Raw genomic sequence first — 56,200 nt, 5'->3', positions numbered from 1 at the left:
GTCGCGGTGCAGCAGGTGCAGCGGCCCCTCGGTGCCGGTGGTGAGCCGGAGCAGGTCGCAGTACGGACCGGCGAGCTGCTCGGCGAGGAACCGCACCAGTGACTCCGCCCGCCGGTCGGGGACCGCCACCGTGTGGGAGATCAGGGTGACGAGCTCCGCCGCCGTCTCCGCATCGGTGCGGGCGGGCTGGTAGGACTGTCCAGGCCCGGGGGACACCCTGCTGGTCAGCACCGTCGCACCGGTGGCCTCGGGCAGGTCCGCGGCGACGGCGATCTCGGCCGCCGCAGGCGGTTCGGGCCACTGCCGGTCCTGGCGAGACGAGGTCCGTCCGGAGACGAGGACCGGCGCCCAGGCGGCAGCTGGCCGTGGCGACCACGTCGACAGCAGCCACACCGCGGCGATGAGCACCCACTGCTCGTTGGTCGGACGGCGGTCCGCCGGCCGTTGCACCGGGTCGGGCTGCCGGTACGAGGAATCGGTGTAGGCCGTGGTCAGGTCCACCGGTGCACCTCCACTGCGCCAGGAGAAACCACGAAACTACCCGCCTGCCGCGGCGGGGCGGAAGGCACCCGGCCGACAGCGGGCTGGGTCTCGCGGCGGATCCGGGGACGCGTACGATCGCCCTCGCCCCGAACCCCCCGATCTCATTGGACGTTGACGTGGCCGTCGATACCATCACCGACACCGAAGAGCCGGAAGCGAGCACGGGCGTCAAGACGGAGGTCTATCTGGGCCTGCTGTGGCTCGGCATCACGGTGTTCACGGCGTACGCGTCGCTGCACGGCGCGCCCGGCGGGACCGGAGCGCTCGGCGCGGCCGTCGCGGCGATGCCCGATGTCCTCAGCGCCTCGCTCATCACGGCTGCGTCGATCGCCGGTGCGGCCGCCTCCCGCTATGCCGGTGCCGGGCGGCGCCTGCTCGTGGGTTTCGTGGCCGGTGCCGCCTTCGGCCTGGTGACCGCCGTCGGGGTGCGGCTCGCCTACGGGCCGGGGACATCGGTCACGATGCTCGCCATCACCGTCGCGGTGGCGTGCGTTCTCGGCGGCGCGTTCGCGATACTGCCCGAGGGTGTGCTCGGCGCGAGCCTGTGGGCGATGACCTGGGTGCTCTTCGCGGGCCTGATCCTGTCGGTGCTCAAGCCGAACCTGCTGACGGTCCTCGGCGGCGGCCCCGCTGCCGCGCAGGCCGCCCAGGCGACGGCCGAGACCCGGTTCCTCTACCTGCAGCCGGTCGTCGCCGGGCTCCTCGCCGCGATGCACTCCGTCCGGGCACTGCGCGCGGACGACCCCGCGCTCTTCTGGTTCCCGGTCGCCGGGGCCCTGCCCGGCCTCTACCTCCTGGCGACCGAGGGCCTCGGCCACCTCGGCGGCACGTCGCTGTCGGCGACGCCCGACGGCGCGGTCGGCGAGGCCCTGCTCACCGATCCGACGAAGATCCGGTACGCGGTGATCGTCCTCGCCGTCGGCGGCCTCCTCGGCCTGCTGATCGGCGCCCGCCGCCCGAAGTAGGCGTGTCGGCACCGGGGTGCTGGGCCGTCGGCCGCCGCCTCGATATCGTCGCTGGTCTCACCCAGGTGAACGCCCGATCAGTTTCGGAGAAGCCACCGCCTCGGCTGCTCCCTCACCTGAAGGTCGTTTCCCACCACGACCCGCCGGGGGGCAGACCTGCCATGAAGGACACGAAGAAGGCCGCCACGAGCGCCACCGCGACCGCCAAGAAGTCCGCCCGCTTCACCGACGAGGAGCGCGACGCGATGAAGGAGCGCGCCAAGGAGCTGAAGGCCGCTTCGCGCCGCAAGGCCGGGCAGGACGAGGAGAACTCGGTGCTGGAGAAGATCGCCGAGATGCCCGGGCCGGATCGCGTCCTGGCCGAGCGGATCCACGCCATCGTCAAGGCCAACGCCCCGGCCCTCGCGCCGAAGCTCTGGTACGGGATGCCCGCCTACGCCAGGGACGGCAAGGTCGTCTGCTTCTTCCAGGCCGCGCAGAAATTCAAGTCGAGGTACGCGACGCTGGGCTTCAACGACACGGCGGACCTCGACGACGGCGTGATGTGGCCGACGGCTTTCGCGCTGACGGAGCTGACCGCTGCCGGCGAGAAGAAGATCGCCGCGCTGGTGAAGAAGGCGGCGGGCTGAGACCCGGATCGCCGGCACCGCGGCGACCCGGGTCGGCGGATCAGGCCGTGGCCAGCGCGTCGAGCTTGTCGAGGACCGATTCCCAGCCGTTGCCGACCTGATCGGCGACGTCGGGGTGCGCCGCGGCGAGGGCGTCGAGGTGCTCGTGCAGCAGGACCAGGCGGGTCCCGCCGTCCGGCGTGCCGTCCAGCGTCACGGTGAGCCGGGAGTCGAAGACCGGTCCGGCCTCGCGGTCGGGGCCGACGAAGGCCCACTGCCAGATGATGCGCCGGTCCGGGACGAGGTCCAGGATCTCGGCGTCGAAGCCGCCGCCGGGCTGCCCCGACGCGTTCTGCCAGATGCGGTAGCGCCCGCCTATTCGCTCGTCGACCTCGGCGCGGACGCACTCCATCGTCCCGGGTGCGAGCCACCGCTGCAGGATGACGGGGTCGAGCCAGGCGCGGTAGACCGCGTGCGGCGGGGCGGTCAGGACGCGTTCGCGCCGCACGGCGGGGACTGTGGCATGGCCGGTGTTCATGTCGTCTCCTCAGGGTTGGATGAGATCGGGTTCTCCAGGACCTGCTCCAGCGCGTCGAGCCGGGCGTCCCAGAACTGCTCGTAGAAGCGCAGCCACGCGCTCGCGCCGGAGAGCTGCTCGGGCCGCAGTCGGCACAGATGGCGGCGGCCGATGACGGTGCGCCGGATCAGCGCGGCGTCCTCGAGGACCTTGACGTGCTTGGACGCCGCGGCGAAGGACATCTGCAACGGGGCGGCGAGTTCGCCGATCGAGAGCTCGCTGCCGGCGAGCCGGCGCAGCATGTCGCGCCTCGCCTCGTGGGCGAGGGCGTGGAAGACCCCGTCCAGCACCGCCGAATCTTTAACCATACGGTTGAAGATAGTCGACGGCGGCGGATTGTTCAACCATTTCGTTGAACAATCCGCCGCCGAAAGCCTTTCGGTTGCTCCGTGATCGAGACATAGATGAACCCTTGCCGAAAAGGTTTTCGGCGTTCATCGTGTACAGAACGCCGATGGCTACGGATGGCGTACCAAATCAGGGATTTTCTTGATTTTGACCTTTATGGAGGCTTCATGGCCGCGTCTCCCCGGATCTGCGGACCGGCGGTCCCCACCGCCGGATCCCACGCCGTGCAGCGGCCGCTCGGCCTCGACGAGGTCCAGATCACCGGCGGCCCGCTCGGGCGCTGGCAGCAGACCAACCGGACGGCGAGCATCCCGCTGGGACTCCGGCAGGTCGAGCAGGGCGGCAGCGTGCCCAACCTGCGCCTGGCGGCGGGGGAGGGCAAGGGCGGCTTCCGGGGCTACCGGTTCCAGGACTCCGACCTCTACAAGCAGCTCGAAGCCGTGGCGTGGGAGCACGCCCGGCAGCCGGACCCCGGCTACGAGGCGTTCCTGACCGCCTCGGCGGAGCTGCTCGCCCGCGCGCAGCGTCCCGACGGCTACCTCAACTCGCACTACCAGCTCGTCAAGCCCGACCTGATCTACGCGGAGCTGGAGTACAGCCACGAGATGTACTGCGCGGGCCACCTGCTGCAGGCGGCCGTGGCCGCCGCGCGGGCCGGTGCGGCGCCGCTGTTGCCGGCCGTGGCGCGGCGGCTCGCCGACCACCTCGTCGCGGTCTTCCTCGACGGCGGCGACGACGGCCTCGACGGCCATCCCGAGGTGGAGACGGCCCTCGTCGAGCTCTACCGGCTCACCGGCGAAGGGTCCTATCTCGCGCTCGCCCGCAAGCTCATCGACAACCGCGGCCGGGGACTCATCCGCGACGTGGGCCTCGGCCCGCTCTACGCCCAGGACCACCTCCCGGTACGCGAGGCGGACACCGCGGTCGGCCACGCGGTGCGCCAGCTCTACCTCGAAGCGGGCATCGTCGACGTCTACCTGGAGACCGGCGACCGGTCGCTGCTGGACTGCTCCGTCCGGCGCTGGGAGGACCTGGTCGCCACCAAGACCTACCTCACCGGCGGCCACGGCTCGCGCCACGACGGCGAGGCGTTCGGGGAGCGCTACGAGCTGCCGCCGGACCGGGCATACAACGAGAGCTGCGCGGCGATCGCGAGCCTGCACTGGAACTGGCGCCTGCTGCTCGCCACCGGCGACGGACGCTACGCCGACCTGTTCGAGCGCACGCTCTACAACGCCTTCGCGGCCGCCACCTCCACCGACGGGCTGCGGTTCTTCTACGTCAACCCGCTGCAGCGCCGGGCCGACTACTCCGCCGACCGCTACGACGGGCGGCGCAGGGAGTGGTTCGACTGCGCCTGCTGCCCGCCCAACATCATGCGGACGGTCGCCTCGCTCGGGCACTACCTCGCCACCCGCGACGAGGACTGCCTCTACCTGCACCAGTACGCGCCCGGCACGATCCGGTCATCCGATGTGGAGCTCGCCGTCGCCACGGACTACCCGTGGGACGGCCGGGTCGGCATCTCGGTCGCACGGGCACCCGCGACGTGGCGCCTGGCCCTGCGCATTCCCGCGTGGAGCCGCACCACCACCGTGCTCGTCGACGGCACGCCGGTGCCCGTCACCCCGGACGAGCGCGGCTACCTGGTCCTTTCCAACCCCCGCGAGCACGTCGAGCTCCGGCTCGACCTCGCGCCCCGGCTGGTCTTCCCGCATCCGCGGATCGACGCGGTACGCGGGTGCGCCGCCGTCGAACGAGGTCCGCTCGTCTACTGCTTCGAGCAGGCCGACCAGTCCGCCGACGTCGACGAGCTGGCGCTGATCCCCGGCACCGAGCTGCGCGTGGTCGGCATGCAAGACCTGCCCGGCGTGGGCCGCACCGTGCTGATCGAGGCCGACGCCCGGGCGATCCACCAGCCGTCCGGCGGCCTGCCGTACGGCGACCACCCCCCACCGGCCAGCACCGCCGTCACCGCCACCGCCGTCCCGTACTTCCAGTGGGACAACCGCGACGGCGGCGCGATGCGGGTCTGGCTGCCGCACCCCTTCGAAGGAATCCGATGAAGAGACGGGAACTGCTGGCCCTCGGCGGCCTGACCGCGCTGCTCGCCGCCTGCGGAGACGACGGCTCCGCCGCCGGCGCGCAGCTGCAATTCATGTACTGGGGCTCCACCTTCGAGCAGAAGGCCGTGGAGAAGATGCTCAAAGCCTTCGAGCAGGCGAATGCCGGTACGAAGGTCAAGCCGCTGTTCACCCCGGACGAGTACGACGTGAAGCTCAACACCCTCGTCGCCAGCGGCAACGTCCCCGACGTCGGCTACATCCCGATGGCGATGTCCTACCGCCTCGCCGAGCAGGGCAAGCTCGTCAACCTCTTCCCCTACCTGAGCAAATACCCGCAGCTCAAGGGCTACCTGCCGGACGCGTACCTGTGGTACGGCAAGGACCGGCTGCACGGGGTCGCGACCGCGAACGAGATCGAGCTGCTCTGGTACAGCAGGTCCGCCATCGCCGCCGCCGGGATCTCCCCGCCGCCCGCCACCGCGGCCGCTGCGTGGACCTGGGACCAGCTCGTCGAGAACGCCTACAAGCTCACGATCGACCAGAACGGGAAGCACCCCGACGAGTCCGGCTTCGACCCCAAGAAGGTCCGGCAGTTCGGCGTCTCCAGCAGCATCACCTACGCCGCGGCCTGGTACGGCTTCCTGCGCAGCAACGGCGCCGACTTCGCCGATGCCGCCGGAACCAGGTGCCTGCTCGACGCGCCCGAGGCGATCGAGGTGTTCCAGAACCTGCAGGACCTCATCTACAAGCACCGGGTGGCTCCCGGACCGGGGCAGCTCGCCGCGACCGGCGACGACGTGCCGGGCACCAACATCCTGCTCAAGACGAAGCGGGTGGCGATGGTCGTCGACGGCCACTGGAGCCTGCTGGACATGAACGAGAGCAAGGCCGATTACGGCATCGGCGTGCTCCCGAAGTACGACACGCCCTACACCACCAGCCAGGTCGCCGGGGCCTCCGCCGTCTTCGCCGGGAGCAAGCACGTCGAGGAGGCGATCGAGCTCTTCGCCTTCCACATCGACCCCGCCCACGTCGACCTCTACCGGCTCGGCCTGTGGATGCCGCAGGAGCGCAAGTACTACGAGGACCAGGCCGCGATCGACTCGTGGACGAAGAACGACGCGCACCCGCCCGAGTTCCGCACCGCGGTGGTGGACTACGCGCGCGACCACGGCGTGCCGGACCTGCGCGGGCGGCTCAAGAACCTGTCGGCGATCAACAGCGATGTGCTGACCCCGGCGCTGCAGGCGATCGAGACCGGCAAGCGGACCGCCGCCGAGGTGCTCAAGGAGATCGCACCCAAGGTCACCAGCCGGATGCAGGGCTGGCAACCCACGCAGGGGCTGTAGCGGTATGGCGGCCCTGTCCGGCCAGCGGCGCCTGGAGCGGCGCTGGGGCCTGCTCATGGCCGTGCCGGCCATCCTCGGCTTCGCCGTCTTCACGGCCGGGCCGATGATCGCCTCGCTCGGCCTCAGCCTCACCGACTGGCAGATCGGCGGCACACCCGCGTTCGTCGGCACCGGCAACTACGCGGCGCTCGCCGACGACGAGCTGTTCTGGAAGTCCCTGGGCACCACGACCTACTACACGCTGGGCGCCGTCCCGGTCGCGCTGATCGTCGCGTTCGCCGCGGCGATGCTGCTCAACCAGCGCCTGCGCGGCCTGCCCGTGTGGCGGACCATCTTCTACCTGCCCACGCTCGTCCCTGCGATCGCCAACGTGGTCCTCTGGCTCTGGATCTTCAACCCGGACTTCGGGCTGCTCAACGCGCTGCTGAGCCAGGCCGGGCTGCCGACCGGCATGTGGATCTACGACGAGGAGACGGCGGTCCCGTCGCTGATCATCATGAGCACGTGGGGCTTCGGCAACACAATGGTGATCTTCCTGGCGGGACTGCAGGGCGTACCGCAGCACCTCTATGAGGCCGTGTCCGTCGACGGGGGCGGGCCGTGGCACCGGTTCCGCCACGTGACGGTACCGATGATGACCCCGACGATCTTCTACAACCTCGTCGTCGGGGTCATCGGCACGTTCCAGGTGTTCAACCAGGCCTATGTGATGACCGAAGGAGGTCCCGACAACGCCACCCTCTTCTACGTCTACTACCTGTTCCGCACCGCGTTCCGGGAGAGCGAGATGGGCTACGCGAGCGCGCTCGCCTGGGTGCTCTTCATGATCATCCTGCTCGTCACCTTCGTGCTGTTCCGCAACGCGCGGCGCTGGGTCTACTACGAGATGGCGGGTGCGCGATGAGGGGCAGGCCCCTGCTCTACCTGGCCCTCACCGCCGGGGCGGTGCCGACGCTGCTGCCGTTCGTGTGGCTGATCCGCAGCGCCCTGATGCAGGACACGCAGATGTTCATCGCGCCGCCGCAGTGGATGCCGGACCCGTTCCAGTGGTCCAACTTCCCCGAGGCGCTCACCGCGCAGCCCTTCGGCCGGTACGCCGTCAACACGGTCGTCATCGCCGTCGTCAACGTCCTGGGCACCGTCATCACCTGCTCGATCGCCGCGTTCAGCTTCTCCCGCCTGCGCTGGCGGGGGCGCAACGTCGTCTTCGCGATGCTGCTCAGCGGCGTGATGCTGCCCTACGCCGTGACGCTGATCCCGACCTTCGTGATGTGGCAGGAGCTCGGCGCCCTCAACACGATCATCCCGTTGACGGTGCCGAGCTGGTTTGCCGGAGCGGGCGGCGGGGTGCTCAACGTCTTCCTGCTGCGGCAGTTCTTCCTCACCATCCCGTTCGAGCTGGACGAGGCCGCCTACATCGACGGCGCCTCGCCCTGGCGGGTCTTCTGGACGATCGTCATGCCGCTGTCCAAACCCGCGATCGTCGTCGTCACGATCTTCACCTTCATCGGCACCTGGAACGACTTCCTCGGCCCGCTGCTCTACCTCAACGACGAGGAGAAGTACACGCTCTCGCTGGGCCTGGCGGCGTTCCAGAGCATCTACATCACCCAGTGGGGCTACCTGATGGCCGCGTCCGCCGCCGTCATCGCCCCGATCATCGCGCTGTTCTTCGTCCTGCAGCGCTACTTCATCGAAGGTGTCACCCTCACCGGCATCAAGAACTGAGGTATCCCGCCATGAAACGCGCTTCCACCCTCGTACTGGTGCTCCTCGCCTCCCTGTTCATCGCCGTCCCACCGGCGCACGCCGCCGGCACCGCCACCGTCGTCGACCGGTTCGGCCGGGTCGTCAACGACTACGGCGTCAAGCTCGTCGACTGGGAGGGCTACCTAGCCAATCCCTACATCGAGCTGACCGTGAAGCCGCCGACGGACGTCCCGTTCCCGGTGACCATCGACCTCAAGGCCGAGGGCACCTCCCGGCTGATGATGGACCTGCCCAGCCAGCTCACCGCCACCGGCGCGACCAAGCAGCTCACCTTCGCCGGCGCCACCGAGACGAAGACCTTCAAGCTGGCGATCCACTCCAAGCGCGCGCCGGGGGTCGACGAGCTCTACACGCTGCGGCTGTCGGTCCGGGCCGGCAACGGCACGACATACACCCAGACCATGCCGATCCGGGTGCAGCAGGACCAGAAGACCGCGATCGAACCGACCATTCCGATCACCTTCGACTACCGCTACGACACCATCACCGGCTACTTCACCAACCCGGCGTTCCGCACCGCAGCGGAGGAGGCCGTGAAGGACTGGTACCGGTTCTTCAGCATCCAGCCGTTCGACACCGTCGCTGCCGGTGCGGAGACCAACCACCTGCCCGGCAACGACTGGGCCAACAACATCACCGTCACCAACAACGCCGCCTACAACGGCATGTGGGTCTTCTTCCGGGGCATCCAGACCCCCTACTCCACCGGCTACCCGGCCGCCAACGGCAAATACGCCACCCGCAACGGCGTGCAGCTGCCCGGCCCGCTCCACCGCTCCACCGCGATGATCTTCGAGTACGACGAGGCCGGCAAGCAGCTGTTCACCTCCCTCGCCGACGAGGACTGGTACAAGACCGAGATCGCGGGCAACGTGCTCGACGTCCACGGCCTGGTCATGCACGAGTACGGCCACGCCGTGGCGTACCACAGCGACTGGGCCGGGATGCGCAGCTTCGTCACCTCCGGCGGCGTCAACGACGCCGAGGTCACCGCCTATCAGGGCCGGGCCGTGCCGCTGGACAGCAGCTACCACATCCCCGGCACGCAGCCCTACTGGGACCGCCTCAGCGGGCAGAGCGGCGGCTGGAACCACCTCTTCCCGACCCGCAGGTGGATGCTGACCAAGCTGGCACTGCTCGTCGCCGAGAACGCGGGCTGGCCGCTCAACCGCAACCTCACCCCGTTCCTGGCACCCTCGATCACCACCACCACCCTGCCCAACGCCCCGACCGGCCAGGCCTACACGCAGACCCTCGCGGCCAAGGGCGGCGTGCCGTTCTACGACTGGCGCGTCACCAGCGGCTCGCTCCCGCCGGGCCTGACCCTGGACCGCTTCACCGGAGCCGTCACCGGTACGCCGACCACGGCCGGCACCTACTCGTTCAACGTGGAGCTGCGCGACTACGACGCCCAGAGCGCCCCGGTGAACCGGACCTTCCAGCTAGTCGTCGGCGGTGGTGGTGGCGGCGGGAACCTCGCCCTGACCGCGACCCCGTCGTGCTCCTTCACCTCGGCGTGGGAGAGCTGTGCCGCGATCAACACCGGCGGCGACCCGACCAGCTCCAACTCCGGCGGCACCAACCAGGGCAACCGCTGGGGCACCTGGCCGCAGACCGGCCAGCAGTGGGCCGACCTGACCTGGTCGTCGGCACAGTCGATCAAGCAGGCGCAGGTCTACTTCTTCGACGACGGCCAGGGCATCGACGTGCCGTCGTCGTGGAAGCTGCAGTCCTGGAACGGCAGCGCCTATGTTGATGTTCCGGGAGCCGGCGGCTACCCGATAGCGGTCAACCAGTACAACACCGTCACCTTCACCGCGGTCAACACCACCAGGCTGCGGGTGCTGCTGCAGAGCAACGGCACCAGCTCGGTGGGCCTGCTCGAAGTGAAGGCGTTCAGCTAGACAAGCGGGGTCCGGGGGCGTGCTCCCGGACCCCACCCTGGGAGGTAGCGATGAAGAAGTTCCACACCGGAAGCCACGACCTGCCGGTCTCCGCCGCACTGGAGGAGTTCATGCGGACCGGCTGGCTCGACACCGAGCTCGATCCGCCACCGCTGGAGGTCGCGGCCTGGACACCGGCCCGGCGCGACCGGCTGCAGCAGGCCTTCCCCGGCGAGCGGATCATCGTCCGGTCGGGAGACTTCCGGCAGCGCTCCGCCGACCAGCACTACCGCTTCCGGCCGCACTCCGCCTACGTGTGGCTCAGCGGCGACCAGTCCTCCGAGGGCGTGCTCGTCAAGGAGCCCGACGGGGAGTGCGCGCTCTACCTGCGGCCGCGCTCCGACCGCGACAACGGCGAGTTCTTCCGCGACCGCAAGCACGGCGAGCTGTGGGCCGGTCGGCGGGCGACCCTCGCCGAGAGCGCCAAGCAGTTCGGGCTGCCGACCCGGCACATCGACGACCTGCGCGAGGGCGGCCGGGACCAGACCGATCCCGAGGTGGCGACGGTCCTCAGCGAGCTGCGCCTGATCAAGGACGCGTGGGAGGTCGCCCAACTGCGTGAGGCTGTCGCCGGCACCACCCGGGGCTTCGAGGACGTCGTGCGGGCCCTGCCCGGCGGCAGCGAGCGCAGCCTGGAGGGCGTCTTCTGGTCCCGGGCCCGGCTGGAGGGCAACGACGTCGGCTACAACTCGATCGTGGCGGCGGGCGCGCACGCGGCGACCCTGCACTGGACCGACAACGACGGGCCGCTGCGCGACGGCGACCTGCTGCTGCTCGACGCTGGGATGGAGACGACCTCGCTCTACACCGCCGACGTGACGCGGATCCTGCCGATCTCCGGGTGCTTCTCGCCGCTGCAGCGCGACCTCTACGAGCTGTGCCGCCGAGCCAACGACGCCGCGATCGCCGTGTTGAAGCCGGGCGTGGCCTACCGGGAGTTCCACCGGGCGGCGATGACGGTCCTCGCCCACGGGCTGGCCGACCTCGGCGTACTCCCGGTGTCGGCGGACGAGGCGCTGCAGGAGGACAACGGCCTGCACCGGCGGTGGACCCTGTGCGGGTCGGGGCACATGCTCGGCCTGGACGTGCACGACTGCGCGCAGGCGCGGTCCACCGAATACCTCGACGGGACCCTCGCCGAGGGGCACGTGCTGACGGTGGAGCCGGGCATCTACTTCCAGGCCGACGACGCCCTGATCCCGGCGGAGATGCGCGGGATGGGCTTCCGGATCGAGGAGGACATCCTCATCACCGACAGCGGGTGCACGATCCTGTCCGACGGGCTGCCGCGTACCGCCGCCGATGTCGAGTCCTGGATGGACCGGGTGAGCCGGACGTCAGCGTAGTCGTACCGTCACCGTACGATGCCATCGACGAATGTACTTACGTGGAGGGCGTCGCATGGGGGTTCCGCTGTCGGTCCACCGGTGGACCAAGCACGGCCACGACCGGTTGTACGTCGAGACCGCCGACGGGATCAAGGTCGGGTGGTACGACCTGCGTACCCAGCAGCACCACCTCGACCAGCCCGGGATGTGGCCGGAGTTCCAGCAGGCCGTGACCGAGTGGCGCCGCGGGGCACCGGCGGAGCCGCAGCGCCGGCGGCACCCCGGCACCGACCTCGCCGATCAGGAGGCCGGCGCGGCCCTGCAGCGGCGCGCCGACCGGCTCCGCCCGCAGAGCCGAGCGGTCCGGCTGCTCGCCCGCGTCGCCGGGGTCCGGACCGCCGACTACGCCTGGCGGACCGGCGCGGCCGGGGAGCGGCACGTCGCCGGGAAGCTCGACCCGCTGGCCGTCCGCGGCTGGAAGGTACTCCACGGCATCCGGCTCGGTGCCGGCGGCGACATCGACCACCTGGTGATCGGCCCGTTCGGCGTCTTCACGGTCAACACCAAACACCACCCCGGTGCGGTGGTACGGGTGGGGGAGCGGGTGGTGTTCGTCCGCGGCCGCGCGCAGCCCTACGTCGGCAAGGCCGGCAGGGAGGCGCAGCGCGCCCGCCTCGCCCTGTCGGCCGCCCTGGGCAGGCACCTGCACGTGGGGCCGATGATCGTGGTGCACGGCCACCGCAGCCTCACCGGCTGGGTGCGCCGCCGCCCACAGGGTGTCCGGGTGCTGCCGTCGTGGGCGGTCGGCTGGTGGTGCAAGCTGCCCGGCCGGACCGTCCTCACCCCCGAGGAGGTCGAGCAGATCTACGCGGCGGCGCGGCGCTCGTCCACCTGGACCACTGCCTGAGGGGCATTCTGCGGCGACCCGTGCGTTTAGAGTGCGGGAGCTGTCAGGAGAGACGGGACCGGGGGATGGCCGTGCGCAACGAGGTGGAGATCGAGCTCGACGAGTGGCGCCATCGCCCAGAGGATCGCCCGCAGCGGACGCCGACCTCGATCCCGCACCGCTGGCGGCAGCAGGTCTACGCCGTGGTCTGCGCTGTCGTCGTGCTCGCCGCCACCGGAGCCTCCGCCGCACCGGCGTCGCCACCGTCGTGGCGGCAGCTGACCGACTTCCCGGTCGTCGACGGGCAGATCGACACCGCCGCCGGGCTCGTCCTGTCGACGGAGCCGGGCACCGGCGCGACGGTGGCACGGCGGCTCGCCGACGGCGGCACGCGCTGGCGGGCCGACCTCCGTCTCGTCGTCGATCAGGCGTGGGAGGCGGACGGCGCGCTGCTCGTCTCCGGTGAATCGAGGGACGACACCGACCCCGGGCTCAAGATCGCCCGCGTCGACCCGGCCGACGGCACGGTCCGGTGGCAGCGGCCCGGCATCCTCGTCAGCGTCACACCGGACGGCCGGATCGCCGTCCTGAAGCACGGGACGGACAACCAGCTCCTCTCCGGGATCGACATGGCCGGCGGTGCGCAGAGGTGGAGCTTCGACGCCGGCCAGGGCGCCCGAGCCGAATTCACCGACGCGAGCCGGGGAGACCACCGCGTCGTCCCCCGGCCGGGCTCGTACTTCCTGGCGCGACGCGACGGCAGCCGCGTGGAGCTGCACCTCGACACGGGTACGGCCGACGACCTCGGCTGGCTGCCGCCCAGCGGCCGGGTCGTGGCGGACGACAGCACGACGATCGTCGTCGAGGAGCCGGTCGTTCCCGGGCCCCCCGGTCAGCTCTACGAGCCGGTGGACCTGCCGGTTCCCTCGACCGTGGCGGGCTACGACCGATCGACGAGGCAGCGGCTCTGGCGCTCGGCGGAGTTCTCCGGCGTCTGGCAGTCGGAGCGATGCGGTGAGCTCGTCTGCCTGAACACCGCCACGGAACTGCGGGCGGTGCGGCCGCGTACCGGCGAACAGCTCTGGGCCGTCCCCGGCGGCCGCTTCTACACGGCCTGGCACCGCGACGCCGGTGACGTGCTGATCCTCACCAACGGCACCTTTCGGCGCAGGCTGGTCGATGCCGCGACCGGCGAGGTCCGCGCGACCCTGCCCGGCTGGCAGGCGGTGGGGGTCGTCGACGGCCGTCTGGTGGTCTGGATGGCCGACACCCTCGGCTCGGTGCCGCAGACCTGGCTCGGGGTGGTCCTGCCCAGCGGCGACCTGGTGGTACGGGTGCTGGGCATGTTCGGCCCGCCCGGCACGGTCGTCTCGGAGTGCCGGACGGAAGCTCCCTGGCTGCTCTGCACCGGTGTCGACCGGGTGATGGCGGTCCGTATTCCCGCCACACCGGCCACATAGGAGGAACCCGCCGACCACTGTGCGGCCGACGGGTTCCCTGTGAGCCGCTTACCGCACGGCGTTCGCGGTCACAGTGGCGTACCAGCCGGTCCAGGGGTAGTTCGTCGCCGGGTAGTTCGCGGGCGGGTTCGTCGCCAGGCTCGCGTCGTCGAAGTCCCAGCCCCGCACGACCCGCCCGGCGTTGCGGCTCGACGTGATGAAGGACTTGTTCGTCGCGACGGCGCCGTAGAAGATCGCGCCCTCCTGCAGCAGCGCGCTGTCGCCCGCCTGGAACTCGTCGAACGCGATCTGCTCGTAGCGGATGCGCTGCACGCCGACCCGGTCGGTGCTGTAGCGCAGCGTGTTGGCGGGGGCGGCACCGTCCGCGCCGGTCGACACCGTCACGCGCCGGGTTCCGCTGACGCCGACCGTCGTCGGGTACCGGGGCAGCGACGTGGTGGCGTGGGTCGCGCTGTTCCAGGTGACCGTCGCCGCCGACGGGTTCAGGGTGCCGTCCCAGAACCAGTTCTGGCTCGACGACTGGCTGCGGTGGATCTCCTTCACCGCGGTGCCGGCCGGCGTCACGAAGGTGATCGACGGCAGGACGCCCGAGTCGTACTGGCGGCTCGCCGACCAGGTGATCTCGCCGCCGGTGCCGATCTGCCCGACCTGGTACCAGAGCGTGTCGGCGTTCTGGGACTTGTGCACCTCGACGAGGTATCCGTGGTCGTTGAGCGCCACCGCCGGGGTGGTGCCGGTGCCGTACCTGCCGTGCCGCAACCAGGTGACACGGCCGTCGGAGCCGTAGGTGCCGCTCCAGTACCACAGCGTGCCGGAGCCGGAGTCGTGGACCTCGACGACCTGCCCGAGCGCGTTGATCGCGACGGCCGGGTTCGCCCCCACGTCCCGCTTGTACTCGGTGCGCGTCCCGGCGTGCCCGGAGAGCAGCGTCAGCACCCGGCCGCGCAGCGAGCCGATCGTGCCGAGGGCACCCGGTACGTCCTTCGCCGTCAGCAGCCGGGCCCCGAAGACGTCGGACAGCTCCTTGTTCAGCGCGGTGAGGTTGCCCGCGGCGTAGGAGAAGTTGTCGGTGAGGTCGTCCTTCACATCGAGCATCACCAGCAGCGGCGCGTGATCGGGGTGCCCGGCCGACCAGGTGTTGATCGTCTGCAGCCAGCCGCGCAGGTTGTTCGACGCCGGGTTGCCCGCGTGGTCCACCGCGTCGCCGGGGTAGTCGTGGCCGACGGCGTAGTCCAAGGACGTGGCGTACCCGTTGTCGTGGATGTCGAACTCCAGGAAGCGGACGCCGTTGTCGAGCTGGTAGGTGATGGACCCCTTGGTCCCGTCGACGTTGCCGGAGTAGCTGTTGTGCGTGGCCCGGAAGACCGCCGACGCGAAGGCGAGGTCGTCGCCTGGCAGGGCGGTCGGTGCCTGGGCTCGGGCGGGCGCCGGGAGGGCGAGGACAAGCGCGAGGGTGACGGCGAATATCTTCACGATCGTCAATGTAGACGGGGTGGGTGAAGATCGCCTTACGACAGCATGTCGACCTTGTCGGCGGAGCCCAGGCGGGCGCAGGTGCTGGCCGGGCCCTCGCTGACGGCGATGATCGCGTCGAGCTGCTGCCGCGCGGCGGTCAGGGCGGCGATCTGCGCGTCGATGCGGTCCCGTTCGGTACGCAGCAGGGCGCGGGACTCCGGTGTGTTGACCTTCGCGTCGACGCACGGGAGGAGGTCGAGGATGGACCTGCTGGAGAGCCCGGCCGCGTAGAGCGACTGGATCAGCCGCACCCGGTCGACCGCGTCGTCGGAGTAGTGGCGCTGCCCGGAGTTGTTGCGGTACGAGGCGAGCAGCCGCTGCTCCTCGTAGTAGCGCAGGGACCGCACCGAGACCGAGGTCCGCGCGGCGAGTTCACCGATCCGCATGCCGCCACCGTATCTCGGCGCCCCGGCGTGACGGCGGCCACATCTGCTTGCCCCTCACACCGATGTGAGCTTTTAGCGTCGTCGGTGAACGCACATTCCGCACTGGAGGATGACCCATGACCAGCCTTTTCGACAGCTTCCAGCTCGGCGGCCTCCGCCTGCCCAACCGCATCGTCATGGCGCCGATGACCCGGGCGCGCGGTACGGCGGACGGCCTGCCGGTCCCGTCGACGGCCACCTACTACGCCCAGCGCGCCACCGCCGGCCTGATCGTCAGCGAGGGCCTCCAGCCGAGCCTGCAGGGCCAGTCCAATCCGCTCACCCCCGGGCTGCACAGCGCAGCGACGGTCGCCGCGTGGCGGCCGGTGACGGCCGCGGTGCACGCCAACGGCGGACGCATCTTCGCGCAGCTCATGCACGGGGGGCGGGTGGGCCACGCCGACGTCGTCGGATTCCACCCGGTGGCGCCGTCGGCGGTCGCCCTGACGGCCGAGCTCTACACGCCGCAGGGGCCGCGCCCGGCGCCGGTGCCGCGCGCCCTCGCCATCGGGGAGATCGCCGGTGAGGTCCAGGCCTTCGTCGACGCGGCGCGCCGGGCGGTCGACGCCGGGTTCGACGGCATCGAGCTGCACGGCGCGAACGGCTACCTCATCCAGCAGTTCCTCTCCTCCGGCGCCAACCTGCGGACCGACGCCTACGGTGGCACCATCGCCGGGCGGATCCGCTTCGCCGTCGAGGTGGCCGAGGCGACCGCGGCGGCGATCGGCGGTGACCGGGTGGGCATCCGGCTGTCGCCCGGCGGCTCGACCTGGGAGACCGTCGAGGAGGACGTGCCGCAGCTCTACGCGGCCCTGTTCGGCGCGCTCGCGCCGCTGGAGCTCGCCTACGCCCACGTGCTCGCCACCGTCGACGACGACGCGATGGTGTCGCTGCGCAAGGCCTGGCGGACCGGGTTCATCGTCAACCCGGGCGGTCAGATCGGCCCGAAGGCGGGCGACCGGGCGGCGGGCGACCACTGGTTGGGACTCGGCGCGGACCTCGTCAGCTACGGCCGCGCATACCTCGCCAACCCCGACCTGGTCGAGCGGTTCCGGCTCGGCCTGCCGCTGCAGGCCAGTGACAAGGATTCCTGGTACGCCCCCGGCGACACCGGTTACATCGACTACCCCACCTACCAGCACTGACGTTGTAGAGGAGGATTTCCATCATGACAACCCTCGTGATCGGTGCCACCGGCAAACAGGGCGGAGCCACCGCTCGGGCGCTGCTCGACGCCGGGTGGCCGGTGCGGGCGCTGGTGCGCGACGTCGGCGTACCCCCGGCGAGAGAGCTGGCGGCGCGGGGAGCGGAACTGGTCCGCGGCGATCTGGACGACCCTGCCTCGCTCGTCGCCGCCGCGACCGGCGTGAGCAGCGTCTTCTCCATCCCGTTCCCGGACCTGGCCGACCTCGCCTCCGACGCCGAGCTGCGGCGCGGCCGCAACCTCGTCACCGCCGCGCGGGAGGCCGGGGTACCGCAGTTCGTGCACACCTCCGTCTCCGGCGCCGGGGACTTCTCCGCCCCGGGCTGGGCCGAGGGCCGCTGGGACCGGCACTACTGGGACAGCAAGGCCGGGATCGACGAGCTCGTGCGGACCTCGGGCTTCGCGCACTGGACCGTGCTCAAACCCGCGACCTTCATGGAGAACCTGCTCGGCTGGTCCTATCTGTTCGGCGACTGGACCGCCGGCGGCTTCGTCACCGGCTTCGCCGCCGACACCGTGCTCGCCTGGATCGCCGTGCAGGACATCGGCGATGCCGCAGCGGCCGCGATCGCCGATCCCGCGAGGTTCGGCGGGCACGACATCGAGCTCGCCGGCGACCTGCTCACCATGACCGAGACCGCCGCCATCGTCTCGGAGGTCCTGGGCCGCACCGTCCCGGCGCCGGTGCTCACCATCGACGAGGCGATCGAGCGCGGCCTGCCGGCCTTCATGGGGCAGGCGGTGGACCGCATCAACGTGGTCGGCAGCCCGGCCCGGCCGGAGCACGCGCACGCGTTCGGCCTGCACACCACGGACTTCCGGACCTGGGCGCGGGAGCACCTGCGCTGATCGGAGGCGCCGGGGCAGGACCGTGGCGGCCCTGCCCCGGCACCGTGCGCTCACGGGAGCAGGTAGCCCAGCGGGCCCTCGCTGCCCTGGCCTTCGCAGTTCGGGTCGGAGGAGTCGAAGTGCTCGCCCGAGCCGCGGGCCACGCACCGGAAGAGCACCCGGCTGCCCCCGGCGGGCGGCCCGTCATAGGCGTATCCGAGTAGCCCGAGGTAGACCCGGCCCTCGCAGTTGGCGCTCAACGAGGTGAACGTATCATTGTTGATCTTGCATGAGTAGAGCGCGTGCGTGCCCGCGACCGGGCCGGTGAAGAGCTGTCCGAGGCTGCCCTCGAACTGATAGCTGCCGCCGGGGAAGGTCGTGGTGCTGATGTGGTCGCGCCCCGACCACCAGTAGCGGTTCAGGGTGACCGTGGTCGCCGGTCCGCTCGCGCCGGTGTAGAGCAGGCGGTTCGGCGAACCCGTCCCCGGGTTGGTGATCGCGTTCAGGGTGGCGTTGCCGAACATGGTCGCGGCCACCTGTGCGGGGGTGAGGGCGGGGTTGTCGGCGAGGATCAGCGCGGCGCCGCCGGCCACGTGCGGGGTCGCCATCGACGTCCCGCTCAGCGTCGCGGTGGCGGAGTCGCTGCCGTTGGACGAGGAGACGATGTTCTCGCCGGGGGCGAAGATGTCGGTGCAGGTCCCCCAGTTGGAGAACGACGCGCGGGCGTCGGTGATGGTGCTCGCGTTGACCGTGATCGCCTCGGCGACCCGGGCGGGGGTGAAGTTGCAGGCGTCTGCGCCGTTGTTGCCCGACGCGATGGCGTAGACGACGCCGTCGGCGATGGAGTTGCGGACCGCGTTCTCGGTGGTGATGTCGCTGCCGGCGCCGCCGAGGCTCATGTTCGCCACCGCCGGGACCCCGGCCGCGTGGTTGCCGGTCACCCAGTCGATGCCGGCGGCGACCCCGGCGAAGCTGCCGTTGCCGGAGCAGTCGAGGACCTTGACCGCGGTCAGCGCGACGCCCTTGGCGACGCCGTACTCGGCTCCGCCGATGGTCCCCGCGACGTGGGTGCCGTGGCCGTTGCAGTCGGTGTCGTTGCCGTCGCCGGTGGTGTTGGTGCCCCAGCTCGCCCGGCCGCCGAAGGTGCTGTGCGTGACGCGGATGCCGGTGTCGATGACGTAGGCGCGGACGTTGGACGCGACCGTCGGGTAGGTGTAGGAGCCGTTGAGGGGCAGGCTGCGCTGATCGATGCGGTCCAGGCCCCAGGACGGGGGATTGGGCTGGGTGCCGAGCATCCGCACGGTCGCGTTCTGCTCGACGTAGGCGACGTTGGCGTCGGCCGCGAGCTGCTGCGCGGCGGCCTTGCCCATCGTGCCGGCGAAGCCGCGCAGCGCGTGCTCGTAGGTGTGCTCCACCCGCACTCCGTGCCGGGTCGCGAGCTGGCTGGTGAGGGACTGGATCCGGGCGTGGCCGTCGGTGGCTGCGCTGTCCTTGAAGATGACGATGTAGCTGTCGGCGATGGCTCCTGGATTGGCGGTGCCCAGGATCTGGCCCTGAGCCGCAGCCGGTGCGGCGATGCCCGCTGCGATGGCGACGGCCGCCGCCGTCAGCACGCCGAGGCCGGTCAGATGGCGCCTTGCCACTCGTAAGTAATCCATGTCGGTCGATGCTAGGAACGTCATTGGCGTGCGTCAATGTTTATCGGCGTGGCGGACGGTATTCCTTCGAACACTTTGCGTTCACCATGGCGGTTGCGAGGGACCGGACTCGTCGCGTAGATTCCGGCGTACGCCATCGAGCCCGAAGGGAGGTCAGAACAATGTCCGATGTTCTGCGCCCCTTCCGCGCTCCGGCGTTCACGCGGATCTGACCCGGGGCGTTCGCTTTCCGGAGGCTCACGCCATGCAGGATCTCGTCATCCGCCCGCTCGTCGCGGGCGAGGAAAATCTGTTCGACTCCATGCCCGACCCGCTGCCCCAGCTGCGCCAGATCGGCTACGCCGACGGCCTCGCCATGGGCGGCTACCGGCCCGAGACCACCTGGGTGGCGGTGCGATCCGGCCGGGTGGTCGGCCGCGCCGCCTGGGTGCTCCCGCCGGGTGCCGTCGGTTCCCCCTGGCTGGAACGCTTCGACCTGGACGCCGAACCCGAGGTGGGTGCCGCGCTGCTGCGCGCCGCCCACGACGCCCTCGGCGGCCCCCGGCTCTACTACGCCGCGATGCCCGCACACTGGCGCCGCCGGCCCGACGTGCTCGCCGTGGTCCAGGCGCCGATGGCAGCGGCACAGCTCGCCGGCCTGGTCGAGGGCGTCGAGCGGCTGCGCTGCACCTGGTCAGGGGCGCCGCTGCCCGCCACCGCCGGGCGGTACGCATTCCGCCCGGCGGCCGACGCGGCGGAGATCAACGCGCTGGTCGCCCGGATCGCCGAGCCGGACATCCTGACCGGTCGGGAGACGGCGCTGGCGGTCGGCGGCGTCGACCTCGCCACCGACCCGGTGGGCTGGCTCACCGACCTCGGCGGCTGGCGCATCGCGCTCGACGCGGGGGAGCCGGTCGGCCTCATCGGCACGGCCGGGGACGCCTGCTACCCGCTCATCGGCTACTTCGGGCTGCTCGACGAGGCGGCCCGGGGCGAGATGCTGGTCGAGGCGGTCCGCGTACTCGTCGACGGCGGCGCCCGCGAGGTCGTCGCCGACGTCGACGCCTACCGGGTGGCGGCCGTGGCGGAGCTGGAACGGACCGGGTTCCGCCAGATCCGCGCCCGGGTCGTCTTCCAACCGCAGGTGTAGTCGCCGACGGCTGCCCGCTCCCGCGACCCCGGGAGCGGGCAGCGCGCGACCGGCGCGACCCGTATCCTCATCCGCCATGAGCACCCTGGACATCATCCTGCTGGCCGTCGCCATCGCCGCGGTCGCGGCCGGGATCGCCGTCATCGTGCTGCGCTGGGTTCCCCGCGGCTGGCGCGGGGCGGCACCGTGGGTCTTCGCGTGCATCCTGTTCAGCTTCAGCCTGTCGTCCGTCGGGTCCCTTGCGGACCGGCAGTTCCCCGACCACGAGGCGGTCTTCTTCCCGCTGCGGGTCGCCGGGATGCTCGGAGTGGTCGCCTTCGCGCTGCTGGGGCGCTCGCAGCAGAAGACGGCCGAGTCCGCCGCGCCGGCCTCGGCCGACCAGTAGTCTCGGCGGAATGTCCGCACCCCCGCACGGCACGATCCGGCCCGGCTGGACGGCCGAGGGGCTCGTCCACAACACCGGCAACGAAGCCACCGGCGGGGTCTGGCGGGTCACCCGCGACGACGGCACCGCCATCCTCAAGCTCGCCACCCGGAAGCGGGACGGTGCCGCCGCGCACTTCGCCGCCAGCGACGAGCCCGGGCACTGGAACTACTGGCAGCGCGAGGTGCTCGCCTACCGCAGTGGCCTGCCGTCGACCGCCTTCGCCGACGCCGGGCTCGGCGCACCGCGCCTGCTCGGCGTCGACGAGCGCGCCGACGGATCCACCGCGCTGTGGCTGGAGGACGTCGCCGGGACCGCCGGGACCGCCTGCCGCAGCGCGGAGCTCGGCGACATCGCGTACCGGATGGGGGCCGCGCAGGCGCGGTGGCTCGGCCGGCCGCCCGCCGACGCCTGGCTCGCGCGGGACTTCCTGCGCGACTACACGACCGCCTCGTCGGTCGCCGGGGAACCCGACTGGGAGCATCCGGTCGCGCTCGCGGCCTGGTCACCGCAGCTGCGGGCAGACCTCCAATCCCTGTGGGTACGCCGCCGCGACCTGCTCGCCGCCGCCGACGCGCTGCCCCGCACCCTGTGCCACCACGACCTGTGGCCGATGAACCTGATCGTCGCCGACCGGGGTCCGGTGCTGCTGGACTGGGCGTTCGTCGGCCCCGGCGCCATCGGCGAGGACGTGGCCAACCTGACCCTCGACACGTTCTTCGACGGCCTGATCGAGATCGACCTGCTCGACGAGGTCACCGCCGCCGTCGCCGACGGGTACCGCCGGGGCCTCGGCAACACCGTCGACGCCGCGACCGTCGAGCGCGCCGTCATGCTCACCGGCGCCGCGAAGTACTACTGGCTGGCACCGCGCATGCTCGCCTCGGCGAGCCGGCAGCAGGGCCGGGCCGCCTACGACAGCAGGGACCTGGCGGAGACGTTCGCGGGCCGGGCTCCGGTGCTCGAACAGGTGACGCGCTGGGCCCGCTCCGCCCTGTCCTGATATTGACGGGCTCTGCCACGCTCCATTCATGGGGAGAAATATCGAGCGGCTGTCCGTCGCGGTGCTCGCGACCTGGCTGATGGGGAGCGCGGCGGGCCTGGTCCTGGTCCCCTACGGCAGCGCTTACGTATTTCTGGTCGTGTTCGTGCCCCTGGTGCCGATCCTCATCGTCTACTGGAAGACCGCGCCGTCCCGGGACCGGCGGCCGCCGCTGTCGCTGATCGGGCTGCTGGGGCTGGTCCCGGTCCTCGGCTGGTGGTCGATCCCGGTCATCCTGGGCATCGTCGCGCTGTGGGCCCACGACTGGGGCACCTACACCCCCCGGGAGCTGACCTTCGACAAGCGGTGGCTGATCGTCACCCTGTGCTTCACCGCGTTCGCCGGGATTCTGGCGGTCTTCGGAACGGGCCTGGGACCGGTCGTGCTCAGCCTCGCCGGGGAACGCGTGCACGCGACCCTCGATCTCCGGGTCGAGACCGCCCGGATGAGCGATCCCGGCTACGACGCGGTCTGCGTCTACGCCTACCCCGACCGCTCGCAGATCCCGGGCGGCGTGCCGCTGTTCGACAGCGACGAGGAGTGCCCCGCGGAGATGGATCTGCTGGCCGACCCGCGCGGCGTCTTCGATCCGGTCGCCGCGGCCGACGTCGAGGGCGCGGTCGGCGCGGTGGGCTGCCTGTTCCTGCCGATCGTGGTGTTCGGACTGCTGGCGTGCCGACCGTCGAAGCGGGTCGCGCCGGATGCGTGGCGGCCGCCGGACACGGGCGTTCCCGAGCCGTGGCGACCGCCGGGCGGCTACCCGTCGGACCGGCAGCCGCCGACCTAGTCGAACTGCTCGCCGCGGATGACGGCCTGGGCGACCTCGCGCAGCTTCGCCACGTCGGGCTGCCAGCCCTCGGCGATGTCCGGGTGCAGGCCGTCCTGGGCCTCCCGCAGGATCCAGCTCATGACCTCGTCCTCGCTCTGCCCGTCATAGGCTTCCGCCACCCGGGTGGCCGCCTGCGACAGCGCGGAGGTCAGCTGCTCTTCCAGCGGCTCCTGGAGCTTGCGCTCGGTGCTGTTGAGCTGGCTGCTGTCGAGTGACACGTGCAGTTCGGTCATGATCGGGCCTTTCGGACGTTGGACCGCAGACATACCCGCAGGTGCAGCCCGCTAATCCTCAGGCTCCGATGTGGCCCGCTCGGCGAGCGCCACGATCGCGCCGATCAGCTCGGTGCCGCTGAGCAGCGACGCGTCGTTGTGGTCGGCCCCGTCCACCGCGAGCACGGTGACCGGGCCGCCCGCCCTGTCCGCCACCGTCCGGGACTGCTCCGGCGGCACCGTGGCGTCGGCGGTGCCGTAGACGACGAGCGTCGGTGCGGTGACCCGGCCGATGAGGTCGGCGACCGGGTAGCGGTCCCGCAGCAGCAGCCCGACCGGCAGGAACGGGTAGTGGCGGCCCGCCACCTCGGCCAGGCCGGCGAAGGGCGAGCGCAGCACCAGTGCGGCCGGCGGGTGCTCGACGGCGAGGCGGGTCGCGACGGCGGCGCCCAGGCTCTCGCCGTAGAGGATGACGCGGTCGGCACCGACCAGGTCCGCGAGGTGCCGGTACGCGGCCGCGGCGTCGAGCGCGAGCCCGGACTCGGACGGGCTGCCCGGGTTGCCGCCGTAGCCCCGGTAGTCGAAGAGCAGCACGGTGAACCCCCGCCCGGCCAGTTCCCTGGCGAGCGGGAGCCGCCCCGCCCGGTCGCCGCCGTTGCCGTTGGCGACCAGGACACCGAGGCGCCGGTCGGTGTCCTGCGGCGCCAGCAGCCAGGCGCCCAGGCGCAGCCCGTCGGCGGTCGTCAGCGTCACGTCGGCGCCGCCGGGCCCGACCGGCGGCACCGGGGCGGTGTCGGGGAAGTAGATGAGCTTGCGCTGCAGCAGCCACAGCAGGACGAGCACCAGGGCGAGGCAGACGACGGTCGCCAGCGCGGGTCGCACGAGGACGCTGAGTCTGCTCACGCCGTGACCGTACCGCCTGCGCCCGGCCTACCGCGAAGGCGCCGTCCCGACCGGGGTGACCCCGGGGCGGGTCCACTGCGGGATCGGGCGGCCGTCGCGGCGGAACCAGCTCTGCGTCGGGTCCTGCGGCCAGCCCTCGGGCGAGTCCTCCCACTTCTCCTGGCGGCCGTAGACGGTCATGTCGAGGAGCTGGAGCGCGGGCATCATCGCCTCGCAGCCGCGCTGATCCGTCTCGTAGGTCTGGAAGATCCGGTCGCCGACGCGCAGGTAGGCGGTGATCCAGCCGTCGGAGATGCCGGGGGAGTCGATGCCGTCGACCGAATACCACGGCGTCTGGAAGCCCATGAACTCGCGATAGGGCGCGAACTCCTCGTAGGGGCCCTGGCACCAGATCGCGAAGGTCACGCCGCGCGCCTCCAGGTAGGTGGCGTCCTGGAAGTTCCACACGGTCGCCGAGCAGCCGCGACACTGGTCCTCGAAGCCCTTGCCCCGGCCCCACATGTGCTTGCAGACGAGGAGCTGATCGCGGCCCTCGAAGATCTCGTGCAGCGGCGTCGCGCCCGTGGCGCCGACGAGCTCGACGCTCGCGTCCACCTCCACCATCGGCAGCCGCCGCCGGGCGGCGGCGATGGCGTCGCCCTCGCGGGTGTGCGCCTTCTCCCGGGTGAGCAGCGCGGCGCGCTCGCGCAGCCAGGTGTCGCGGTCGACGATCTCGGGGGTCGCGGTCATGTCGGCTCCGTTCATCGATGGATCGGTCCGGCGCAGTATCGGCGAGACCTACGACATCCCGATCGCCTTCGGCTCGGAGCGCGCCGGTCCGGCGTCGAGTCAGCCGACCGCGAGCGCCCGGTCGGCCGGCTGCCGCCGCAGCGCGGCCAGGCCCAGGGCGAGGGTCAGCAGGGCGCAGCCGAGCAGGAAGAACAGCGAGAAGGTGGGCTGGCCGAGCCACTCCCACATCGGGTGCCAGCGGTAGTGCGGCTCGCTCAGGTGGTGTCCGAGCGACAGCGGCGCCGACAGCAGGATCGGCGGCCACCACAGGAGCATCGCGCTGACGAACAGCACCTTCGCCAGCCCCTGTGCCGCCCGATGGCCGCGTTCGATGCGCCGGCTGGCCCAGCCGAACAGCCACCAGGCGGCCAGGGCGCCGATCAGGAACGCGGCAGCACCGGCGATATGCGCGGTCCAGGGGGTCGCGCGGCTCATCGCCAGTCGGATCGCCGGGTAGGAGGTGTCGGCGCTGATCTCCACCTCGAGGATGTCGTCGCCGCGCCGGGCGGAGAAGGTGATGTTCTGGGGTATGGCCGCCGGATCGCACTGCGGGTAGCCGGGGATGCAGTCGTAGAGATTGGCGTAGAGCGGCTCGGCATACTCCCAGCCGGCGTCCTGGAGCCGCTGCTGGAGGGTGGCGAGAGCCTGCGGCAGGCTGTCGGTCGGCGGCCGCCGCACGGAGGCGGTGACCGTGGCGAGCGCGTATTCGTTGCCGTCGCCGAAGAGCAGATCGGGAACGGCCTGCCAGCTCAGCGGCTGGCCGAAGATGATGAAGACGGCCAGGGGATCGGCTTGCTCGATCTCCAGCCCCGGCCCGTCGGGGTAGAGCTGGTGGACGGTCGCCGCAAAGGCGTCGTGGTCCAGCGGGCGGGTGCCCGACCACGCCAGCCAGGTGCCGAAGGATGCCGCGAACAGGGCGCACGCCAACGTGAAGATCGTCGCCAGGCTGGTCACGCTGCGGCTGGCCGGACGGCCCAGACGCGTACGCAGGCCGTGGCGGGCCAGGTTCGCCGCGACGCGCACGCCCGCCCGGGTGGACGCGAGGTCGCGGACGGTGTCGAGGATCTCCGCCCCGCGTTCCCGGCGGTAGTCGCGGGGGTAGAGCAGCAGCAGCCAGCGGTGCATCGAGGCTCCCTGTGAACGAGGCGGGGTCAGGGGTCAGGCGGGATTGGGCCGCAGCGAGCGCAGCCGTGATTCGGCGGAGCTCGCCAGGTGGCGCAGGCGCGCGGCCTGGCCGGCGAGCTCGGCGCGGCCGTCGGTGCACAGCCGGTAGTAGCGGCGCAGCCGCCCGTCGACGACCTCTTCGTGGTCGAGCTCGACCATGCCCTGCGCTTGCAGTCGGTCCAGCGCGGCGTAGAGGGTGCCCGGCAGCAGCGCCACTCGGCCGTCGGAGAGGACGGTGACCTCCTGGATGATGCCGTAGCCGTGGCGTGGCTGGTCGGCGAGCGCCGTCAGGATCAGGAAGGTGGCCTCGCGCATCTCACTCACCACGGCAATATATATCGCTGATCAATGTATTGGTAGATGGATACCGGAACGAAACATTGCGGCAGCACGATCACACTGTGGAGATGCCGCCGTCCGATCTGTCCGCGCCGATGCTGGACCATGCCGACCTGGACCTGGAATCGGCACGCCGCATCAGCTACCGCATCGAGCAGCGGTTCCGCTACACCTACGACACCCCGGTCACGGCCCTGTCGCAGCGCCTGATCATCGTGCCGCGACCGCGCCACGGCGACCTCTACCGGCGCGCACACTCCCTGGAGGTCACCGGCGCCCGGGCCCGCCGCCGCACCCGGCAGGACCCGTGCGGCAACACCGTCGTCCGGGTGACCGCCGCGCACGTCGAGCACGAGGTCGAGTTCCGGGTGGTGGCCCTGCTCGAACGCGTCCGCGGCGACCTGCTCGCCCTACCGGCCACGGCACTGCGCGACCCCGCTCTGCGGACGCCGACCGCGCTCACCGGCCCCGACGACCGGCTGCGCCAGCTCGCCGCAGACCTGGCCCGAGCGGGCGGGGAGCCGGCCGAGATCGCCGAGCGGATCTGCACCGGCGTCTACACCGCCATGTCCTACGGCTTCGGGGTCACGAGCGTGCTCACCACCGCGGCGCAGGCGCTCGCCGGTGGCGTCGGGGTGTGCCAGGACTACGCGCACATCATGATCGCCCTGTGCCGGCTGGCCGGGCTGCCCGCCCGCTACGTCTCGGGGCACCTGCTGGGCCAGGGCGGCACCCACGCCTGGGTGGAGGTGATCGTGCCCCAGGGCGGCGCGGCGGCGGCACTGGCCTGGGATCCGTGCCACGGCCGGCGTACGCACAGCGGATACGTCACCGTGGCGGTCGGGCGCGACTACACCGACGTGGCCCCGACCTCGGGCAGCTACGTCGGCGCCCCCAGCGGCCGGCTCACCGGCGACCGGCGCGTCGGTGTCATCTCGCTCGACCTCCCGGCAGCCTGACCTGTGGGACAGGGTTGCACCCGTCGTTTCGCGGGTAGCAGCCGAAGGCATCAGATCCAGTAAAAGGCGGGCACCCCATGACATCCCCTGCGACCACCCGGCGATCCGAGGTCGCCTGCGCGCTGACGTTCACGGTCGTCGAGCCGGCCGAGTTTGCGCTCGCCCTCGGAGTCGCGCTGCGTCCCGGCCGGACGGTCGACGACGAGCTGTCGGTCGCCCGCGACGGCCAGGTGCTCGACGTACGCGTGATCCTCGGCCCGGACGGCAACCGGCGGCACCTCTTCTCGTCGGCGCCGGGCCGGCTGTCGATCTCCTACCGGGCGGCCGTCGCCGACCGGCGCGGCGAGCCCGAGCGGCCGACCGAGTGGGAGCTCCTCACCGCCCTGCTGCCCAGCCGCTACTGCCCGGCCGACCGGATGACCGGCTTCGCCCAGCGGGCATTCGGCGGCCACGCCGATCCGGAGCAGCGGGTCCGCGCGATCTGCGACTACGTCTTCGAGCACCTGCAGTACACGCCGGAGGCGAGCGGGCCGACCACGGACGCGGCGGACACGCTGCTCGATGGGCGCGGGGTGTGCCGCGACTACGCCCACCTCGTGGCGACGCTGTGCCGGGCGGTCGACATACCGGCCCGGGTGGCGGGGGTCTACGCGCCGGGGCTGAGCCCGATGGACTTCCACGCCGTCGTCGAGACGGCGGTCGACGGCGTGTGGCAGGTCCGGGACGCGACACGGCTGGCTCCCCGGTCGTCGCTGATCCGGGTCAGCACCGGACGCGACGCCGCCGACACCGCTTTCGCGACCGTCCTGTCCGGGCAGGCCGACCTGGACCTGATGGAGACCATGGCGATCGTGCTCGACGAGGACCTGCCCGCCGACGATCACCAGTCCCCGGTCCACCTGCTCTGAGCGGTTCACGGCGGTGCGGACGGCAGCCGGTTCCTGGCAGGATGGTCCGGTGGACCACGACTCCGGCGCCGGACTGCTGCACCGCCTCACCTCCTACACGCCCGACCGCGCATGGGACAGCCCTGCAGACGATCCGCGGGTGCGCCACGATCTCGCACCCAGCGACCCCGACCTGCGCCCGGCCCAGCTCAAGGCGTACCCGGACGATCTGCCCGTGGTGGCGCTGCCGCGCGACCTGCCGGACCCGGGCGTGGCCGCGACCTCGGTGCTCGCCGGGGCCGCGGCGGCGGCGCAGCCGCTCGACGCCGCGCAGCTCGGCCGGATCCTCTACCTCGGCGCGGGCATCGTGCGCACGACGGAGCGCGACGGTCTGACGATCGTGTTCCGCGCCGCCGGCTCCGCCGGGGCGCGCTTCCCGCTGGAGGTCTACGCCTGCACGCGCGGCGTCGCGGGGGTCCCGGACGGCGTGCACTGGTACGACGCTGCGCAGCACAGCCTGGTCCAGGTCGGCACCGCGCCCACCGGCACCGCGACGACCCTGGTCGTGACCGGGGTGCCGTGGCGCACCGGATGGCGTTACGCCGAGCGCGGGTGGCGGCACCTCTACTGGGACGGCGGGACGCTGCTGTCCCAGCTCGAAGCCGCCGCCGCGAGTGCCGGACAGGCACCGCGGATCCGGTCGCTGTTCCCCGACGCCGCGGTGACGGCACTGGTGGGCGCGGACCCCGTGCTCGAATACCCGCTGTTCCTGCTGACCCTCGGCGACGGTGACCCGGCGATCGGTGCGACCGGTCAGGCCGCGGCAGGCGAGCTGCCGGCGGTGGAATACCCGCTGTGTACGGCCGCGCAGCGAGCCGGGGACCGGGACGTGCTCGGGGACCCGTGGCCGGTCGGCGCGGCGGTGCAGCCGATCGGCGGCGAGGTCTCGCTGGACGAGGTGGTGCTGCGGCGCGGGTCGACGCGGCTGATGGACCGCTCGCGCAGCGTGCCGCGCGAGCTGCTGGAGTGGCCGCTCGCGGTGGCGTTGCGGGGCATCGACATTCCACACTGGATCGCGGTGCACGGCGTCGACGGCGTGGCGCCGGGGATCTACCGGTGGCCGGAGCTGACGCAGCCGCTGCGGACAGGGGACCTGCGCGAGGAGCTGACCCGGATCTGCCTCGGCCAGGACCTCGGCGGCGACGCGGCGTTCGTCGTGATCGCCGGTGCGCCGGCGGACACGCTGGACGACCGCGGCTACCGCGAGGCGCAGCTGCGGGCCGGAGTCGTGGAGGGGCGGCTGCACCTGGCCGCCTACGCGCTGGGGATGGGGGCCAGCGGGATGACGTTCCTCGACTCGGAGGTGCCCGCGCTGTTGGGCGAGGCGGACGACCTCCTGACGTTGATCTTCACCTGCGTCGGGACGCCGGAGTACCGCAGCCGCAGCGGCGGCAAGCCGGGGCAGCCGCTGGCGTTCCGCCGGGTCGTGCCCCGGTTCCGGGAGTAGGGCCGCTCCGGCTCTCCGCAAATGGTTGGCGCGCATCCCGGCGCAGGGGGAATGATCGGTGGCGTCCGGTTCGCCGCTCAGCCCGTGCAGAAATGGAAGCTGTGATGACCGCTGCCGAGTCCACGCCGTCCGAGTCCCGGCCCGAAGTCCGCGCGTCGGCCGGGACGCTGCGCGGCAGCTCGGAGGCGGGCGTGGCGGTCTTCCGGGGCATCCCGTTCGCCGAGCCGCCGGTCGGCGCCCTGCGCTTCGCCGCACCGCAGCCGGCAGCGGGCTGGGAGGGCGTGCGGGACGCGGTGTCGTTCGGAACGCCGCCGCCGCAGGCGGCCGTGTTCGGCATGGACACCCTGGCGCGCGAAGCGGCGAATGACGACTGGCTGACGATCAACGTCTGGTCGCCGGAGCCGGACCCCGGCGCGGGGCTGCCGGTCATGGTGTGGATCCACGGCGGTGCCTACACGCTGGGTATCTCCAGCCTCCCCGAGTATGACGGCGGCCGCCTCGCCCGCGACGGCGGCGTCGTGGTGGTGACCTTCAACTACCGCGTGGGCGTCGAGGGATTCGCGCTGATCGAGGGGGCGCCCGCCAACCGGGGGCTGCTGGACCAGATCGCCGCGTTGGAGTGGGTGCGCGACAACATCCGGGCCTTCGGCGGCGACCCCGCCCGCGTCACCGTCTTCGGCGAGTCCGCAGGCGGCGGATCGGTCGCCGCGCTGCTGGCGATGCCCGCGGCGGCCGGGCTCTTCGGCCGGGCCATCGTGCAGAGCATGCCGGGCACCTTCTTCTCACCCGAGCTCGCCGCCGACATCGCCTCGTCCTGCGCCGCCGAACTGGGGCTGCGGCCGACGGTGGCGGACCTGTCCACCATGGATCCGGAGCTGCTCTCCGCCGCCGGTGACGAGATCGGCGCCAAGATGGGCCAGTGGGTGGACCGGTGGGGGCCGATCGCGTACCGGCTGATCCCGTTCTCCCCGGTCATCGACGCCGCCACGCTGCCCGTCACCCCGTGGCAGGCCCTGGCCGACGGCGCCGCCCGGGACGTCGACCTCCTCGTCGGTCACACCCGCGACGAGCAGCGGTTGTTCACCCTGCTCGAAGGAGCGCTCGGCCAGGTGACGCCGGAGCAGGCGGAGACCGCCCTGAACCTGCTCGCCCCCGGTCCGGACGGCGCACGCCGGTACCGGCAGGGCTTCCCGGCCGCCGGTCCCGACGAACTCCACGAGGTCGTCAACTCCGACTGGCTGTTCCGCATGCCGAGCCTCCACCTCGCCGAGGCCCGGATCGCCGCCGGCGGCCGTGCCCACGTCTACGAGCTGACCTGGCCCGCGCCGGGTATGGGCGGCATCCTCGGTGCCTGCCACGGACTCGACGTGCCGCTCGTCTTCGGCAACCTGGACCGGGGCCAGCCCGCCGCGCTGATCGGCGAGGGCCCCACCCCCGAGGCGGAAGAGCTGTCCGCGCGGATGCGTGCGGCGTGGACGGCGTTCGCCACCCACGGCGACCCCGGCTGGGCCGCCTACGACACCGAGCAGCGCCTCGTGCAGCTCTTCGACACCCACCCGACGGTGACCGCCTATCCGGAGGATGCCTCCCGCCTGATCTGGCGGGACCACACCTTCGCCGCGCTGCCGCTATCATCAGGGATCCCCTTGATCATGGAGTGATCGCGCAGATGACCGACCACCATCCGGCAGAGCCCTATCCGACCGCCCCCTACCCGGCGTACCTGCCGCCGGGCCAGGTCGGCTACGGCCCGATGATCCCCCCGCCCGCGCCGAAGAAGTCCCGGCTGTGGCTCTGGCTCGGCATCACCGCGGTGGCGCTCCTGCTCTGCTGCGGCGGCGGGACCACGGCCGGAATCGTGCTCTACAACGCCTCGGAGCAGTCCGCCGGCGATCCGATCGCCCTCCCGCCCGTCACGGCCGACTCGCCTGAGCCGACCCCGCAGCCGACGCTGCCGCTGTCGACGCCGACGCCGACGTTGGGCTCCTCGGTGACGCTGGTCGCGCCGAAAAAGTTGGCCGGGTATCCCCACATCGACAACCCCGCCTTCGCCACGCTGGTGGAGGCGTTGAAGGCGCAGATGCAGACCATTCCCGGCGCGGAGGTCGGCGGAGTCGTCTCCGGGGTCTACGGCGATGTCGTGCAGCATCAGATGCGGCTGATGGTGGCGGTCAAGGCCGACCTCCCCAACCCGGAGATGATGCCGGACGCCATTCTCAACGGGCTGAAGACGTCTGGTGCCAAGACGTCCAACTTCGGCGCGGTGCCGCCGGGACCGCTCGGCGGCGCGGCCCAGTGCGGCGATGTCCGGCAGAGCAACGTCGACATGGCTCTGTGCGTGTGGGCCGACGACGCCAGCTTCGGGATGATCTTCTTCTATTATGTGAAGGCCACGACGGTGAAGGCCGTCTTCCTGCAGGCACGCGGCGAGATCGAGTCACGGGCGTGATCGCACCGTCCTTGGGCACAACGGCCTGACCAAGGCACGTGATCGTGCTGCTTCCCGGAAGTAGGCCCTACCGACCAGCTCCGAGGGGACTACTTCCGGGAACAAGCGCGATCATGCTGGTCGTTGCCCCGCCGGCGTCGGAACGATCCTGACTTTGGTGGCACCTTTCGCGGCGTGTCCAGCATTAAAGTTCAGGGGAGGGCCAGTGCCACCGTCAGCGCCAGCACCACCTCGGAGTCGTCGAGGCGCTCGCCGAACAGCTCCCGGACGTGGCCCATCCGGTAGCGCACCGTCTGCGGATGCACGTGCAGCGCCGCCGCCACGTCGTCGCGGCGGCCCTGGTGCAGCAGCCATTCCCGCAGTGTCTCGACGAGCCGCTCCGCGGTCGCCGGACGCAGGTCGGCGAAGGGGGCGAGGACCTGCCGGCGCAGGTCGGCCAGGGCAGCGGGGTCGGCGCCGACCACCAGCGAGGCGAGGTGCTGCTCGGTGTCGACGGGCGCGCCGCCGACCGCCGTCACGCGCAGGCGCCGGGCGCGCAGCACCCGCAGGTAGGACTCCCGCACGGAGGTCCACGGGCGACCCGGGCCGACGACGGCGTCCTGCCCCCGCAGCGTACGCAGCAGCGCCGCCCGGGCAGGTCCGTCGGCGTCCGGCACGAGCAGGACCGCGAGATCCGATCCGGCGTCGTCCTCGTCGAGGTCGGGCAGCTCCTCCTCGGGCCGAAGCGACCGCTGGTCCAGCAGGCCGAGCGCGGCGCGCACGTGCGAGCTGGGAAGCACGACGACGGTCAGGCTGCCGGGCGGGTCCCAGTTGGCGCGGTCGGCGAGGGCGGCCAGGTGATCGACGGGGTCGCCGCGCAACAGGCCGTGACCGAGCTGCTGCAGGTAGCGCTCCCGCACCCGGCCGGTGGTGGCGAGCTCGTCGGTGTGCCCGGCGACGCTGGCGGCGGAGAGCTCATCGATGTAGGCGAAGACGAGCTCGGCGAACTTGGACAGGGTCTGCGGGCTGAGACCGGCCTCGACCGCCGTGGCGGACAGCCCGCGCCAGGCCACCCGTGCCCCCACCCGGTACGCGGCGAGCAGGGCGAACATGCTCCGCCCGCTGCGGGCCTCGCCACGGCCGAGGGCGTAGGCCCCGTCGAGCGCCGGTGCCAGCGGCGTGGCGGGATCTCCGGCGAGGGGCCGGCTGGCGAGGCTGAGGAACCCGCCGAGGGCGAGCTGGACCGCACCCTGGATGTTGGCCCCGATCGGCCTGGCCAGCGCGTTGGCGTAGCCCGGCACCTCGGCGACGATGGCGCGGACGGTCTCCTCGGCGACCGCCGGAAGCCGGGACCGCAGCAGCCCGGCCGCCGCGTCGTCGAGGTCGAGCTCGGCCGCCCCGCGGGCCGCCGCCGTCGCGTGGCCGGGATCGACGTCTGACACGAGTTGTGCGCTCCGAACAAAGTTGCGAGCCAAATTCACATCCTGTGGTCATGAACTTACACCCCACGGTGAAGGATGCTCGAACACATGACCACTCTCGTGCGGCAGCGTCTGGTCAGCAGACTCTGGCAGGCGGCGGCTGCCGCGACCTACCCGGTCGATCCGGCCGAGTACCTCGACATGTTCCGCCCGCTGCGGTCCGGCGCCGACCTGCGGGCCCGGGTGGTACGGGTCCGTGCGGAGACCGCCGACGCGGTGACCGTCGTCCTGCGCCCCGGCAAGGCGTGGCGGGGCCACCTGCCCGGCCAGTACGTCCGCATCGGCGTGGACGTCGACGGCGTACGGCTGTGGCGCTCCTACTCCCTGACCTCCGCACCCGACGCGCCCGACGGTCTGCTCGCCATCACGGCGAAGGCGGTCGCGGGCGGACTGGTCAGCGCCCACCTCGCCCAGGACCTGCGACCGGGCCAGCTCGTCCACCTCGACCAGGCACTCGGCGACTTCGTGCTGCCCGACCCGGCGCCCGGCAAGGTCCTGTTCGTCACCGGCGGCAGCGGCATCACCCCGGTGATGGGCATGCTGCGCTCGGGCCTGGACCGCCTCCACGACGTCGTCCTGGTGCACTCCGCAGCGTCCGCCGACGACGTGATCTTCGGCAGCGAACTGCGGGCCATGGCCGACTCCGGCCGGCTGCGCCTGGTCGAGCAGCACACCGACAGCCAGGGTCGCCTCGACGTGGCCGCGCTCGCCGCACTCGTGCCCGACCTCGCCGAGCGGCAGACCTGGGCCTGCGGGCCTGCCGGTCTCCTCGACGCGATCGAGCAGCAGTGGGCGGACCTGGGCCAGGGCCAACGGCTGCACACCGAGCGGTTCCGCGCCGCCGCGCTCGCCGAGCCCGGCCAGGGCGGCACCGTCACCTTCAGCGGCACCGGCACCACCGCCGAGGCGGACGGCTCGACGCCGATCCTCGACGCGGGGGAGCGGGCGGGCGTGCTGATGCCCTCGGGGTGCCGCATGGGCATCTGCTTCTCCTGCGTCCTGCCGCTGCGGCAGGGGTCCGTGCGCGACCTGCGCAGCGGGGACGTGACCACTGCGGTGCCGGGTGACGGCGTACTCATCCAGACCTGTGTTTCGGCCGCGGCCGGGCCCTGCGACATCGACCACTGAGGAACCCGCCATGACCGTTCTGCAGCGCAAGCCCGACAACGCCGTCTCCCACCTGACCGCCGATGACATCGAGGAGCTGGGGCGCCGGCTCGACGCGATCCGCGCCGACATCGTCGCCGCCCGCGGGGCGACCGACGCGGCGTACATCCGGAAGGTCATCCGCGTGCAGCGCACGCTGGAGATCTCCAGCCGCGCGGTGCTGGTCTTCTCCGTGTTCCCGCCCGCGTGGCTGCTCGGCACCGCCGGGCTGTCGGTGGCGAAGATCCTGGAGAACATGGAGATCGGCCACAACGTCATGCACGGCCAGTGGGACTGGATGCGCGACCCGAAGATCCACTCCACGACGTGGGAGTGGGACAACGTGTCCCCGTCGGACCAGTGGAAGCACTCACACAACGAACTGCACCACACCTACACCAACGTCGTCGGCCGCGACAACGACCTCGGCTACGGCATCATGCGCGTCGACGAGGACCAGCGCTGGCACCCGATCTACCTCGCGCAGCCGCTGTGGAACTTCATCAACGCGTGCTTCTTCCAGTACGGCATCGCCGCCTACGACCTCGAACTCGGCCGCAACCTGCCCTCCAAGCAGCGCCGCAGCAGCCCCGAGTTCAAGGCCCGCGCCAAGCAGGTGCTCCGCAAGATCCGCCGCCAGGTGCTCAAGGACTACGTGCTGTTCCCGGCGCTGTCGGGCCCGTTCTTCCTGTCCACGATGGCCGCCAACGCGACCGCGAACTTCGTCCGCAACTGGTGGACGCACTCGGTGATCATGTGCGGGCACTTCCCCGAGGGCGTCGAGACCTTCGAGAAGCGCTCCATCGAGGGCGAGACTCGCGGGGAGTGGTACCTGCGGCAGATGCTCGGCTCGGCCAACATCACCGGCAGCCGGGCCATGCACGTCATGACCGGCAACCTCTCCTACCAGATCGAGCACCACCTCTTCCCCGACCTGCCGAGCAACCGCTACCAGGAGATCGCGCCCAGGGTGGAGGCGCTGTTCGAGCGCTACGGGCTCACCTACCGGACCGGCTCGCTGCCCCGGCAGGTCGCGTCGGCCTGGCACAAGGTGTTCCGCCTGTCGCTGCCCAACGGGTTCGTCCCGAAGACGCTGCGCAAGCTCGGCCTGGGCCGGAAGGTCGCGGCCGTCGGCCGCTGACAGATCAACCCCCTCCGTGGGTACGCCGCCGCGCCGTCGGCGTCCCGGAAATCAGTCGACAGCCCGTTGTGCGGGGGTCGCTCACGCGACGGCCACAGGGTTCTGCGCCGGTGCCCGCTGCGCCTCCTCGGCGGCGTTCTCGTCGTCGTGGGCGATCCGGCTGAGCTGCCGCCACAGCACCACCACGAAGACCGCCGAACCGGCGAACGCGAACCAGAACGGAGCCGTCACGCCATAGCGGGTGCCGAGGACTCCGCCGATCGCGGAGCCGACGACGAGACCGCCGAAGACGCTGATGGTGTTGAGGCTGCCCACCCGTCCCTGCAGCTCGGTCGGGACCGCCCGCTGGCGCACGGTCACCGAGGTCGTGCCCCAGACGAACGCGTGCGCGCCGAAGAGGAAGAAGATCCCCGAAGCGACCCACGGCGAGGTGGTGAGGGCCAGGCCCAGGTGCGTCAGCGTCTCGATGATCAGCCCGATCCGCATGATGTTGCCGAGGCTCACCCGCGCGGTGATCCAGCCGTAGAGGCCGGTGCCGAGCAGCCCGCCCGCCGCCGAGACGGTGGTGAGCAGGCCGAACCCGATCGCGCCGAGGCCGAGGCGCTGGTGGGCGTAGAGCACCAGGACCGACCAGGCGGCGCCGAAGGTGACGTTGAACATCAGGATCGTCAGCGCCAGGGTCCGGACCGCGGCGTGGTGCACGGTCCACCGGAACCCCTCGGCGAGGTCCCGGCGCAGGCTGCGCCGCTCGACACCCAGTTGGCGGCCATGCGGCGGCGGCTTGATCCGCGACACCATCACCAGTCCTGCCGCGACCAGGACGGCCTGCGTCGCGAACGGCCATGCGATGCCGACCACGAACAGCGCGGCTCCCAGCGGCGGTCCGGCGAGCTGGTTGAGGGTGAGGAATCCGGTCTGCAGGCGCGCGTTGGCGATGGCGAGATCGTCGCGGGACACCAGCATCGGCGTCAGCGTCGCGGAGGTGTTGTCGGCGAAGACCTCGGCGGTGGCGAGGAGCCCGAGGGCGATCAGCGCGCCGGTGACCGTCACCGTGCCCGCGACCACGGTGCCGAACAGCACCGCCAGGATCACGACCCGGCTGCCGTCCGCGACGAGCACGATCCGCCGCCGGTCCAGCCGGTCGGACAGCACGCCCGCGTAGAGGCTGAACAGCAGCGGGGGAGCCCACGCCAGCATCGCAGCGAGCGAGATCAGCAACGCGTCGTCGGTCAGCGAGGCGACGAGCAGCGGGCCCGCCGCCATCGCGACGCCGTCACCGAAGTTGGTCGTCCAGGACGAGGCGAGCAGCCAGCGGTAGCTGGACCCCAGCCGGGCCGGCACGAGCTTCTCGATCAGCCTGTTCGCCACAAGATCGGGACCTTACGCGCAGCACGCACCAGCGGCAACGCCTTATCGGCGAGGGCCCGGGCCGGTGCCGACCGTAGGATGCCGGACATGAGCACAGTGCCCCGGTCCGCGGTGGCCGGCCTGCCGTCGGCACCCGGGGTCTATCGATTCCGAGACGACCGCGGCCGGGCGCTGTATATCGGGCGGGCGGTCGACCTGCGTCGGCGGGTCGGCTCCTACTGGGGAGACCTCGGGGATCGGCGACACCTCCGCCGGATGGTTCCGCAGATCGCCGCCGTCGAGGCGGTCGCGTGTGACTCGGCGCATGAGGCGGCATGGCTGGAGCGCAACCTTCTGCAGCGTTCCAAGCCGCGCTGGAACCGCGTCCGCGGCGGCGCGGAGGTGCCGGTCTACCTGCACTTGGATCGCCGTCCGGGTTCGGCCCGGCTGTCGGTGGTCCACCGGCCGCCGACCGGTCCGGTCACCCCGGACGCGGATCACCCGGTCGGCCTGTTCGGTCCCTACCTCGGCGGCACGCAGGCGCGGCTGGCGGTGTCGGCGCTGGAGCGGGTGCTGCCGCTCAGCTACGCCGACGACCGGCTCAGCGGCGGCCAGCAGGACATGGCGCGGGCGCGTGGCCTGGCGGCGCTGGACCGTGCCGCCCTGCTCACCACCGTCACGGCGGTGCTGCAACGGCAGCCCGACGCGGTGGAGACCGTCAAGCACCAGCTGGCCGAGCACCGGACCCGTGCATCGGACAGCCTCGCCTTCGAGCTGGCGGCACGCATCCAGCAGCAGATCGAGGCGGTCGACTGGATCGTGGCCGAGCAGAAGGTGACCACACTCGCTCCCACCGACTGCGACGTCTACGGCTGGGCCGACGGACTGCTGGTCCAGTTCGAGATCCGGCAGGGCCGCATGTGTGTGTGGAAGCAGCGGGCCTGCCCGTCCGCCGGTGCCCAGCGGTACCTGGAGCGGACGCCGCCCGAGTGGCGTGCCTTCGCCGCCCGAAGCGCCGAGCTCGCCAGTCTCCTCCACGCTTGACAACGGGCGGGGTCCGCAGTGGACGATGCGGCGTGAAGATTCTCGTGGCGGGTGGAAGCGGGCTCATCGGCGCCCATGTCGTGGACGTGCTGCGCGAGCGGGGCCACACGGTCACCACGGTGGCGCGTACCGCCCAGCCCGGCGTCGACCACGCCCTCGATCTCGCGACCGCCTCGATCGACGACCTGCGGCCGCTGCTCGCCGACCATGACGGTGTCGTCGACGCCGCCCGCACCGACGAGCAGAAGCCGCTGCGCAAGCCCATCTACCCGGTGTTCCGGCAGGACATGGTCGACCCGGTGGTACGCCTGTTCACCGCCGCCCGGCTCGAAGGCCTCACCCGCGGAGTGATCATGGGCTCCTACTACACCTACTTCGACCGGCTGCACCCGCAGTGGCGGCTGGCGGACCGGCACACCTACATCCGGTGCCGGGTCGAGCAGGCGGCGGAGGGGCGGGCGGCCGCGGAGATGCCGGTCGCCGTCCTCGAGCTGCCCTTCATCTTCGGCCGGGCCGGCGACCGCCTGCCGAACTGGGCTCCGCCGCTGGACGGCTGGGCGAGGTCCCGCTCGCCCCTCGCCGCGCCCCCCGGCGGGACCGCAGCGGCCTCGGCGCGCAGCGTGGCCGAGATCGCCGCCGACGCCCTCGAACAGGCCAAGGGTGACGACATCCCGGTCGTCGACGAAAACCTCACCTGGCACGACATGATCGCTCGCATCGCCGCCGCGGCCGGCCGCCCCCGCCGAGTCCGCCGACTGCCCGCGGGGGTCGTCCGCGCAGCGCTGCGGTTCGGCGGTGTGACGCAGGCGCTGGGCCGCAAGGAGTCCGGCCTGCGCCCGGCCGACTTCGCCGACCTCGTCCTCGCCGAGTTGTTCATCGAACCGGCGACCGGGCGGGCGCTGGAGCCCGCGCTCCGCGACACCTTCGCCACCGTGGTCTCGCCGGGTTAGGGCGTGCCCACCGGGACCGGCTCCGGCGCCGTCGGGGCGTGGGTCCGGCCGCGCCGGGTCCAGGCGGGCGTCCACCAGTTGGCCCGGCCGAGCAGCGCCATCGTGGCGGGGACGAGAAGCCCGCGGATGATGGTGGCGTCGACGGCGATCGCGACGGACATCCCCACGCCGAACATCTTGATGACGGGGCTGGCCTGCAGGACGAAGCTGGCGAAGACGCAGACCATGATCAGTGCCGCCGAGGTGATGACCTTGCCGGTGCCGGCCAGGCCGTCGCGGACCGATCGCCGGTTGTCGCCGGTGGCGTGCCAGGACTCCTGCACGGCCGTCAGCAGGATCACCTCGTAGTCCATGGACAGGCCGAAGAGCAGCGCGAACAGGATCATCGGCACGTAGCTCTCGACCGGGATCGGCCCGTCGAGCCCGACGAGTCCGATGCCCCAGCCCCAGGCGAACACCGCGGTCAGCGCGCCGTAGGCGGCGCCGACCGAGAGCAGGTTCATCAGCGCGGCCTTGAGCGCCAGCACCGGCGCCCGGAACGCCACCAGCAGCAGCAGCGCCGAGAGCAGCACGACGACCGCGATGACGTATGGCATGCGCTCGGCGACCATGTCCGACAGCGCGCCCCGGGCGGCGGTCTGCCCGGCGACGTGCACGGTCATGCCGGGGACCGGGGTGTGCAGCAGCGTGTCGATGGTGTGCAGGGTCTGCGGGTCGCTGCCGGCGGTGGTCGGCTCGAGGCGTACCGCGACGACCGAGCCGTCAGCCGACAGCCGTGCGGGTTCGACGGAGGCGACCCCGGCGGTGGCCCGGATGCTGCGCGACAGGTCCGCGAGCCGTGGATCCTGCGGGCCGGTGGCGGGGGAGTCGAGCTCGGCGACGACGGTGATCGGGCTGGTCGAGCCGGGTCCGAAACCTTCGGTGAGCAGCTCGTAGCCGGTCCGGGCGGCGGAGCCGGGTGGCTGGTCACTCGCGTCGGTCTGTCCGAGGTGGAGGCTCGCGGTGGGCGCGGCGAGCAGGAGCAGCAGCGCGCCGGTGGCGATCGCCCAGGGCAGGGGCCGCCGCGTGACGCGGTCGGCGAGCCGTCCCCATCCGGAGCGGTCCGGGTCGACCTCCCGGCGCCGCAGCACCGGCAGCGCGTTGAGGCGAGGCCCGAGCAGGACCAGGATCGCCGGCAGCAGGGTGGTCGCGGCGAGGACCGCGAACAGCACGACCAGGCCCGCGGTCCAACCCAGGGTCGTCAGGATGGGTACGCCAGAGATGGCGAGCCCCGACAGCGCGACGACGACCGTGCCCCCGGCGAACACGACGGCGGCACCGGACGTGGCGACGGTGGCCGTGATCGCGGCGCGGGTGTCCAGGCCCTTGGCGAGCAGTGCGCGGTAGCGGGAGATGAGGAACAGCGAGTAGTCGATGCCGACCCCGAGGCCGATCATGGTGGCGAGGGTGGCGGCGACCGAGGGTATCGACGCCACGTGCCCGAGCAGGCCGACGATGCCGACACCGCAGACCAGCGTGATCAGCGCCGTGATCAACGGCAGCCCGGCCGCGACGAGCCCGCCGAACGCGATGACCATGACGATGAGGGCGATGCCGATGCCGAGCAGCTCGCTGGTCCGGGTGCTGGTGTCCGGCAGCGCCAGGACCCCGGCGGGCACGGCCTGCAGCCCGGCGTCGCGGGCGGGCTGCGCGGCGTCTCCCACGCGGACGGCGAGGTCGTGGCTGACGTCGCGCGGGCCGAGGTCGAAGGCGACCGTGATGAATCCGATGCGCCCGTCGCCGCTGAGGGAGTCCTGGGCGGCGCTCGGCGGGATGACCCCCACGACGTGCTCGATGGCGGCGATCCGGGCCACGGCCGCGGTGATCGCGGCGGCGTTGGCGGGATCGTCGACGCGCCCGGCGGCGGCCTTGACGACGATCTGACCGGCGGCGTTGGTGGCGGTGGGGAAGTTGGCGGCCATCAGGTCGCGGCCGACCTGGGCGTCGCTGCCGGGCAGGGAGACGTCCTCCTCGGTCGGGCGACCCAGCGTGACCACGAGGACGGCCACGGTGATCGTGGCGAGCAGCCATCCGGCGATGACCCACCAGGGGCGCCGCACGGTCGCCCGGGCCACGGCCGACATGCCACGGTGGATGGCACCGTTCTCGATCGCGCTCACCAGGGGTTCCTCTCCGTGCGGGGTGGCCCGACCGATGCCTGAGACGCCCCTGGTCAAGACAACACCAGCATAGAGCGAATCAGAATGATCTTCACTCAACGGTCGCGACCGTCTCGCCGAGCTGCTTGAGCTCTCCGCTCGTGCCCGGTTCGAGCACCGGCCGCGGGCGATCCCGCACGGGCGTCCCGGCTCGCTGTGGTCAGCACTCGTTGGCGGCCCTGATCCGTCGGCCGATCTCGGCGAGGGTGCGCAGCTGCGCGGGCGTCAGTGGATCGATGACGAGTTTGCGGACCGTCTCGACGTGCCCGGGCGCGGCGGCGACGACCACCCGGCGACCCGAGGGGGTCAATCGGGCGACGGTGTACCGCCCGTCGGCGGGGTCCGGGGCGCGCACCAGCCAGCCCTGGCTCTCCAGGCGCTTGGCGACGTTGGACAGGCGGGACAGCGAGCCGTTGACCAGCCGCGCCAGCTCGCTCATCCGCACCTGCTCGTCGGGGGCCATGGACAGAGAGCTCAACACGAGGTATTCGAACAGCGTCAGGTTGGAGTCGCGCTGCAGCTGGGCGTCGAGTGGGCCGGACAGCGACAGCATCATCATCCCCACCGTGAGCCACGCGTCCTGCTCCGTCGCCGACAGCCACCGGACGTCGCTGTCCACGTCCTTCGCTTGCTGCTCGTCGGCTTCCACGGTCCGAAGATACCGCACCGCGACTTCATGATTGAAGTTGTCGGCTATCTCACTATGACTTCACTGTTGAAGTCATATCGGCCTAGTTTGACTTCAACAGTGAAGTCACTCGCTCGCTGTCGACACGGTCCACCTGATCGAGGAGCTATGCCATGACCCTTTTCAGACTTGACGCGAGCATCCGTACCGCAGGCTCGGCCAGCCGCGAAATCGCGGACATCGTCGAGGCCGAGTGGCAGGCCGCCCATCCCGGCGACACCGTGATCCGCCGGCACATCGGGGTGGACGTGCTGCCCGCCGACGCCTGGGGCCTGGCGGTGGGGGCGGGGTTCACCCCGGACGCCGACCGGACGCCGCAGCAGCGGCGGGCGACAGCGCTCGCCGCCGAACTCACCGACGAGCTCGTTGGTGCCACCGCGGTCCTGCTGGCCGTCCCGCTCTACAACTTCGGCGTCTCCCAGCACGTCAAAACGTGGATCGACCTGATCATCACCGACCCGCGTGCGGCGGCCGGCGGACCGCCGCTGCTCGCGGGCAAGCCGGTCGTGCTGGCGACCGTGCGAGGCGGTGCCTACGGCTCCGGCACTCCCCGCGAGGGCTGGGACCACTCGACCGGCTACCTGCGCCGCATCCTGGCCGACGTGTGGGGTGCCGATCTCACACTGGTCGAGCGGGAGTTCACCCTGGTCGGGGTCAACCCGGCGCTGGACGCTTTCACCGATGCCGCAGCCGACCTGCACCGGGCCGCTCTGAGCGCCGCGCAGGAGGCCGGCAAGGCCCTGGGCGCCGCGGCTCATCGTCAGGCGGTGTAGCGGCCGACCAATGCCGCCCTCAACCGCGACGGCCGGCCGTCGCGGTTGAGCACCTGCTGGTCCGAGCGCCAGGCGGACCAGCAGCCGGCATCGATGACATCTGGTCTGACGCTGACCGCCGATGTGTCGACATCGCCCGGAACCTTCAAGCCGCTGCCCAGTTCTTCAAGTCCGACGTAACGACCGACGGCAAGAAGATCGGCCCGACCGTGACCGTAACGCCCGCCCCGGCAGACGTGACGACGTATGTCGTCAACGGTGTGACCTCCATAGCCTCCGTGACATACACCGTGAACGTCGACAACCTCGGCCCCGGCAACGCCACGGGGGTTCAGTTCGTGGCGACGAAGACGGTCGGTGGTGGCGGCGCCACCTTCACCGCAGCCACCGCATCATGGGCCACCTGTTCCGGGACGAACACCGCAACCATCACCTGCACCGCCAACGGCACGCTCGCTCCGTCCAGCAACACGGTGTCGCTCACGGTCAGTTTCGCGCTTCTCGTGTCGGCCGGGCCGCCATCTCGTCGGGGAGCACGCCGGGCCCGACGCCGGTCGCCCGGATCGCCTGATCTACCTCAGTTGACCAGCACGATCTTCCCCCGGGCATGGCGGGTCTCGCTCAACTCGTGCGCGGCGGCCGCCTCGGCGAGCGGGAACGCCGCCGCGACCGGCACCTGCAACCGGCCCTGTTCGGCGAGCCCGACCGCGATGTCGAGGCCGTGCACCGCCAGCGGGTCGGCGCCGCCGAAGGCGGCATCGGTCTCGTCCGCCGGTGCGCTGTGCGACAGGTGCACGCCGTGGGCCGGCGCGCTGAAGTCGGCGATCGTCACCACGCGGGCCGGGTCTCCGGCGATGGCGATCAGGTCGGGCAGTGCGCCCGTGGCGCAGTCGAACACCGCGTCCACCCCGGCCGGTGCCAGCGCGCGGACCCGGTCGACCAGCCCCGCGCCGTAGGCCGTGGGCTCGGCGCCGAGGGAGCGCAGGAAGTCGTGGTTGTGCTCGCTCGCCGTCCCGACGACGGTGGCGCCGCGGGCGACCGCGAGCTGGACGGCGACGGCGCCCACCCCGCCCGCCGCGCCCTGCACCAGCACGGTGTGCCCGGCGCCGACCGCGAGCCGGTCGAGGACCCGGGTGGCCGTCTCGACGGCGCCCGCGGCACCGCCCGCCTCCTCCCAGCTCCACGCGGCCGGCTTGACGGCCCAGGCGGCGAGGACCGCGTAGTCGGCGTTGGCGGCGCGCCCGGTCATGGTCGTCATGCCGAACACCTCGGCGCCGACGCTGACGCCGGTGACGCCGTCGCCGACCTCGTCCACCACGCCCGCCGCGTCGAAACCGGTCCGGTAGGGCAGCACCGTGGGCACGACCTCGCGCCATGTCCCGGAGCGGAGGTAGGTCTCGCCGGGTGAGATCCCGGACGCCCGGACGGCGACGCGGATCCGCCCCGGTCCGGCGTGGGGCTCCTCGACCTCGGCGACATGGATCACGCCGGGCGGTCCGTACTCGGAGAATTGAACAGCTCTCATGCCTTCGGACCGTAACGGAACACCCCGTCCGTTTGGCTAAAGTGAGAGCGGTGACGGCCCAAGTGATTCACCCGCTTCGCTCCGACGCCAGCGACAACCGCGAGCGCATCCTCGCGGTCGCCCGAGCGGCCTTCGCCGCCGAGGGGCTCGACGTGCCGATCCGGGAGATCGCCCGGCGGGCGCAGGTCGGCGTCGCGACCGTCTACCGCCGCTTCCCGACCAAGGAGGCGCTGCTGGCCGAGGCCTTCGCCGAGCAGATGGCCATGTGCTCCGGTGTCGTCGAGGAGGGGCTGGCGGCGGCCGACCCGTGGCGCGGGTTCCGCCTGGTGATCGAGAAGCTGATGGCGGTGCACGCCCTCGACCGGGGCTTCTCCCGCGCCTTCACCTCACGGCTGCCGGCGGGCGCGGACTACTTCGCCGCCGACCGCGACCGCACGATGCGCATGCTGCTCGAACTCGTCCGGCGGGCGAAGGGGGCGGGCGCCCTGCGCGCCGACTTCGTGCTGGAGGACATCATCCTGGCGCTGATGGCGAACGAGGGCATCCGCGCCGAGTCGCTCGAGCTGAGGGCGGCCGCGTCGCGCCGGTTCGCGGCTCTGATGATCCAGTCGTTCCAGGCCGACCCGGTCCGTGCGCCGCTGCCACCGGCCGTCCGCCTGCCGCTCACCGCGCGGTAGCCCCGCTCCCATGATCGAAAGAGCAGGGTCGCCGTTGTCCGGGGTGGGCGACAACGTGTCGGCACTGATGCAGGGGATCGCGTTCTACCGCGCATCACGGGGGAGTCGCCGCTGCTCAAATCTCCGCCCGGCACGGCCTCGCAGGTCGACGGGCCGATCCGTTCGGGCGGGATCGCCGGAGCTCACCGTCGCGTCGACGGTGAGCTCCGGTACTGCGACCGCGGCTACAGGCCGGTCAGGGTGAGCGTCGTCGCGCCGCCGCTGGCTCCCAGTCCCGCCGGGCTGGTGCAGGCGCCGACATTCGGGTTGATCCCCGGCAGCAGCCGTACCGCGTTGTAGCCGGTGAAGAGGCCGCTGGAGATGAAGCCGATCTTGCGTACGACGTAGGTGCCGTTGACGAGGGTGACGTCGACGTTGAACTGGAAGGTGCTGTTCTGGCCGTTGCTCCACCGGATCGGCAGCGAGCCCGGTCCGCCGGTGCCCGCGTTGGTGCAGGACAGGCCGATGTGCGTGTAGGTGTAGTCCAGCGTCGCCGAGGTGACGACCCCGTTGAGCGGGCAGAGCAGCGTGGCGTGGACCCGTACCGTGATCGTCTGCTGGGTGCTGCGGATCGGCGGGGTGAAGGTGTCCTGTTCGGTGCCTGCGCACTGGACCAGGAGCGGTCCGGCGGCGTGGGCCGGCGCTGCGGTGGCGACGGCGCCGCCGGCGGCGATGAGGAGCCCGAGCAGCAGGGCCGGGATGCGTCGGGAACGGGATGAGTTGAGCATGGGATGCCTTCCGAGGAGGAAACGGCGGCTTTGCCGCCATCAGCCGCGAAGCGGCTGAATATCACCTTCCGCCTGATCACCGAGGGTGAGCAAGATTGCTTTCCGCGGGATGGAAGGCAACGTCGCGTCCACCGGACCCCCATCAGGCGAGCTGTTCGCCGATGAGCAGACGCAGCAGCTCGGCGGGGTGGTACGCGTTCTCCCAGTGCTCGACGATGAGGCCGTCCTCGAACCGCCACAGGCCGCAGAACGGCATCGCGACCGGCTGCGGACGAGTGCTGCGCAGCACACCGAGGACGGCTCCGAAGTGGTCGTTGGCGGCGATGTGCTGCACGTCCATCCGCAGCGTGCCGCCGGTGAGCTCCAGCAGCGCAGCCTCGTGTCGCAGCACCGCTTCCTTGCCGACCACCGGCGGGTCACCCACGACACGATCGGCCCGGTGCAGGACGACATCGTCGGCGGCGTAGCGGTCCAGGAGGCTGAAGTCGGTGTAGAGCACCAGCAGGATCTCGGCGTGCGGGTGTGGTGTCGTGGTCATGCCGGCCGCCACGGCTCGGCCCGGGAGCACATCTCCGCCAGCGCCGCCCATTCCGTGTCGGTGAGGCGGACCTCGGCGGCGGCGACGTTCTCCTCGAGGTGCTCGAGCGAGGTGGTGCCGGGGATGAGCAGGTTGACCGGGGACTGGCGCAGCAGCCAGGCCAGGCCCAGCTGCGCTGCGGTGTGTCCGAAGTGGCGGGTCGCCTCGGTGAGGACCCCGTCCGGGCCGACCAGATCGCCGTGGCCGAGCGGGAACCACGGGATGAACGCGATGCCACGCTCCTCGCAGTAGCGCAGCACCGGCTCGCCGGTCCGGTCGGCGATGTTGTAGAGGTTCTCCACCGCGACGATCGGGGTGATGTCGCACGCGGCCGCGAGCTGCGACAGGGAGACCTCCGGCTGCCCGGAGATCCCGATGTGGCGGATCTTGCCCTGTCTCTGCAGCTCGACGAGCTGGCCGAGCTGATCCTCGAGCGGGACCGCCTCGTCGATGCGGTGCAGTTGGTAGAGGTCGATGCACTCCCGGCCGAGGTTGCGCAGGCTCACCTCGACCTGCTGGCGCAGGTAGGCCGGGCGGCCGCACGCGACGATGTAGGGGCTGCGGCCGGGTGCGCGCACCCAGTCCTGCGGACCGGAGCGCAGCATGCCGCCCTTGGTCGCGATCACGAGATCATCCGGGTACGGGTGGAGTGCCTCCCGGATGACCTGCTCGTTGAAGCCCGGCCCGTAGGAGTCGGCGGTGTCGATGAAGGTGACCCCGAGGTCGACCGCGCGCCGCAGCACCGCGACGGCGGCCGCCGGGTCCTCGGGCGGGCCCCACATGCCGGGGCCGGTCAGGTGCATGGCGCCGTAGCCGACGCGGTTGACCGTCAGGTCGCCCCCGAGGGTCAGCGTCAGCGGCGTGATCGTGGACATGGTGTGCACGACGAATCCTCCTTGCAGTTGGCGTTGATCAAGCGGTCCAGGTGCCGAGGCACATCTCGGCGGTGATGCCGGGGCCGAACCCGGCGATGAGGCCGCGGTCGCCGGTCCGCAGCTCGCCGGTGTCGAACTGCCGGCGCAGCGCGTCGAGCACGACGGCGGAGGCGATGTTGCCGTATTCGGACAGCGTCGCCCGGCTGCAGCCGAACATCTCCGGCTTGACGTCGAGGTGCCGGGAGAGGTCGTCGAGGATGCGCGGTCCGCCGGCGTGGATGACGTAGAAGTCGAGGTCGCCGGCGTCCCAGCCGTGCTCGGCGGACAGCTCCCGCAGCGCCGGCGCGAGCTGCTCCATCGTGCCCGGCACCCGCTTGTCGAGCAGGAAGTGGAAACCGGTGGCCTTGACGGCGTAGGCGATCCAGTCCTCCGTGCCGGGCACCAGCCGGGAGCCGGTGTGCTCCAGCGAGAAGCCGGTTCCGCCCTCGGCCATGACGACCGCTGCGGCGATCGCGTCGCCGAAGAGCCCGTTGGAGAGCAGGTTGCCGACGGTGAGGTCGGTGGGCTGATAGCACAGCGAGCAGAACTCGCACGCCACGATCAGCGCGTTGCTGCCCGGATGGGCGAGGCAGAAGTCGTTCGCCCGGCCGATCGCGGCACCACCCGCCGCGCACCCGAGCTGCGCGATGGGAATCTGCACGGTGTCGGTCCGGAAACCCAGTTCGTTGATCATCCATGCGGTCAGCGGCGGCATGGTGAATCCGGTGCAGGAGACGAAGACGATCGCGTCGATCTCTTCCGGGCGTACCGCCGCATGGGTCAAGGCCTGGGCGACGACCGCCGGGACGCGCGCCCTGGCCTCGCGGACGTAGGCAAGATTGCGTGCCTCCAGACCGGGATGGCGCAGCGTCTCCGCGATCGGCTGGACCAGGTGCCGCCGGCGGACACCGGTGTTGCGGATCAGTCTCAGCGCCAGCGGCAGCTCGGCATGTCCGATGTGGATGCGGGCGCCGAGCTCCAGCGTCTCCTCAAGGGTGATGACGTGCTCGGGTACGGCGACTGCGGGCCGACACAGAACGGGCATGGCGGATTACCTTCCAGAGCGGCCGGTCGATGGTTCGCTCGGTCGCATCCCACTGTTGTGCTGCTCGCAGCGGGGGACCATCGTGGTTTCCGCCGGGTGGAAAGGTTCCTGCGGGCAGGCATGCATAATCTGCTGCATGACTGGCGACCAGTGGGTGTTGGTGATCACCGCAGTCGTGACCGCGTTGTCCGGATTGGGTGGCACCGTCCTCGGCGGATGGATCACGCAGCGCGGCGCGGACGCCGGGAAGCGATCGGAGGAGGTTGCACGGGCTCGGGTGGCACTGCTGCGTCTCGCGACGACGCTTGTCGCCGACGCCACCGATGACGCGATGGCGGTCGCCGAGGAGGCCGCGGTCGCCTCGATCGCGCTCGGCTACGAGTCGGGCACGGCGCTGAAGATCTTGGACGCCATGCGGTCCTGGGCTCGGTTTGAACCCGGCGGCTTCCCGCGGATCCGGGCCCGCGACGAGATCCTGTCCGTTCTCGACACCATGCTCGCGGAGTCGCTGCCCCCGGGCAAACGGCTCTCGAAGACGCTGGACCTGCAGGTCGCGGTCTCGCGACCCGACTAAAGCCCGGGACGGCACCGTCGTCGAGCGGGCAGCCATCGTTAAACGGGTATTGCCGTCGTTCGGCGACCGCTATACATCAGCAATGAGCGAAGAGACCCTCGCGGGTGGCAACACCGTCGGTGCGGTACGGATCGGCGACACCGTCCACAAGCAAGCCTCGCCGTGGACGCCGACCGTGCATGCGTTGCTGCGCCATCTGGAGGCGGTCGGCGTCGACGGTGTGCCCCGGGCCCTCGGCTTCGACGACCAAGGCCGCGAGGTGCTCAGCTACCTGCCCGGGGAGACGGCCGGCGGACGGTACCCGTGGCCGGCGTGGTCGTTCACCGACGTGCTGCTCACCCAGGTCGGCCGATGGCTGCGGCGCGTGCACGACGCGACTGCCGACTTCGTGCCGCCGGCCGACGCGCGGTGGTTCACCGGGCGGACGATGCAACCCGGTCTGATCGTCGGCCATCAGGACGTCGGGCCGTACAACGCGGCGGTGTTGGATGGCGACCGGCTGGTCGGCTTCTTCGACTGGGACACCGCGTTCCCGTCCACCCGGGAGTACGACCTGGCGCTGGCGGCGCTCTGGTGGGTACCGCTGTGCCCGCCGAGCGTGGCCGAGGGGCTGGGCTTCCACGACACCGATGACCGGTCCCGGCGCCTCCATCTCCTGCTCGACGCGTACGGCTACGACGGTGACCGGCAGGCGTTCGGTGCCACGGTCGTGCAGCGCGCCCGCCGGCAAGCCGGGGTCATGCGAGAGATGGCAGCTGACGCCGGGGACCAGCCCGCGACCTCACTGCTGTCGGTCGCGGGCTACATGGAACAGTCGGCGGCGGACGTGGAGGCACAGCCGGAGCACTTCTGGGTGCGCTGACACGATCTGAATCGCGGAGGTTTGGCATCCGGCGGGCGGGGTATGCCTCGGAGGTCAGCAAAACCTACCTGTGGAGGCGAGATCATGAACAACATGAATGCAACCGCCTACGACCCGTGGAACTACTCCCAGTCCCTCGGCTACACGGCCGACCGGGCAGACAGTGCTTCCCTGGTCGGATACCACGTCGAGGCAACTGACGGCTCCATCGGCAAGATCGATGAGGCCTCCACCGAGGTCGGCGCCAGCTACATCGTCGTCGACACCGGCCCGTGGATCTTCGGCAGCAAGGTGATGCTCCCGGCCGGGGTCATCGCCAGCATCGACACCGCGGGGGAGAAGGTCTTCGTCAACCGGACCAAGGACGAGATCAAGGACGCTCCTGAGTACGACGCCGACCTGCGGGACGACTCCGTCTACCGCGACAAGGTCAGCACGTACTACGCGGGGCGTGCGCCTCGTTGATCCGGTGATCTGATCCGGTGAGTCTGCTGGGCGTCGTGGGGGAGATCCCGCGGCGCCCAGCGGCCGTTTCAGCGCCGACCCGATGCGGGATCGTCCACGTTAGAAAGGCGGGCGTCCCCGGGACCAGATGTCGGACCACGAGACGTGGAACTCGCCGGAGACCGGTGGCGTCCGGGTCAGCTCGCTCAGCGGATCCGGGACGTAGCGGACCGTGTCGTGCGCGGATCCGTCCGGGCTCATCCTCACGAGAACCAGCCGGTATCGCGACCCCAGGCCCCGCGCCCAGTCGACCTCGTCCTCGCGCATGCGGAAGGTAGGGTTCCTGGGGCGCCACCGTCGCACCTGGAGGAGGACGGGATCTCCGGACGGACCCCGGGACTCCGCATCGGCGAAGCCCGGGACGTTGAACTCCGGCAGCCGCTGCAGGCCGCGCTCCGCCGCCGCGACGACATCCCTCGCCCGCTGCCCGTCCGAGGCGTCCAGCGAGACCAGTCCGACGGTGCCCGGACGCGGCCGGAGTCCGCGTGCCGCCGTGACGGACTGCCGGTTGACCGTCGCCGAGTCCTCCAGACCCGTCCCGAGGTCCTTCGCGGAGACGAAGACGATCCCGTTGGCGTCGATGTCGACGGTCACCTCGATCTCCGCAACGCCGCGAGGTGCCGACGCGATCCCCGTCAATTCGAGTGCGGCCAGCAGTTGATGGGATTCGGCCCGTTCGTTCTCCCCCTGGAAGAACTTCACGACGGTCGCCCGCTGGAAGTCCTCGGTCGTCGTGAAGAGCTCGCTGCGCTTCGTCGGGATCGTGGTGTTGCGCTCGATGATCTTTTCCCGGGCCCCGTGCGAGGTCTCGATGCCGAACGACATCGGCGTGACGTCGAGCAGGAGGATGTCCTTCACCGCACCGGTGAGGATCGCCGCCTGAATCGCGGCCCCGGTCGCGACCCCCTCGGGGATGATCCCCCGGTAGGGCTGTTTGCCGGTCAGCCTCGCCACCAGCTTGCCCACCGCGGGCATCCGGGTCGCGCCGCCCACCAGGATGATGTGGTCGACCGACTCCATGCGGATTCCCGCGTCCTGGAGCACCGCCCGGATGAGGGTTTCGCACCGGTCCAGGATCGGCCGGGTCATCGACTCGAACTCGTCGCGGCTGACCGTGGTGAGCAGGTGGACCGGGCCGTCTGTGCCCGCGGCCAGGAAGGGCACGTGGACCTCGGCCGACATCGCGGACGACAGCTCGATCTTCGCCGCCTCGGCCGCGACCTTCAGGCGCAGCAGGACGCTCCGGTCACCGGCGAGGTCCAAGCCGGACTGCCGCCGTACGTGGTGGAGCAGGTAGTCGACGAGCGCCTGGTCCCAGTCGTCGCCGCCGAGTGAGTTGTCGCCCGCTGTCGCCTTGATCTCGTTGAGGCCGTCGCCGATCTCCGTCAGCGACACGTCGAACGTGCCCCCGCCCAGGTCGAGCATGAGCACGGTCGCCTCGGCGGTGCGGTTGAGGCCGTAGGCGACCGCTGCCGCGGTCGGCTCGCTGAGGATGCGCAGCACGTGGAGGTCGGCGGCGGTGGCGGCCGCGTGGAGGGCGTCCCGCTGCACCATGCTGAAGTACGCCGGGACGGTCATCACCGCTTGGACCACGACCGGGCCCAGATGGCTCTCCACGTCCTCGCGCAGCCGGGCGAGGATCATGGCGGCGAGGTCTTCGGCCGTGTAGCGCCGGCCACCGCGTTCGACGCTCCAGGCGGTCCCCAACTTCAGCTTGACCGAGTAGAACGTGCCGGCCGGATTCGCAGCGGTCTGCCGTTTGGCCGCGGCACCGACCAGGATCTGGCCGTCCGGCGCGAAGGCCACGACGCTCGGTGTCACGACCGAGCCTTCGGCATTGGGGATGAGGGTCACCTCGCCGGCCTCCATGAACCCGACGAGTGAGTTCGTCGTACCGAAGTCGATCCCGACCACCGCCCGCCCGCTGCGGGTCCGTGGCCGCGGAGGCTGACGTTGTGCGGGCAGGTCGCCCAGGCCACGCGAGTGCCACAACTGCAGTGCCCTGGCGGTCACCTCGGCGTCCGGGTCGCTGATCAGGCCCACCAGCGCAGTACGCGCTGCGTCCCGCGTCTCCTCGCGGACGCTGCCCAGCAACCGTTCGACGAGGGTCAGCGCCCCGATCCGCTTCCACGACTGGGCTTCGGCGACCGCCTCGCGGAGTTCGGCGAGCCGGTCGCCGTCGGGCATCCCGACGTGGGCGCGCAACTGCTCGATGAGGTCCTGGCCCGGCATCGCTCCGCCGTGGCACGGGTAGTAGTTCACCCGGGCGAAGCGGGGGAACACCTCACCGGCCAGGAGCATCGGGACGATCGGCTTGCCCTGCCGCTCCGCCCACGCGATCTCGCGTGCCACCCACTCCGACGCCGCAGAGTCGGGCGTCATGGCCACCAGGAGGACCGAACAGCCGTCGATCTTGTTGCGGATGATCCTCTCGAAGTCGGACCCGAATCTGATGTCCGGGTCGAACCACGCGTCGACCCCAGCCGTTCCCAGGTAGCTGGCCAGCTGGCTGACGTAGCCGCGATCCTTGCGGCTGTAGCTGAGGAAGACGTATCCGGCCATACGCGGGACAATACCGAGACTGGCGGACGCCGCCGCCGTGCGCCGGTCGCCGCAGCCGGCCGCCGTCGGTGGCGCGGCCGTGCCCGCTCGGCGGCCTCAAGGACGAGGGTGGCGCAGCCCCGCCCGCCACCCGGAGGCGATCGTGCGGCGCGCCTCCTCCAGGTTCAGGCCCGCCGCGAGGGCCGCGTCGGTCAGCCTGGCCCGGACCGCCGCCTCGTCGAGGGCGCCTGCGGCCGCCAGCTGACCCAGCTTGAACGCCGCGATGTTGACCGCGTTGTTGCGCCCGCCGCCGCTGACGCGCTCGCCGCGCCGCACGACCGGCCGGGGTGCGGCAAGGATCCGGGCGATCTCGCCCTCGAGCGCGGCCTGGGCATACCGGTCCAGGTCGGCGACGTCTGCGGCCGCCGCGGTGACGGGGTGCTGGCGCGGCGTGGCCAGCTGGCGCAGCGCCGGCGGGCACGGCGGCAGCTCGCCACCGGGGGACCAGGGCTGAGTGAAGTGGTAGCGGCGGCCGCCGGCATGCAGCGACGGCGGTGCGACCACCGACCCGCCGCAGCCGCGCCAGTCCACTCCGGGCAGGAAGCCGATCCGGCTGGGCAGCCCTGTCGGCGCGAACCACAGGTGCCATCCGTGCCCGGTGCGCACCGTCGGCCCGGCTGCGCGCGCGGTGCCCAGCGCGTCGAGCACCGCGAGCAAACCCGAGTCGGAGTCCACATCGCACACGTCGAGCGTGCCGCCGGTCGCCAGGCCGATGTTGGCGGTCGGCCACCGCCGCCACCAGGACCGGATCAGCCGGGCATCGGTGGACGCCTCCCACACCCCGTGGCGTAGCCGCGGGTGCTTGCCCGGTGACGTGCACTCCGCCCGCCCGCGGCAGGAACAGCCGCCCGCGGTCGGCGTGTGCAGGGGCATCACAGCCAGACCGGCGGCGGCGTATCGGAGCGCGAATCCCAGCATCGTGTCCACGGCCCACCACCTCCTGCTGTGAATTCTCCCCGTGTCCGGCTGCGAACGGAACAGGAATGCGAACATATGTTCGATCGATTCTGAATCCGTGGGTGCGCTGGCGGGTCGGGGTCCGCGCGGCGGGAAGAAGTGTTGTCCCCGACGTGGGCGAGGACTCGTACCGGCATGAGACTCCTCCGCGTTCTCGCCGTGGCGGCGCTGATCGTCGCCGCGGCACCTGCCCCCGCCCATGCGCTCCCGCCGACGGCAGCCGGTTTCGCCTACGCCAACCAGCCGAGCAACCCGAACTACATCCTCGCGACCGGGTATGAATACAACTCCGTCAACCTCGCCGTCCAGGTCCTCCGCCCGGCCGTCGGCACCTACCGGGTGAAGTTCCTGGGCATGGGGACCCTCGGCGGGGTGCCGCACGTCAGCGCCCGCGGCAGCAGCAGCCTCTGCACGGTCGCGTGGTGGGGGATGGCGGGAGGAGACCAGGCCGTCGACGTCCGCTGCTACGACAACGCCGGTCTCCTCGCCGACAGCAGGTTTGTCGTCGACTTCACCAATCGCACGCCGGCTGTGAGCGGCTTCGGCTATCTCTGGAACGACAACCCCGTACCTCCGGCGATCGGGCACACCCCGGCCCCGGCGTACTCCTACGACTCGGCCGGGCTGCCGATCAAGGTCTTCCGCAGCGCCGTCGGCAGGTACCGGGTCGAGCTGGGCGCGTTCCGCAACGACAGTCCGGGGCCGTGGGCGGCCGGGTATCTGCGGATCACGCCCTATGCCGCCGCCGCGAGGCACTGCCAGGCGCTGGACCCGGCGCTCGTCCCCGATCCCCAGCTCATCGAGGTCCGCTGCTACGACGACACCGGGTCCGCCGTGGACAGCCGCTTCATCCTCACCTACGCCCGCGGGGCGGCGATGCTCGGCGGCTCCGGCGCGCGGACGACCGCCACCGTGGACCTCTCAGCCGCCCTCCCGGTGATGCGGGGCTGGACCAACAGCTACGGCGGCGCACCGACCGCATCCATGATCATCCCAGGTACCTACCTGATCCGGATCCCCAACGCCGCGCATCCGAAGGGTCACGCGATCGCCAGCATCATGGGCACGCCGCCCATGTTCTGCACCGTCCAATGGTGGGGCCCCAGCGGGCTCGACGAACTCGTCCAGGTCAGCTGCTACGACGGCGACGACGGCGTGCCGAACCCGGCCGTGCTGCTCAACATCGCCTTCATCGCCTGACCGGTCACCGCTCGGCTGCGCCACCATGCGGCGCAGCCGAGCGGTGCGGGACCTCAGGTGGCGGCTGTCGGCGGCGAACCGCACCGACAGCCGTGATCACTGGATGGACGTCAGCTTGCCGTTGCGGGCACCGACGATCAGCGCGGCGTCGGCGGTGAGTGCGAGATAGCCGTCGACCGGTGCGCCCAGATCCACGTTGAACAGGACCTTTCCGATCGCGTCCAGGCCATAGGCATGGCCGTCCTGCCCGCCGAAGTAGACCCGGTGGTCGCGGTCGACCACCGTCGAACTCCAGATCTGCGTTCCGGGCGTGACCCGGTAGGTCGCCGCCGCGGACCCGTCCCGCAGGTCGAGGACGTGGACGATGCCCTCGTGGTCGGCGACGTACGCCAACCCGCCACCGGTCACGACGGGCGAGGAGTAGGTGATGGCCCGAGGTGCCTTCCACCGGAGTCTCCCGTCCCTGCCGTATGCCCATTCGAAGCTTCCGTTCGTGCCCAACAGCACCGTTCCGTCCGTGCCCAGACCTGCGGACACCTCGCTGTCGCCGTCACCGGGATCGGCCCGCCACGCCACGGCACCGGTGGCGCCGCGGTCGTCGACAGCGACGAGGCTGCTGCCGGAGGTGGTGTAGAGGCGGCCCGTCCCGTCGGTGACCACGGACGCGAACGACGACGATCCGACGTCGAGGGTCCACGCCAGGCGGCGGCTCCCGGCGGACGGTACGTCGACGGCGCTGATCCCGCCGCTGGTGTCTCCCACATAGATCCGGCGCCCGTCGACGGTGACCGGAGAGGTGGGACGGCCCGGCAGCTCCTGCGTCCACAGCAGCTCCCCGGCAGCCGACAGCGCTGCCAGTTCGCCCTTCGGCGTACCCCAGATGATGGTGTGGTCCGGCAGGACCAGCGGGGAGACGGACAGGTCGCCGCCACCAGAGCGCCCCGAATCGTAGGTCCACCGGTCGGTGCCGGTCGTCGCATCCACGGCGTGCAGCACGCCGCCGTTGGAGGCGACGTAGATCGTGCCGTCCGCACCTATCACCGGTCCTGAGCTGACTGCGGCCTCCAGCGTGCGTTGCCACCGTACGACGCCCTTCGTCGGGCCGGACGAAGCCGACATGCCGCTGTGGCGGGCATCGCGCATGGCGGAGGGCCACGGGGTCCAC

At 71.5% G+C, this 56,200-nt stretch carries 54 protein-coding genes and 1 pseudogene (2 of these 55 running past the window's edge); 31 read left to right on the top strand and 24 right to left on the bottom strand.

The window, feature by feature from the left end:
* Positions 1-501, bottom strand: partial view of a hypothetical protein gene (locus tag F4553_RS03410; RefSeq protein ID WP_184831891.1) — the beginning only. The gene continues 591 nt to the left of window position 1, outside the view; only the first 501 of its 1,092 coding nucleotides appear in the window; its start codon is at positions 499-501; its stop codon lies beyond the left edge, outside the window.
* A 158-nt stretch (positions 502-659) separates the two neighbouring features.
* On the opposite strand from F4553_RS03410, the gene F4553_RS03405 reads away from it, so the two are divergent.
* Both F4553_RS03405 and F4553_RS03400 read left to right on the top strand, forming a co-directional pair.
* The gene (locus tag F4553_RS03405; RefSeq protein ID WP_184831889.1) at positions 660-1,508 is read left to right on the top strand and encodes a hypothetical protein; all 849 of its coding nucleotides are present in this window, start codon (positions 660-662) and stop codon (positions 1,506-1,508) included.
* 161 nt (positions 1,509-1,669) lie between these two features.
* Entirely contained in the window at positions 1,670-2,137 is a 468-nt protein-coding gene (locus F4553_RS03400; RefSeq protein WP_184831887.1) for an iron chaperone, read from the top strand.
* A 40-nt stretch (positions 2,138-2,177) separates the two neighbouring features.
* Here the strand turns inward: F4553_RS03400 and F4553_RS03395 are convergent, their stop codons facing one another.
* Both F4553_RS03395 and F4553_RS03390 read right to left on the bottom strand, forming a co-directional pair.
* Positions 2,178-2,654 (bottom strand): SRPBCC family protein, encoded by a 477-nt coding sequence (locus F4553_RS03395; protein ID WP_184831885.1) that lies wholly within the window; start codon positions 2,652-2,654, stop codon positions 2,178-2,180.
* Positions 2,651-3,001 (bottom strand): ArsR/SmtB family transcription factor, encoded by a 351-nt coding sequence (locus tag F4553_RS03390; protein WP_184831883.1) that lies wholly within the window; start codon positions 2,999-3,001, stop codon positions 2,651-2,653. The genes F4553_RS03395 and F4553_RS03390 overlap by 4 nt, the downstream gene beginning before the upstream one ends.
* A gap of 207 nt (positions 3,002-3,208) precedes the next feature.
* Between F4553_RS03390 and F4553_RS03385 the strand changes: the two genes are divergently transcribed.
* From F4553_RS03385 to F4553_RS03350, 8 genes are all read left to right on the top strand, one after another.
* Complete coding sequence (locus F4553_RS03385; protein WP_184831881.1) at positions 3,209-5,107, top strand: glycoside hydrolase family 127 protein; 1,899 nt, start codon at positions 3,209-3,211, stop codon at positions 5,105-5,107.
* Complete coding sequence (locus F4553_RS03380; RefSeq protein ID WP_184831879.1) at positions 5,104-6,456, top strand: extracellular solute-binding protein; 1,353 nt, start codon at positions 5,104-5,106, stop codon at positions 6,454-6,456. Before F4553_RS03385 ends, F4553_RS03380 begins: the two co-directional genes overlap by 4 nt.
* A gap of 4 nt (positions 6,457-6,460) precedes the next feature.
* On the top strand, positions 6,461-7,360 hold the full coding sequence (locus F4553_RS03375; protein WP_184831871.1) for a carbohydrate ABC transporter permease: 900 nt from the start codon (positions 6,461-6,463) through the stop codon (positions 7,358-7,360).
* The gene (locus F4553_RS03370; protein WP_184831869.1) at positions 7,357-8,184 is read left to right on the top strand and encodes a carbohydrate ABC transporter permease; all 828 of its coding nucleotides are present in this window, start codon (positions 7,357-7,359) and stop codon (positions 8,182-8,184) included. The genes F4553_RS03375 and F4553_RS03370 overlap by 4 nt, the downstream gene beginning before the upstream one ends.
* 11 nt (positions 8,185-8,195) lie before the next feature.
* The gene (locus F4553_RS03365) at positions 8,196-10,130 is read left to right on the top strand and encodes an Ig domain-containing protein (RefSeq protein ID WP_184831868.1); all 1,935 of its coding nucleotides are present in this window, start codon (positions 8,196-8,198) and stop codon (positions 10,128-10,130) included.
* A gap of 50 nt (positions 10,131-10,180) precedes the next feature.
* Positions 10,181-11,515, top strand: coding sequence for an aminopeptidase P family protein (locus tag F4553_RS03360; RefSeq protein WP_184831866.1), 1,335 nt, complete (start codon positions 10,181-10,183; stop codon positions 11,513-11,515).
* Between the two features lie 55 nt (positions 11,516-11,570).
* Positions 11,571-12,404, top strand: a complete 834-nt coding sequence (locus F4553_RS03355; protein WP_184831864.1) for a nuclease-related domain-containing protein — start codon at positions 11,571-11,573, stop codon at positions 12,402-12,404.
* 65 nt (positions 12,405-12,469) lie between these two features.
* The gene (locus tag F4553_RS03350; protein ID WP_184831862.1) at positions 12,470-13,843 is read left to right on the top strand and encodes a PQQ-binding-like beta-propeller repeat protein; all 1,374 of its coding nucleotides are present in this window, start codon (positions 12,470-12,472) and stop codon (positions 13,841-13,843) included.
* A gap of 48 nt (positions 13,844-13,891) precedes the next feature.
* Here the strand turns inward: F4553_RS03350 and F4553_RS03345 are convergent, their stop codons facing one another.
* A complete protein-coding gene (locus tag F4553_RS03345) occupies positions 13,892-15,316 on the bottom strand; it encodes a PI-PLC domain-containing protein (protein WP_221469676.1) in 1,425 nt (474 codons plus the stop codon).
* A gap of 35 nt (positions 15,317-15,351) precedes the next feature.
* Entirely contained in the window at positions 15,352-15,744 is a 393-nt protein-coding gene (locus tag F4553_RS03340) for a MerR family transcriptional regulator (protein WP_184831860.1), read from the bottom strand.
* 116 nt (positions 15,745-15,860) lie between these two features.
* Between F4553_RS03340 and F4553_RS03335 the strand changes: the two genes are divergently transcribed.
* Both F4553_RS03335 and F4553_RS03330 read left to right on the top strand, forming a co-directional pair.
* Positions 15,861-16,928: an alkene reductase gene (locus F4553_RS03335; RefSeq protein WP_184831858.1), complete on the top strand. Its 1,068-nt coding sequence runs from the start codon at positions 15,861-15,863 to the stop codon at positions 16,926-16,928.
* Between the two features lie 23 nt (positions 16,929-16,951).
* The gene (locus F4553_RS03330; RefSeq protein WP_221469675.1) at positions 16,952-17,836 is read left to right on the top strand and encodes an NmrA family NAD(P)-binding protein; all 885 of its coding nucleotides are present in this window, start codon (positions 16,952-16,954) and stop codon (positions 17,834-17,836) included.
* A gap of 50 nt (positions 17,837-17,886) precedes the next feature.
* Here the strand turns inward: F4553_RS03330 and F4553_RS03325 are convergent, their stop codons facing one another.
* Positions 17,887-19,473 (bottom strand): S8 family peptidase, encoded by a 1,587-nt coding sequence (locus F4553_RS03325; protein WP_184831856.1) that lies wholly within the window; start codon positions 19,471-19,473, stop codon positions 17,887-17,889.
* Between the two features lie 244 nt (positions 19,474-19,717).
* Here F4553_RS03325 and F4553_RS03320 point away from each other — a divergent pair, with 244 nt between their 5' ends.
* From F4553_RS03320 to F4553_RS03305, 4 genes are all read left to right on the top strand, one after another.
* Positions 19,718-20,602 (top strand): acetyltransferase, encoded by an 885-nt coding sequence (locus F4553_RS03320; RefSeq protein ID WP_184831854.1) that lies wholly within the window; start codon positions 19,718-19,720, stop codon positions 20,600-20,602.
* A gap of 76 nt (positions 20,603-20,678) precedes the next feature.
* Positions 20,679-20,987, top strand: a complete 309-nt coding sequence (locus F4553_RS03315) for a hypothetical protein (protein WP_184831852.1) — start codon at positions 20,679-20,681, stop codon at positions 20,985-20,987.
* 10 nt (positions 20,988-20,997) lie between these two features.
* On the top strand, positions 20,998-22,029 hold the full coding sequence (locus F4553_RS03310) for a phosphotransferase (RefSeq protein ID WP_184831850.1): 1,032 nt from the start codon (positions 20,998-21,000) through the stop codon (positions 22,027-22,029).
* A gap of 28 nt (positions 22,030-22,057) precedes the next feature.
* On the top strand, positions 22,058-22,855 hold the full coding sequence (locus F4553_RS03305) for a hypothetical protein (RefSeq protein WP_184831839.1): 798 nt from the start codon (positions 22,058-22,060) through the stop codon (positions 22,853-22,855).
* On the opposite strand, the gene F4553_RS03300 is transcribed toward F4553_RS03305, so the two are convergent.
* The 5 genes from F4553_RS03300 to F4553_RS03280 form a co-directional block, all read right to left on the bottom strand.
* Positions 22,852-23,130: a hypothetical protein gene (locus F4553_RS03300; protein WP_184831837.1), complete on the bottom strand. Its 279-nt coding sequence runs from the start codon at positions 23,128-23,130 to the stop codon at positions 22,852-22,854. The two genes, F4553_RS03305 and F4553_RS03300, sit on opposite strands and share 4 nt — an antisense overlap.
* Before the next feature lie 51 nt (positions 23,131-23,181).
* Entirely contained in the window at positions 23,182-24,012 is an 831-nt protein-coding gene (locus F4553_RS03295; protein WP_312875077.1) for an alpha/beta hydrolase, read from the bottom strand.
* A 27-nt stretch (positions 24,013-24,039) separates the two neighbouring features.
* The gene (locus F4553_RS03290) at positions 24,040-24,741 is read right to left on the bottom strand and encodes a DUF899 family protein (protein ID WP_246465806.1); all 702 of its coding nucleotides are present in this window, start codon (positions 24,739-24,741) and stop codon (positions 24,040-24,042) included.
* Positions 24,742-24,840: 99 nt separating this feature from the next.
* On the bottom strand, positions 24,841-25,905 hold the full coding sequence (locus tag F4553_RS03285) for a hypothetical protein (RefSeq protein WP_184831833.1): 1,065 nt from the start codon (positions 25,903-25,905) through the stop codon (positions 24,841-24,843).
* 33 nt (positions 25,906-25,938) lie between these two features.
* The gene (locus F4553_RS03280) at positions 25,939-26,259 is read right to left on the bottom strand and encodes a PadR family transcriptional regulator (RefSeq protein WP_184833195.1); all 321 of its coding nucleotides are present in this window, start codon (positions 26,257-26,259) and stop codon (positions 25,939-25,941) included.
* A 92-nt stretch (positions 26,260-26,351) separates the two neighbouring features.
* On the opposite strand from F4553_RS03280, the gene F4553_RS03275 reads away from it, so the two are divergent.
* The 5 genes from F4553_RS03275 to F4553_RS03255 all read left to right on the top strand — a co-directional run bounded on the left by F4553_RS03275 (position 26,352) and on the right by F4553_RS03255 (position 32,085).
* Positions 26,352-27,242, top strand: coding sequence for a transglutaminase family protein (locus tag F4553_RS03275; protein ID WP_184831831.1), 891 nt, complete (start codon positions 26,352-26,354; stop codon positions 27,240-27,242).
* 77 nt (positions 27,243-27,319) lie between these two features.
* Positions 27,320-28,150: a transglutaminase-like domain-containing protein gene (locus F4553_RS03270; protein WP_184831829.1), complete on the top strand. Its 831-nt coding sequence runs from the start codon at positions 27,320-27,322 to the stop codon at positions 28,148-28,150.
* Between the two features lie 49 nt (positions 28,151-28,199).
* The gene (locus tag F4553_RS03265; protein ID WP_312875076.1) at positions 28,200-29,636 is read left to right on the top strand and encodes a nitroreductase family protein; all 1,437 of its coding nucleotides are present in this window, start codon (positions 28,200-28,202) and stop codon (positions 29,634-29,636) included.
* 104 nt (positions 29,637-29,740) lie between these two features.
* Entirely contained in the window at positions 29,741-31,297 is a 1,557-nt protein-coding gene (locus tag F4553_RS03260; RefSeq protein ID WP_184831827.1) for a carboxylesterase/lipase family protein, read from the top strand.
* 8 nt (positions 31,298-31,305) lie between these two features.
* Complete coding sequence (locus tag F4553_RS03255) at positions 31,306-32,085, top strand: hypothetical protein (RefSeq protein WP_184831825.1); 780 nt, start codon at positions 31,306-31,308, stop codon at positions 32,083-32,085.
* A gap of 191 nt (positions 32,086-32,276) precedes the next feature.
* Here F4553_RS03255 and F4553_RS03250 read toward each other — a convergent pair whose 3' ends face one another.
* Positions 32,277-33,506, bottom strand: coding sequence for a PucR family transcriptional regulator (locus F4553_RS03250; RefSeq protein ID WP_184831823.1), 1,230 nt, complete (start codon positions 33,504-33,506; stop codon positions 32,277-32,279).
* Between the two features lie 87 nt (positions 33,507-33,593).
* Here F4553_RS03250 and F4553_RS03245 point away from each other — a divergent pair, with 87 nt between their 5' ends.
* A complete protein-coding gene (locus F4553_RS03245; protein WP_184831821.1) occupies positions 33,594-34,673 on the top strand; it encodes a ferredoxin reductase in 1,080 nt (359 codons plus the stop codon).
* A gap of 10 nt (positions 34,674-34,683) precedes the next feature.
* Positions 34,684-35,807, top strand: a pseudogene (locus F4553_RS03240) (fatty acid desaturase family protein); the annotation flags it as partial.
* Between the two features lie 106 nt (positions 35,808-35,913).
* Here the strand turns inward: F4553_RS03240 and F4553_RS03235 are convergent.
* The gene (locus F4553_RS03235) at positions 35,914-37,200 is read right to left on the bottom strand and encodes an MFS transporter (protein ID WP_312875075.1); all 1,287 of its coding nucleotides are present in this window, start codon (positions 37,198-37,200) and stop codon (positions 35,914-35,916) included.
* A gap of 87 nt (positions 37,201-37,287) precedes the next feature.
* Here F4553_RS03235 and F4553_RS40570 point away from each other — a divergent pair, with 87 nt between their 5' ends.
* The gene (locus tag F4553_RS40570) at positions 37,288-38,223 is read left to right on the top strand and encodes a GIY-YIG nuclease family protein (RefSeq protein ID WP_184831817.1); all 936 of its coding nucleotides are present in this window, start codon (positions 37,288-37,290) and stop codon (positions 38,221-38,223) included.
* A 32-nt stretch (positions 38,224-38,255) separates the two neighbouring features.
* Complete coding sequence (locus F4553_RS40565) at positions 38,256-39,173, top strand: NAD-dependent epimerase/dehydratase family protein (protein WP_184831815.1); 918 nt, start codon at positions 38,256-38,258, stop codon at positions 39,171-39,173.
* On the opposite strand, the gene F4553_RS03220 is transcribed toward F4553_RS40565, so the two are convergent.
* Both F4553_RS03220 and F4553_RS03215 read right to left on the bottom strand, forming a co-directional pair.
* Entirely contained in the window at positions 39,170-41,332 is a 2,163-nt protein-coding gene (locus tag F4553_RS03220) for an MMPL family transporter (RefSeq protein WP_221469672.1), read from the bottom strand. The two genes, F4553_RS40565 and F4553_RS03220, sit on opposite strands and share 4 nt — an antisense overlap.
* 199 nt (positions 41,333-41,531) lie before the next feature.
* Complete coding sequence (locus tag F4553_RS03215) at positions 41,532-42,020, bottom strand: MarR family winged helix-turn-helix transcriptional regulator (RefSeq protein ID WP_312875074.1); 489 nt, start codon at positions 42,018-42,020, stop codon at positions 41,532-41,534.
* 152 nt (positions 42,021-42,172) lie between these two features.
* Here F4553_RS03215 and F4553_RS03210 point away from each other — a divergent pair, with 152 nt between their 5' ends.
* Positions 42,173-42,832 (top strand): FMN-dependent NADH-azoreductase, encoded by a 660-nt coding sequence (locus F4553_RS03210; protein WP_184831813.1) that lies wholly within the window; start codon positions 42,173-42,175, stop codon positions 42,830-42,832.
* A 331-nt stretch (positions 42,833-43,163) separates the two neighbouring features.
* Here the strand turns inward: F4553_RS03210 and F4553_RS03205 are convergent, their stop codons facing one another.
* A complete protein-coding gene (locus tag F4553_RS03205; RefSeq protein ID WP_184831804.1) occupies positions 43,164-43,316 on the bottom strand; it encodes a hypothetical protein in 153 nt (50 codons plus the stop codon).
* A gap of 93 nt (positions 43,317-43,409) precedes the next feature.
* Entirely contained in the window at positions 43,410-44,357 is a 948-nt protein-coding gene (locus tag F4553_RS03200; protein WP_184831802.1) for an NADP-dependent oxidoreductase, read from the bottom strand.
* Positions 44,358-44,407: 50 nt separating this feature from the next.
* Here F4553_RS03200 and F4553_RS03195 point away from each other — a divergent pair, with 50 nt between their 5' ends.
* Complete coding sequence (locus F4553_RS03195; RefSeq protein ID WP_184831800.1) at positions 44,408-45,034, top strand: TetR/AcrR family transcriptional regulator; 627 nt, start codon at positions 44,408-44,410, stop codon at positions 45,032-45,034.
* A 224-nt stretch (positions 45,035-45,258) separates the two neighbouring features.
* On the opposite strand, the gene F4553_RS03190 is transcribed toward F4553_RS03195, so the two are convergent.
* The 4 genes from F4553_RS03190 to F4553_RS03175 all read right to left on the bottom strand — a co-directional run bounded on the left by F4553_RS03190 (position 45,259) and on the right by F4553_RS03175 (position 48,337).
* On the bottom strand, positions 45,259-45,801 hold the full coding sequence (locus F4553_RS03190) for a hypothetical protein (protein ID WP_184831798.1): 543 nt from the start codon (positions 45,799-45,801) through the stop codon (positions 45,259-45,261).
* A 142-nt stretch (positions 45,802-45,943) separates the two neighbouring features.
* Entirely contained in the window at positions 45,944-46,339 is a 396-nt protein-coding gene (locus F4553_RS03185) for a nuclear transport factor 2 family protein (protein WP_184831796.1), read from the bottom strand.
* Positions 46,336-47,253, bottom strand: a complete 918-nt coding sequence (locus F4553_RS03180; RefSeq protein ID WP_184833185.1) for an aldo/keto reductase — start codon at positions 47,251-47,253, stop codon at positions 46,336-46,338. Before F4553_RS03180 ends, F4553_RS03185 begins: the two co-directional genes overlap by 4 nt.
* Positions 47,254-47,290: 37 nt before the next feature.
* Positions 47,291-48,337 (bottom strand): type III polyketide synthase, encoded by a 1,047-nt coding sequence (locus F4553_RS03175; RefSeq protein WP_184831794.1) that lies wholly within the window; start codon positions 48,335-48,337, stop codon positions 47,291-47,293.
* Positions 48,338-48,473: 136 nt separating this feature from the next.
* Between F4553_RS03175 and F4553_RS03170 the strand changes: the two genes are divergently transcribed.
* The 3 genes from F4553_RS03170 to F4553_RS03160 all read left to right on the top strand — a co-directional run bounded on the left by F4553_RS03170 (position 48,474) and on the right by F4553_RS03160 (position 50,238).
* Positions 48,474-48,911, top strand: a complete 438-nt coding sequence (locus F4553_RS03170; RefSeq protein ID WP_184831792.1) for a hypothetical protein — start codon at positions 48,474-48,476, stop codon at positions 48,909-48,911.
* Positions 48,912-48,993: 82 nt separating this feature from the next.
* The gene (locus F4553_RS03165; protein ID WP_184831790.1) at positions 48,994-49,773 is read left to right on the top strand and encodes a phosphotransferase; all 780 of its coding nucleotides are present in this window, start codon (positions 48,994-48,996) and stop codon (positions 49,771-49,773) included.
* A gap of 93 nt (positions 49,774-49,866) precedes the next feature.
* Positions 49,867-50,238, top strand: coding sequence for a PRC-barrel domain containing protein (locus tag F4553_RS03160; RefSeq protein ID WP_184831788.1), 372 nt, complete (start codon positions 49,867-49,869; stop codon positions 50,236-50,238).
* Between the two features lie 99 nt (positions 50,239-50,337).
* Here F4553_RS03160 and F4553_RS03155 read toward each other — a convergent pair whose 3' ends face one another.
* Positions 50,338-52,839, bottom strand: coding sequence for an Hsp70 family protein (locus F4553_RS03155; RefSeq protein ID WP_184831786.1), 2,502 nt, complete (start codon positions 52,837-52,839; stop codon positions 50,338-50,340).
* Between the two features lie 96 nt (positions 52,840-52,935).
* Positions 52,936-53,796 (bottom strand): bifunctional DNA primase/polymerase, encoded by an 861-nt coding sequence (locus F4553_RS03150; protein ID WP_184833183.1) that lies wholly within the window; start codon positions 53,794-53,796, stop codon positions 52,936-52,938.
* A 174-nt stretch (positions 53,797-53,970) separates the two neighbouring features.
* Between F4553_RS03150 and F4553_RS03145 the strand changes: the two genes are divergently transcribed.
* Positions 53,971-55,035: a hypothetical protein gene (locus F4553_RS03145; protein ID WP_184831784.1), complete on the top strand. Its 1,065-nt coding sequence runs from the start codon at positions 53,971-53,973 to the stop codon at positions 55,033-55,035.
* Positions 55,036-55,131: 96 nt separating this feature from the next.
* Here the strand turns inward: F4553_RS03145 and F4553_RS03140 are convergent, their stop codons facing one another.
* A protein-coding gene (locus F4553_RS03140) for an outer membrane protein assembly factor BamB family protein (protein WP_184831782.1) crosses the window boundary here: on the bottom strand, positions 55,132-56,200 show its 3' portion. Its footprint extends 179 nt past the window's final position; only the last 1,069 of its 1,248 coding nucleotides appear in the window; its start codon lies off the right edge, out of view; it ends in the stop codon at positions 55,132-55,134.

This window comes from Allocatelliglobosispora scoriae (genome assembly GCF_014204945.1).
GTDB lineage: Bacteria > Actinomycetota > Actinomycetes > Mycobacteriales > Micromonosporaceae > Allocatelliglobosispora > Allocatelliglobosispora scoriae.
This window is presented reverse-complemented; position numbering and strand designations above follow the sequence as displayed.

Bases quoted from the DNA above. Each gene is read 5' to 3' on its own strand.
- F4553_RS03190 (WP_184831798.1), bottom strand. From the start codon at position 45,801: ATGCTCAACTCATCCCGTTCCCGACGCATCCCGGCCCTGCTGCTCGGG.
- F4553_RS03200 (WP_184831802.1), bottom strand. From the start codon at position 44,357: ATGAGAGCTGTTCAATTCTCCGAGTACGGACCGCCCGGCGTGATCCAT.
- F4553_RS03155 (WP_184831786.1), bottom strand. From the start codon at position 52,839: ATGGCCGGATACGTCTTCCTCAGCTACAGCCGCAAGGATCGCGGCTAC.
- F4553_RS03330 (WP_221469675.1), top strand. From the start codon at position 16,952: ATGACAACCCTCGTGATCGGTGCCACCGGCAAACAGGGCGGAGCCACC.
- F4553_RS03375 (WP_184831871.1), top strand. From the start codon at position 6,461: ATGGCGGCCCTGTCCGGCCAGCGGCGCCTGGAGCGGCGCTGGGGCCTG.
- F4553_RS03160 (WP_184831788.1), top strand. From the start codon at position 49,867: ATGAATGCAACCGCCTACGACCCGTGGAACTACTCCCAGTCCCTCGGC.
- F4553_RS03170 (WP_184831792.1), top strand. From the start codon at position 48,474: ATGACTGGCGACCAGTGGGTGTTGGTGATCACCGCAGTCGTGACCGCG.
- F4553_RS03395 (WP_184831885.1), bottom strand. From the start codon at position 2,654: ATGAACACCGGCCATGCCACAGTCCCCGCCGTGCGGCGCGAACGCGTC.
- F4553_RS03325 (WP_184831856.1), bottom strand. From the start codon at position 19,473: ATGGATTACTTACGAGTGGCAAGGCGCCATCTGACCGGCCTCGGCGTG.
- F4553_RS03370 (WP_184831869.1), top strand. From the start codon at position 7,357: ATGAGGGGCAGGCCCCTGCTCTACCTGGCCCTCACCGCCGGGGCGGTG.
- F4553_RS03400 (WP_184831887.1), top strand. From the start codon at position 1,670: ATGAAGGACACGAAGAAGGCCGCCACGAGCGCCACCGCGACCGCCAAG.
- F4553_RS03380 (WP_184831879.1), top strand. From the start codon at position 5,104: ATGAAGAGACGGGAACTGCTGGCCCTCGGCGGCCTGACCGCGCTGCTC.
- F4553_RS03290 (WP_246465806.1), bottom strand. From the start codon at position 24,741: ATGACCGCGACCCCCGAGATCGTCGACCGCGACACCTGGCTGCGCGAG.
- F4553_RS03245 (WP_184831821.1), top strand. From the start codon at position 33,594: ATGACCACTCTCGTGCGGCAGCGTCTGGTCAGCAGACTCTGGCAGGCG.
- F4553_RS03150 (WP_184833183.1), bottom strand. From the start codon at position 53,796: ATGCTGGGATTCGCGCTCCGATACGCCGCCGCCGGTCTGGCTGTGATG.
- F4553_RS03175 (WP_184831794.1), bottom strand. From the start codon at position 48,337: ATGCCCGTTCTGTGTCGGCCCGCAGTCGCCGTACCCGAGCACGTCATC.
- F4553_RS03340 (WP_184831860.1), bottom strand. From the start codon at position 15,744: ATGCGGATCGGTGAACTCGCCGCGCGGACCTCGGTCTCGGTGCGGTCC.
- F4553_RS03385 (WP_184831881.1), top strand. From the start codon at position 3,209: ATGGCCGCGTCTCCCCGGATCTGCGGACCGGCGGTCCCCACCGCCGGA.
- F4553_RS03260 (WP_184831827.1), top strand. From the start codon at position 29,741: ATGACCGCTGCCGAGTCCACGCCGTCCGAGTCCCGGCCCGAAGTCCGC.
- F4553_RS03300 (WP_184831837.1), bottom strand. From the start codon at position 23,130: ATGACCGAACTGCACGTGTCACTCGACAGCAGCCAGCTCAACAGCACC.
- F4553_RS03350 (WP_184831862.1), top strand. From the start codon at position 12,470: ATGGCCGTGCGCAACGAGGTGGAGATCGAGCTCGACGAGTGGCGCCAT.
- F4553_RS03145 (WP_184831784.1), top strand. From the start codon at position 53,971: ATGAGACTCCTCCGCGTTCTCGCCGTGGCGGCGCTGATCGTCGCCGCG.
- F4553_RS03285 (WP_184831833.1), bottom strand. From the start codon at position 25,905: ATGCACCGCTGGCTGCTGCTGCTCTACCCCCGCGACTACCGCCGGGAA.
- F4553_RS03305 (WP_184831839.1), top strand. From the start codon at position 22,058: ATGGGGAGAAATATCGAGCGGCTGTCCGTCGCGGTGCTCGCGACCTGG.
- F4553_RS03315 (WP_184831852.1), top strand. From the start codon at position 20,679: ATGAGCACCCTGGACATCATCCTGCTGGCCGTCGCCATCGCCGCGGTC.
- F4553_RS03335 (WP_184831858.1), top strand. From the start codon at position 15,861: ATGACCAGCCTTTTCGACAGCTTCCAGCTCGGCGGCCTCCGCCTGCCC.
- F4553_RS03165 (WP_184831790.1), top strand. From the start codon at position 48,994: ATGAGCGAAGAGACCCTCGCGGGTGGCAACACCGTCGGTGCGGTACGG.
- F4553_RS03390 (WP_184831883.1), bottom strand. From the start codon at position 3,001: ATGGTTAAAGATTCGGCGGTGCTGGACGGGGTCTTCCACGCCCTCGCC.
- F4553_RS03360 (WP_184831866.1), top strand. From the start codon at position 10,181: ATGAAGAAGTTCCACACCGGAAGCCACGACCTGCCGGTCTCCGCCGCA.
- F4553_RS03275 (WP_184831831.1), top strand. From the start codon at position 26,352: ATGCCGCCGTCCGATCTGTCCGCGCCGATGCTGGACCATGCCGACCTG.
- F4553_RS03320 (WP_184831854.1), top strand. From the start codon at position 19,718: ATGCAGGATCTCGTCATCCGCCCGCTCGTCGCGGGCGAGGAAAATCTG.
- F4553_RS03355 (WP_184831864.1), top strand. From the start codon at position 11,571: ATGGGGGTTCCGCTGTCGGTCCACCGGTGGACCAAGCACGGCCACGAC.
- F4553_RS03185 (WP_184831796.1), bottom strand. From the start codon at position 46,339: ATGACCACGACACCACACCCGCACGCCGAGATCCTGCTGGTGCTCTAC.
- F4553_RS40570 (WP_184831817.1), top strand. From the start codon at position 37,288: ATGAGCACAGTGCCCCGGTCCGCGGTGGCCGGCCTGCCGTCGGCACCC.
- F4553_RS03280 (WP_184833195.1), bottom strand. From the start codon at position 26,259: ATGCGCGAGGCCACCTTCCTGATCCTGACGGCGCTCGCCGACCAGCCA.
- F4553_RS03270 (WP_184831829.1), top strand. From the start codon at position 27,320: ATGACATCCCCTGCGACCACCCGGCGATCCGAGGTCGCCTGCGCGCTG.
- F4553_RS03310 (WP_184831850.1), top strand. From the start codon at position 20,998: ATGTCCGCACCCCCGCACGGCACGATCCGGCCCGGCTGGACGGCCGAG.
- F4553_RS03180 (WP_184833185.1), bottom strand. From the start codon at position 47,253: ATGTCCACGATCACGCCGCTGACGCTGACCCTCGGGGGCGACCTGACG.
- F4553_RS03255 (WP_184831825.1), top strand. From the start codon at position 31,306: ATGACCGACCACCATCCGGCAGAGCCCTATCCGACCGCCCCCTACCCG.
- F4553_RS03365 (WP_184831868.1), top strand. From the start codon at position 8,196: ATGAAACGCGCTTCCACCCTCGTACTGGTGCTCCTCGCCTCCCTGTTC.
- F4553_RS03210 (WP_184831813.1), top strand. From the start codon at position 42,173: ATGACCCTTTTCAGACTTGACGCGAGCATCCGTACCGCAGGCTCGGCC.